Below are 57,671 nucleotides of genomic sequence, written 5' to 3' on the forward strand. Positions count from 1 at the left end.
TTGTTTTTAATGTATCTAATACTTGTACAAAGGCACCATATTGAGCTTTTGTATCAGCACGTAAAATAATTGTAATGTCTTCACCTTTCGCTTTTTCGAGTTGAAGACGTTTTACCATGCCATTTAGGTCCATCTTGTCTTGTTCCACATAAATAGAACCATCTTCTGTAATAGTAATTGGAATTTTACGCTGAATATCTACGGCGCCTGCTGATGCTGTTGGCAAATTAACTGGCATAGACCGTTGTACTACCATGGAAAGCATGCTCATCATGAAGAACACTAATAGGAAGAATATAATGTCGATCATCGGGATGATCATGAGCTTAGGTTTATTTGTAGTTCGAAGACTTCTAAGTTGCATCTATAAGCCCTCTTATACTAAGTCAGCTGCAGAATTCATGTACACATTACTGATTTCTTCCATATCAGTAATCAATTTGTCTTGCTTTTGTACTAAGTACGCATGAATAACAAGGGCAATAATCGCCACGCAAAGGCCTGTGGCAGTCGCAATTAAGGCCTCGCCTACACCGCCGGTAATAGCAAAAGGCTGTCCATCAGATACAGATAGTACACTGAAAGAGCTAATCATACCTGTTACCGTACCAAGTAAGCCAAGCAATGGAGATAAAGTTACAATTGTTTCTAAGTAGTTTAAACGAGAGCGTAAACGACCTGCAATAGCACCTGCTGCGCCTTGTAAGGCAGCGCTTTTAGATTTTACTGTATCGCGGTAAATCGCAGCCGTTAACATTTCAGAGGCTACGCCACCATCTTCAGCGCAAAGCGCTTCAAGACCAGATTTGTCATTGTTAGCTGTTAAGCGCGGTACTTCTTGGCGAAGCTTGTCCATATTAGACTGTGCAGCACTGTATGTGCGAAGACGTTCCACTAAAATTGCAATAGAAATAATGGAGCAAAGTAATAAAGGATACATTACTAAGCCACCTTGATGAAATAATTCTAATAATTCCATATTCTTTTTCCTCTTTTCTTATACAAACTTATTCTTAGAATTTATGCTCCACACCGACTACATAGTGGCGACCTGGCATTGCATAGGCCCCAATTGGTGTGCTATATGGCTCTACTTCATAAGCTTCATCAGTTAAGTTAAAGCCTTGTGCATAGATCTTAGTCGAATCATTGAGTTTATAATTCATAGTTAGGTCCCAAGTGAAGTACTTAGAATCTGTGTAGTATGCTGTTGAACGGCCTGTTACATATTGAAGGGTGTTAATAATGCTCCAACGATTCTTTTCATAGGTAAGCTCTACACCATATGTATTAGGATGACGGTTCTTAGCATCATTTATCATGCCGCTACCGCTATCAACTTTTTGACGCAAGAAGTTATAAAAGCCTTTTACTTTCCAAGCATCGTCAATTTTATAAGTAGCACTTACATTTAAGCCTTGGCGTTTTTCTTTATTCACATTGTAGTAAACTGTGCGGCTAATCGCTGTATTCCATTCCCAATCGATGGCATCTTTTAAATGGCTTTCAAAGACGCTAGCAGACACATTCAAGCGGTCATTAACCTGGCTATCTACACCGAGAGTATAGGTATAGGAGCGTTCTTGTTTTAAATCAGGATTGCCAATCCAATATGGTGAATTAGCATACATCATCTTCAAGGTTGGATTATTTACAGCTTGTCCCCAAGATGCATACACATGGGTACGGTCATCAAGTTTTTTATTAATGCCTACATGAGAAGCCCAATCGCCACCAAAGTTATTATGATGTTCATAGCGAGTGCCTAAATTAGCTGTCCAACCATTGCCAAGCTCCCATTTATCTTCTAAGTAGGCCGCTTTAGAATTAGCATTTTTATTGAAGCTTACGCCATCGTTTTCTTCGTCAATACTTTCTCGATTATAAGTCACACCGCCGATTAATGTATGGTCATCTAAATGCCAAGTCTTTTGGCCTTCTACACCAAACATAGCTAAATCATGCGTATATGGTGTGCCTGCAAATGGAGCATTGGATTTTTCTGTATTGCGATATGTACGAATGAATGTATCATTGCCATCACCGAAATAATACGTCGCACCATAGCTTGCATCAATCGTCTTATTCTTCATGCCTGCACCATAAGGTACGCCATTAAGAGGATCACTCAAATAAATGCCAAAACCATCATTGCGATTGCTATAAGAGAAATCTAAGCTCAAATGATCTTCTGCATAATAATGATCATAACGTGCTGTAAAGGTATCGCGATCAATCGTCGTATCTGGGAATACATGGGAATTACCATTGGCATCTTTGTATTTATAACTCTTTTGCTTTTCTTTACTATACGTTACGAAGTACGCATTTTTCTCATCCCCACCTTGAGTGACAATACTTGCTTTTTGATGGCCCCAAGTACCTACTTCTCCACGTACCGTAGTTTGTTGCCCTTCAACACCTTGTTTCGTAATAATGTTAATTACGCCTGCTACTGCTTTTTCACCATATAGGGAAGAGTTAGGACCTTTTACCACTTCAATGCGTTCAATATTTTCCACTGGAATTTGGTCAATATCAATGGAGTTAGTAGCACCTGATACAACTAAATGGTCCCAAGTAATTTTTCGACCATTTACCATAACGAGCACACGTGTATCACCATTGAGCTCTGGATACGCAGCAAATCCTTTTTTCACTACAGGCACATTATTGGCTTTTAAGGCATCAGATACACTGGCATAATTGCCATCTTCAATTTGTTTTGAAGAAATAACAGCTGTATCCGCTGGCACATCAATTTTCTTCTCTGTTACGCGATTGGCCGTAACAAGCACTTCGCCTAGATCGTATACAACAGTATCATCTACATCAGCTGCGTAGGCCCAAGCAGTACCACTAGCAGTTAATACAAAGGCAGCCATTACAGCTTTTGTTAAACGTCCACGAACAACAATGCGATTCAAATTCATTTCGAATAGTCCTCCTCAATGCCTTGGGCTATCTTTTCCAAAGCATCCACAACACGACCATTGCCATTATTTACATCAGCAAAAGGCACGGCAATAATTCGCCCCTCCCTAATCGCTTTCATACTCGATAAATTAGGGTCGCTCTTAAGCTGCGCTATAGCCTCTTCATCAGTGAGAGTCTTAGCACCTTGGCTAACGGTTACATACACAATAATGTCAGGGTCAAAAGCCAACACACGCTCTGGCCCTACAACAGAAATTTGACGGCTTGTCATATTATGACCACCCGCTTTTTTTACAATGTCATCAATGAGGTAAATGGGACCATACAAACTATATGTACTATGTCCATGCGCTTGTAAAATAATAACATTAGGTCTATAATTGCGCGCATTTACTCGTTTGACTACAGAGTTCACTCGAAACTCAAGTTGTTGTTTATATGCACTTGCTATATGAGGAACATCAAATAAATGTCCCATATCATCAATAAAAGGATAAATCGTACTCTCCAAGGTAGGCTGATTCTTCCGAACCGTGGCAGGTACTATATATACACCAGTTCCTCGGTCATACCACTGCCTTACATCACCTAGTGTGGCCGGTGTAAAATGATGCGACCAACCGATGATAAGATCAGGTGTTTGAGCAAATACTTGCTCTCGACTCGGTACATACGCATTTGTCAGCAAAGGTAATTCACTATACGCTTTGGCATAGCGCGGCGGTTCTTCCCCATAAGGGGCTACCGTCCCCACAATACGATTTCCTAAGCCTAAATCAATGAGCAGTTCCGTCGCCCCAGGATATGTGCTAATTACACGCTTTGGCGATGTAGGATAGACAAATCGCAACGGATTACCATCACTATCCACATTTTGTATTTCAATGCCCGTTTGACTTTGTGAACCTTGTCCAATCACTTGCCAATGCCCATTAGTATAAGAAAACCACGCTAGCACAGCTAGGACTAAAATACTACCTACCCCGATAAACCTTCGGCTCCAGCGCTCCCAAATAGACATCATAGGCCTAAGCCTCCTACGCTTGTCTCAGGCTCTTGCTTAGCAACAGCACTGTCTAGATACTGCGCCGGTAAGGGCCTACCCGATTCTTGGTTCCCGGCATTCCCCTTAGTAAGTCCTACATGACGAAGTGGTTGACGGCCATAGGTCACTACAGGCGTTCCATCTCGGTGATACGTAACAGAGCTCCTCACGTCATACACCTGCTCAATGAGCTCTTCCGTTATAATCTCAGCCGGTGCGCCCTGTGTAACTAGGCGCCCTTTTTTCATGATAAAAATTTCATCACAGAACAAAGAGGCTAAGTTTAAATCATGAAGGGCTGCAATCACCCCAACGCCTAAGCCTTTAATGACTTCCAATAGTTCTAGCTGATACGTAATATCTAAGTGATTCGTAGGCTCATCTAAAATTAAATATTCTGGCTCCTGGCACAACACGCGGGCTAACATAACACGCTGTTGCTCTCCACCAGATAAGGAATTAAAACTCCGATTAGCGCGGTCCAACATACCTACTGTGCGCAACGCTTCACTTGCTAAATGCAAATCTTCTTCCGTATCATCGTCAAAGCCTTTTTTATACGGGGTGCGCCCCATCATGACAATTTGCCACACCGTAAAATCAAAATTCACGGCATGAAATTGCCCCATAACACCAATCTTTTGAGCTGCCTCGCGAAGGGGAATCTCTTGAATCGGCGTCTCATCAAATGTGATGCGCCCTTCTTGTAAGGCAATGACGCGATATAAATGCTTAAGTAAGGTTGATTTTCCGCATCCATTAGGCCCCATAAGACCTACAAATTTATTAGCTGGCACAGTCATAGATAAATCATTTAAAATCTCTGCTGAACCAATTTTATAACTTACATGTTCAATGCTAATTTTATCCATCTAATCGCCCTCTCTATGCACCAAAGTTTTTACTACTGCCAAACAACAATTTCATAAAGAGAGGCGCTCCTAATAGAGCCGTTAAAATGCCAATCGGCAAATCGCCAGCAGGCAAGAGCACGCGAGACAGTAAATCAGCTAGCACTAAGAAAATAGCACCACCTAAAATTACCACTGGCAACAAACGTTTATGACCTACGCCCACAAGATTGCGCGACATATGCGGTATAACAAGGCCCACAAAGCCGATAATGCCACATTGTGATACGAGTACGCCTGTTAACAAGGCCATACATGCCATGTAAATATAACGCTTGCGAGTCGCATTAATGCCCAGTGTTATGGCCATTTCTTCGCCTAATAATAAGGCATCTAATACTCTAACTTGCGACAAAAAATATAGGCTCATTCCAGCAACTACTAAAATTGGCCACAATAACATCGACCACTTAGCATCTGCCAATGACCCCATTGTCCAAAACGCTGCACTTTGCATACCTTCTGCATCGCCAGCCATATAAATAATAAAATTAGATAAGGCCGTACATAATGCACTCACTACAGCACCTGCGAGTACTAACTTTACTGTTGAAATCTTCTTTCCCATGCCCGCTAACATTAGCACGGCTAAGGTGGCTACAATGGCCCCACCAAAGGCCCAAAGGGGAACGCCTACATTGGCCGCTCCTAAAAGATATCCCAAGAGAATCGCCACGACAGCACCTACAGAGGCCCCTGAAGCAATCCCTAATATAAAGGGCTCTGCTAAAGGATTCTGCACCGAGGCTTGCATAATCGTGCCTGAAAGAGCGAGTCCTGCGCCTACTAAAGCAGCCAATATTACCCGTGGCACCCGAATATCCCACACAATATCGACTAAAGCTGGGGCAATCTGATGTATTTCTTGGCCACTGAACTTTGCCATCACAATGGCTAACACATCACTAGCTGGAATGACTACACTTCCTAGGGCAATGGCTGCCACTATGGCAAGCAACAAAAAGGCAGTCAGACCTGTTACAGCCCAACTGCCTACTATTTCAGTACGATGCGGCGTAACATTTGGTAAACTGCTCAGGCTCTTTCCATTAGTTTTCGTCGTCAAATCGACGCGCTTCATACAAAAATTCCTCATTTCGATCACTATACTACACATAGTTACTCTACATAAAATCTGGTTTCACCATATACTGATACAGTGCTTCTAAAGAAACTACAGCACTTACTCTATGGTCTAACTCACACTCTATGGAGTCACTTCAAACGAGGCCAACTTTTGGCTTTCCTGATATACAATTTTCCAGACGCTACTTAGCATCCATTCTATTTTTTCATTATCTATTTTACACTTTTTATTTGCTGAATTTATAACATAACTAACAAACAAAAATTATTATCAAACACATTGTATAGTAAATGATATCTCCTGTCAATTACCATAATGGATTATTTACCTTAAACTACTCCTCAACACCCTCTATTACGTTACTTAACTCAATTTCTTCATCCCACATTCAAACTAAATGGAGCTAAGATTTATTTTCAATAATCTCTATAGCACCTACAGGACAAATCTCGTAACAATCGCCACAACCAACACAATTATCTAAAATTTTGTAGCAGTTTTCAAGACGGTTATCCACGATACTTTCATATTCACATTCTAAAGCACAAGCACCACAATGCACACAGCAATCCGGCTTTATAGCAAATTTCATAGGCTTGCCTTTATGACTGACTCAATAGCTACTGCTACGCCCTCTTCTTCATTGGTAGGGGCTTCATAGGTAGCCGCTGCCTTAGCCGTCATTTCTCCATTCCCCATAGCAAATGACACAGGCGTATACTCAAGCATTGAAATATCATTATTGCTATCGCCAATACACATTACTTCTTCTGCTGTAATACCTAATGATGTTGCCAATGATGCCACTGCACGCCCCTTGCTAATACCAGGCTGAACAAATTCTAAATTGCCTTCACTAGACTCGATAATATTGAACTCGGTTTGGCCTTTAAAATGTTGTAGTATTGCCTGCTTTTTTTCCTCATTGCCATAGAAAATTTGAATTTTTTCCAACTCTATGCCAGTACTTTCAATATAATCGCGCAATCCATCAACCATGGTACGGCTGGCTTGCATAAGCGGTAATAAATGAGGATCTAATTGGCTAGCAAATTCTGTCATCTCTTCTCTATCACCATAAATTGCTTCACCACAATAAGCTTCAATATATACATCAAAAGGAAGTAATGCATCCATGAGCTCCAATGCAGCTGCATTACTAAAGGATTGGTGGAATACAGTCCTCGTACTATCCGCATCCACGCGTTCTAACACAACAGCCCCATTGCTACAAATATAATGTGTAATGCGAGGCAACTTGCGCTTTACCTCAGCCATTTCCCCCCATGCGCGGCCACTAGCAACGGCCACTGTAATCCCTTGATCCATAGCAGCTTGGACGGCCGCAATGGTGCGTTCCGTTACATATTTATCTCGATTCACTAGCGTACCATCTACATCAGAAACGATAAGCTTAATCGGCTTCTTCAAAGAAAGCTCCATCACATCAGTACGTGAATGGCTCGCTGACTCCACAGCAGAGCCCCCTTTATTTACATAATTCGGCTCAATTACTTCATTCGATTTCATTACTTCGTTTTGTTCCAGTTCATTAAATTTTGTCATCATAGCCTCCTTCACATAACTGTTTAATACTTTAAATTATACACTATATATAGGATTGTTCCTATCTTTGCCCCTAGACTCAAGCTACTGAATCCAACTACTACGCTTAAATAGCTAACCACAAGCGCTAAACCTAAAATGCCAAATATAATTATTAACTTAAACTACTAAATATAAGGTCTAAGCTTAAACTACTAAGTATAATGTCTAAGTTTAAATTACTACACATAATTTCTATGCTTGGACTTCTAGATCTAGTCCCGAAACTTAAACAATCTAAATGTAATATTTAATTTTCTACGTATATCTTATAAGCTTAATCATTTGCTCCTTTCGCGCTTAAAATTATACATGAATTAAATACAAAAAAGAGCCCTAATGACAGTTCACCAACTGACCATTAGAGCCCTTTAGACCATTTGTGATTTTAATATATTTAGTCAGACATGTAGGTACAGTCCCAAAGTATACACACTACAAATCTACATAAAATGATAAAGTGTCATGTATCCCTCCTACATAGAGTCCCCCCTTTATCCATATCTTCTTATATGACAATTCATATAACTTTTTACATTTTAATTCACATGCTTTTATTGCTTGTAATTTAACTAACACATAGCTAAGACTGCCTCTCCACTAAGAGTCACTTCTCGCCTATTAACTTACAATCAAAGATTGAACAAGTTCTTCAAGTTTTTGAATTCGTTCATTTTGACTTTCATTTTGTGCTTTCAGAGCATCAATTTCATTTGTTTGTTGCTCTACATACTCAATCAAGCGACCACGACTCATACCTGCATATGGATTAGACTCACCAAACTTCAAGCTAACACCGATATTCATCATATCTTCGCTATTACCTACAGCGCCACCAATGCTAAACATAGTTTCTTCATTAGGACGGTAGAATGCGCCAATAGCGACTGAGCTAGCACCATGATATGTGCCCACACCAGCTGTGAAATTCCACTTATTGTCTGGATCAAAGTCTAATGGATGAAGTGCTGCCAAGGCAGCGGCTCCTGCACCGGCTTTATTAATCTTAGAATCTAAGCGAGAGATTTGACGTGTATTATTTTGAACTACATTAGCTACGCCGCCAAGTTGTTCAGTTAATTGATCACGTACTTCTACGACTTGATTAACAGTCGCTGCATTGTTCGAGCCAGCTTCTAATTTAGCTTCACCTACATTAGTAATCACTTGATTATTAGCATTGATTCCATCTTTAGTGATGTACTCGTTACCAGCAACAGAAATACTATTTTCAACCTTCAAGTCTTTGTTCAAGGATAATGTATATTCATTCTTGTCCTCAGTCTTAACGGCCTTAATATTGCCATCGCCTTCTTTAATTGTAGTCCCGCCAGCAATACTACTGATATTATCTATAATATTTGTAATTTTACCATCTACTGCATGAAGCTGATCCTCGGTAGCTGCACGACCACTTTCATAAGTCTCGCCATCCCAAGTTGTATTAGTTAAACCAGTAATTGTATGACTAGCCGAAGCTCCATCCTCTGCCTTCGTACCATCAATCACAATACCACCCACTGTGATTTTTTCATCAAGACTTACTTGTACGCCCTTAGTCGCATCATTTGCATCAACAGGTGTTACTTTTACGCCGGTCGCTTCATCGCCTTCAACTTTAGTAACAATACCATTATTAGTAATAGTATTGACTTTTGTTTCTAAGTTTGTAACCTTACCACCGATAGTTGTAATGTCACCTTCTACCTTAGTTACACGAGTAGTTAAATTAGAAATATTAGCAGTATTATCTGTTACCTTTTTAACAAAAGCAGGATCTACACCAATTGTAATATCATTACCAGATTGTGTGACTTTAATCTCAGCACCATCTTTAAAGTTAATGATTGAATTCTTCTTAATCGAACGTTCACCTGCATCATTAACTTGAAGCTTCCAAGCACCAGCCTCACCTAATACTGTATCATCAATACCAAGTTTACCTTTCCAACTCGCTATATTCTCAACAGATAAGTTAGATGCATCAACTCTAGCACTACTATCAGCTACAGCTAGTAATTGCTTTTCAGTAGCTGCTCGATTTTCAACGATACCATTAGTGCCAGGATTCCAATCTATATTACTTAAGCCAGTAATATATAAACCTTCTTCAGCCTTATCCGGTGCGTCTTTACCGGCAACCTTCGGCGTAGGATTTTGCTTAGCAATATAGATACCGCCAGTTGGGTTCCCTTTTTCATCAGTAGTACCATCAATACGAACACTACCATCAGGTAAATTAATGTCTTTCCCTAATTTAACGCGTAAGCCAGTAATTTCACTAGTCTTAGGATCTACATCAGCAACTACGCCGATATTATTATCGCTTAAAGTATCAGCTGCAGCGCCACCCTTAATATCTAGCTGTTCATTAAGTTTCTTAGCTACATATTTAGTGTTGTCATCACCAGCAAATTTCATCCCATCATTGAGAGTAGCTACTTCTGTAACAATTGGGTTACCATTACCATCTTTTTCGCCAGTTTCATAAACGATACGAGTGATAGTTTCGCCGTCTTTTCCATCGACCCCTGGAGTGCCTTCTTTAACAGTAATTTCAGCTGTTGCATTCTTACCTGGTGTTCCATCGGCACCATCTTTACCTTTTTCGCCGACAATAGTAATGCTACCAGGCGTACCATCTTTGCCATCCTTACCCGGTGTACCAACAGTAATGTCGTTGCTTAATTTGAAGTCGTAAATCTTTTGACCATCAACCTCTTTAACCCCTACAGATAAGCCATTAGTATCTACATAAACACCATAGGCACCGTCAGCACCAGCTACTGGCGCTACATCGTTTACCTTAATGGCTGTATGTTTACCACCAATGGTATCAGATGTTTCGGAAATGAGAGCTGTTAACTGACCATAGTTAACAGCATCAGTATTCTCTGTACCAGCAGCTACATGAGTAATCCGTTGGTTACCATTATCTAGACCTGTAGCGGATAGTTTTACTGTTCCTACACTTGGTGCTTTCACTGGATCTAATGTTTCATTGCCTTTAGTGTAAGATTTAGTATTTTCATCATATACAGCATCAGTTAAATCTGTATACCAGTTACCGTTTTGACCTTTTACTAACTTGTTACCATCAGCATCAATTGCTGCTTCATCAAAGGCTACACTACCATCTGCAAGAGCTAAGTTCTTCGCTAATTTAACGCGTAAGCCAGTAATTTCACTAGTCTTAGGATCTACATCAGCAACTACGCCGATATTATTATCGCTTAAAGTATCAGCTGCAGCGCCACCCTTAATATCTAGCTGTTCATTAAGTTTCTTAGCTACATATTTAGTGTTGTCATCACCAGCAAATTTCATCCCATCATTGAGAGTAGCTACTTCTGTAACAATTGGGTTACCATTACCATCTTTTTCGCCAGTTTCATAAACGATACGAGTGATAGTTTCGCCGTCTTTTCCATCGACCCCTGGAGTGCCTTCTTTAACAGTAATTTCAGCTGTTGCATTCTTACCTGGCGTTCCATCAGCACCATCTTTACCTTTTTCACCAATAATCGTAATACTACCAGCTTCACCTGGTGTGCCTGGTTCGCCCGGCTTACCGTCCTTGCCTGGTGTACCAACAGTAATGTCTTTACTTAATTTGAAGTCATAAATCTTTTGCCCTTCAACATCTTTAACTGCTACAGCTAAGCCATTCGTATTTACATACTCACCATAGGCACCATCGGCACCAGCTACTGGGCCTACATCGTTTACTCTGATAGCTGTATGATTATTAGCTAACTTTTGTACCTGTTTCAACTGAGCTACATTAACTGCGTCTGTATCTTCGGTACCAGCTGCCACATGAGTAATCTGACGAGTATCAGATGCAGTACCTACTGAAATAGCGCCTAAGCCAGATACATATGGTGAAATAATAGCACTTCTAGCATTTTGACTAGCATAAGCAGCCTTTTCTAATGTATCTACTTCAGCTTTTAGTTGTTCATTATTAGGATCTTTTTCTAGTTCTGCATATTTAGCGTTATACGCTGCTACTTTTTCATTAAAGTCTTTTGTAGCCGCCTCATATTCTGCCGTTTTTCCTAAATATGAAGCTATATCTTCTGGTTTATTAAAGGTTACACCATCGACTGTATAACCAAGTTTACCTTTTTCTCTATCAGCTACCGAATATGCACCTAGAGCAACACCATTTTCAACATTACCTTCAGAGTAGTAGCCTAAAGCCATTGCTTTATCACTAAAAGCTTCCGTATAGCCACCTAAAGCAATAGTATTGGTTCCCTTAGTTTTTGCATTATAACCTATAGCTGTACCATAACTGCCTTCTGAGGTATTAGCCCATGGACCAATAGCAATAGAACGAGCTCCATCTGCAGTTGTTTTATAGCCTAAAGCCGTTGTCAACTCTCCATTAGCTACTGTACTTCTACCTACAGCTAGTGACCAGCCACCATTAGCTTTTGTTTGTGCGCCAACAGCAATACTGCCAGATTTTATAGCTTCTGCTTCCATGCCTAAAGCCATACTAAATGTATCTGTTGCTTTAGCCCGATTACCAAGAGCTACGGCAGCTGCAGCACTAGCCTCTGAAGTATCACCAATAGAAACAGTTCCGCGGCCAGTCGCCTTAGCTCCAGAGCCCATGGCATTGGATTGGAATGCAGCCTTAGCCCCTTGACCTACGGCTACGCCACCTTGACCTGTTGCTGCTGCACTAGAACCAATAGCTACAGAAAGTCCACTCGCATCACTTGTTGGGTCATTAATATCAAAGGCATTCGCACCATCACCGATGGCCACACTATACCCACGAGCTTTAGCATAGTTACCAATCGCCACATCAGACTGATTTGTATCGCCAGCTGTAGCATGAGTACCTATAGCAACACTGTGTTCTGATGTTGCAGCAGAATTTACACCAATAACAACCCCTTTGCCATCTGTAATATTACTACCTATTACAATAGCATTATTAATACCAGCTGTTACATTAGAACCTAGGGCTACCGTATTATTGGCACTAGCACTTGCATTAGGGCCAATAGCTACAGAGTCTGTGCCTGTTGCCCCTGTATTATCTTTATTACCCGTTTCAGTAGAATTAATCGATACATAAGAAATTTCATTCGCATCTACTTTATTGTTCAACGCTTTAAGCTGTGCTACGTTAACAGCATCTGTATCTTCGGTACCAGCTGCCACATGAGTAATCTGCCGAGTGGCATATTCATTACCTACTGAAACAGCTCCTAAACCTGATTTATAGGCAGCACTTAGTTTATTCCTCTCATCTATAATTGCAAAAAGCTCTTTTCTAGCCTGTACTGCAGCCTTAAGCAAAGTGCTATCCCCCGGATTTGCATCAGCAGCGGCTTTTTTCTCTAACATTTCTTTATTCTTTTCTATGGCCTGTGTCGTTAATGCATTATATTCATCAACTTTACCTAAATAGGTAATTAATTCACCTTCATTTGCAAATGCGCCAGCCTCAGGTGAATAACCAAATGTACCGGCCGCTCTATCAGCAACAGAATTCGAACCGATAGCAATAGATCGTTCCGCTTCAGCCGTGGCACTAGAGCCCATGGCCACACTACTGTCCCCTATTGCTTCGGTATTTGCACCTAATGCTGTAGCAAATTTACCACTCGAATTTGCAAAAAAGCCTAAAGCCGTACTTCTATCGCCAGAAGCAGTTGTTCTAAGCCCTATAGCAACCCCTGCATTACTTTCAGCCTTTGCTCTATCACCAATGGCAATAGAAGATTCCGTTTTATTTTCAGAGTTACTAACAGCCGAATTACCAATAGCAATGCCAGCCTTACCATTAGCGGTTACACTTGTACCAAGTGCAACTGAAGATTCTCCTAACGCCTGACTATTTTGACCATAGGCCACACTATAGTCACCAGTAGCTTTAGACTTCCAACCTACTGCTGTATTTCTAGCACTACCGGATGCATCTGCTTCTACACCAATAGCAATACTATGGTCTGTAGTTGCTACCGAACTCACACCTACTATAATCCCCTTGCCATCAGTAATATCCCTACCAATAACGATAGCATCTGCAATGCTAGCTTTTACATTGGAGCCTAGAGCTACACTATTTTTACCAATAGATTGTGCATTAGGCCCAATAGCTACAGAGTCAGTGCCTGTTGCACCTAAATTATCTTTGTTACCTGTTTCTTTGGATTTAATAGATACATAAGAAAGTTTATTAGTATCTACCTTTTGATTCAATGACTTAAGCTGTGCTACATTCACTGCATCAGTATCTTTAAAGCCAGCAGCTACATTAGTAATTTGACGGGTATTAGCCGCCATTTTTCGACCACTCGCAGTCGTGTATTCTCCGTAGCCCACTGATACGGCTCCTAATTTAGATTTCCAAACTGGTGACTCTAAATCTTTTTTAACATCGCGATTGGGATCATATCCGACTACCTGAGAGTTGACAGTTGCTTTGGAATTGCTACCTATTGCTACTCCATTAAGTACTTCACTTATAGCATTCATCCCTATAGCTAGACCTTGATCTTGCTTCACTGTAGCATTAGATCCAATAGCAATACCATTCCCAGATGTAGTACCTATTCGATAGTAAAGATTATTTTCTGGCTTGCTATTACTATTCTTAGGTGACGGTTTATAATTTGCTTTTTGCTTGTCATTCTTATCCTGGAATGTCTCTTCATTTATAGGATCTTTAGCATCAGCATATACTACAGCATTACTACCAATAGCAATAGACCCTTTACTATAAACGGCCGCATTAGAGCCAGTGGCTACTGAATTATCCGTATAAGCACCAGTATTATATCCTAATGCAGTTGACTGATCACTATGCGCTACCGCATCTTCACCAATAGCAACACCACTAACTTCTGCTACAGTCCAATTCCCTATAGCTATACTGCCTTGACTATTCGCTTTACTATTTACCCCTATACCAACAGCGGTTGAACTATTACTATAAGCAAGATTTCCAATGGCAATCCCTTTATCAGCTTTAGCTTCTACACCTATAGCTAAAGACTCTGCTCTATTTGCTGTTGCACCAAATCCTATAGCAATTTGACCACCACTTATTTTTCCTTCTGTACCATCATATGCAACCGTGGCTCTATTCCCCAAAGCAATACTTTCATATCCATTAGTTGTAGCCCCTGAACCTATGGCAATGGCACCTGGTTTCTCTGCACCATGATTGTCTTTATTGATAATTTCATCCGCATCTCTATCAGGATTAATAGATACATATTCAACAGAACTACCATTTATATTATTCATTTTATTGGCAATTCGCGTGTCTACATCTGTACTCAATGCTTTGAGTTGTTTCACGTTAACTGCATCGTATTCATCAGCACCACCAGCTACACCAGTAATCCGGCGATGATTGATTGGAAATTTAGTGTCGCCTAAGGTTAATTCAAAATTATTACCTATGGCTACCACACCATTATCAGCACTAAAGTCTTCATTACTTAAATACGACTTAGCTGCTACATTACCCGTGTAAGCATATGAATTATGCCCTAATGCTACAGAATTTTGGCTTGCAGCAAAGCTCGTAAATCCAATAGCTACACCATTATCGGCTAATGCATGAGCTCCCGCACCAATAGCGACGCCACTACCTTGAGTACTTGAAAAACTACCAATAGCTACTGAGTCATAACTTGGATTGACTTTATAGCCAATGCCAACCATATACCCATGCTTATTAGGTGTATCAGTTGTTCCTATATCTTCCCCTATTAAAATAGAACGTACACCATTACTATGTATACTATGACCAATACCGATGAAGTTTGTACTTCCATTACTATTTTCGTCTGTTAATGTTACATTGGTCCCAATGGCGACAGCTCCTCCAGTCATCGATTGGGCTCCACTACCTATAGCTACAGTACTACCACCTAAGGCTTGAGCAGCAGAACCTATCGCTACATTAGCATACTCTTCTTCACTCGCGTTCGCCCCATTGCCAATGGCAACAGCTGATTCACTTTTCGCTATAGAGTCTTTACCTAATGCCACACCTTTGCCTGTACCAGGCGTAGGCATAGCATTACTCTTAATATATAAATCTCTTGTCCAACCTTGTAACTCTGTAATCTGTGAACCAAACTTAGCTACTACAGCATCATATACCGCTTGTTGATCAACAGTTAAATCCGCAGCATATCCATATCCCCCTGGATATATTAACGAACCTGTAATTATTGACGCAACCAAAAGCGCCTTAGACCGTTTGTTCATATAAACATGCCCCTTTCATGTTAAATAAATCACACTACGCTCCTAACACCTGCCATATTAAGTTGTCTCCCAGCTATCCTTTCACTAGCCTAAAAAATTACCAGTAATTTTTCCTTTTTAAAATCTTTTAACTAATCCCAATGCAGTGTTTATGCGAAATTATAATTCCACCTATTCTACATATTCATTGATTACACTTATAATTGCATATTTAACAAAATAAATCAAATATTATATTGTTATTTTTATTTTATTTAAAAATCATTACCTTAATTTATTTTACACTTATTTCATCTCATTTTCTTTATTTTTCATTTTTTCTTCATATTTTATATTGTATTTTAATCTCCTTATTTTTATTAATTATATAAATTAATTAATAATTATGTTTAATTATTAATTTTATTCAACAAAATCTTTATACAATCTCTTCATATTTTTATAATAAAAAATTTAAAAAACTCACTAGTTACACGGATGGTGAAGATTTCACCATCTGTGAAACTAATGAGTTTCTTTTCTTTACTAACTAAGTCTATCGATATATATCTATATTACAACCTATTCGATTTATAACTAAATCGAATCTAACAATTAAAATTTTTTCCTCATCTCAAAAATAAATGTCCATCCTATTCTAAGCTAACATTTTTAGCTCCTCTTTTTTGAGCTATTTAGAAATAAACAGGCCACTTCCCCTTAATACAAAAGGACTTAAACAAAAAAAAGTTTCTACAAGAAATCCTCTTCGCGCTTAACGAGAGGTTTCCAGTAGAAACTATTTTTATTAATATCCTCAGTACTTTAGAGGCTCTATTTTATTTTATGCAACCCAAGAGTAGCTAAAACGCTTATTTAGACAACACATCTGCACAACGATCACACAATGTCGGATGTTCTTTGTCTTGTCCAACTGTATCGCGATGAATCCAGCAGCGTTCGCATTTTTCATATTCGCTAGGTTTTACTACTACGCTTAAATGACCTTCTTCAGTCGCAACTGCTTCAGCTGGTGCATTAGCACGGCCTTCAACAAGCGCCGCTTCACTTACAATGAGAAGAGCCGCTAAATTGTTAACTTGAGCTAATGTTTCATATGCTGCACCATCTGCATATACAGTGATACTTGCATCTAAGGAGTGACCAATTACTTTTTCTTGACGTGCTGTTTCAAGAGCTTTTGTAAGTTCGCCACGAAGAGCTAAGATATGGCTCCATTTTTCAGCTAAGGCTGCATCATAGTGAGCGGCATTGCCAGTTGGCCAATCTTCAAGCATTACACTGATGCCCATACCGTCTTCTTTTGGCATATATTGCCATACTTCTTCTGCCGTAAAGGAAAGCACTGGTGCCACCATGCGCACAAGCGTAGTAACAATTTCATAAATAGCTGTTTGCGCACTGCGACGAGCAACTGCAGTCGCTTCTTCTGCATACATAGTGTCTTTCAATACATCGAGATAGAAAGAGCTTAAATCAACTGTACAGAAATTGTGGATTGTATGATATAAAATATGGAATTCATAATTTTCATACGCTTCCGTAACTTTTTGACGCACTTCTTCTAAGCGAAGTAAAGCCCATTTATCAATTTCAGATAATTGTTCATATGGCACTTTATCTGTATTAGGATTGAAATCATCTAAGTTACCAAGTAAAAAGCGGAATGTATTGCGGATTTTACGATATACTTCAGACAATTGTTTTACGATGTCTTTAGACAAACGTACATCACCTTGGTAATCTGCAGAAGATACCCAAAGACGCATTACATCAGCACCATATACATCAATGATATCGGAAGGTGCTACCGTATTGCCTACAGATTTAGACATTTTACGGCCTTCCCCATCCACTACGAAGCCATGAGTCAATACAGAATTGTATGGCGCTTTACCTGTAGTAGCTACACCAGTCAACAAGGAGGAGTTGAACCAACCGCGATGTTGGTCAGATCCTTCAAGATACATAGCGCAAGGTACATCAAGGCCTTCATTTTCAAGAACGCCAGCCCAAGAAGAACCACTATCGAACCATACGTCCATAATGTCCGTTTCTTTATGGAATTCACCATGGCCACAATGAGGGCAAGTAAAGCCTTCTGGCAATAATTCTTTTGCACTGTGATTCCACCACGCATCAGACCCTTCTTTAGCCACCCAAGATTGAACGGATTTGATAGTGTCATCATTGATTACATAATCACCGCAGGAATCGCAATAGAATACAGGAATTGGCACACCCCATACGCGTTGACGAGATACACACCAGTCCCCACGGTCAGCAATCATATTGTAAATGCGGTCATGGCCCCATTTAGGAATCCATTGTACTTGATTATCGATAACTTCAAGAGCTTGTTTACGATATCCATCAACAGAAGAGAACCATTGCTCTGTAGCGCGATAGATTACAGGGTTTTTACAACGCCAGCAATGTGCATATTGGTGACGAAGAGAACCTTTGCGAAGAAGTGCACCATTGTGCGCTAACACTTTTAGAATTGGCACTTCCGCATCATGAATTTCTTTACCAGCGAGCACTTCTTCAGTATCTCCATAACGGCCATTATCTACGGCTTTTACATATTCCCCAGTAGGACCTACGAAGGACGTGATTTCAAAATCAACTTTGCCTGCTTTTTTATACGCTTGGTATACATAAAAGTCTTCTTCACCATGAGCTGGTGCTGTATGAACGCAGCCTGTACCAGCGTCAAGAGTTACATGTTCGCCTAAGAATACAGGCACTACACGCTCGATAAATGGATGTTTAAATGTAGCTAACTCAAGCTCTTCACCGGAGAAAGTATTAAGTACTGTATACTCTTCAACTTGTGCATCTTTAAGCGCTGTAGCCACTAAGTCAGTAGCCATTAAATAGTATTCGTCGCCCACTTGTACCCAAGAGTATTCAAGTTTTGGATTTACAGAAATTGCTTGAGATGCTGGCAATGTCCAAGGTGTTGTAGTCCAAATAACAGCATATGCCTTAGTTGTATCTAAGCCTTCTGGCAACGTACGTTTTAATTCATTTACATAGGCATATTTAACATAAATGGAGAATGATTTCTTTTCTTTATATTCGATTTCAGCTTCTGCAAGCGCGGTTTCACAATGTGTACACCAGTAAACAGTTTTAAGACCTTTATAGATGTGACCGCGTTTAGCCATTTCACCAAAGATACCAATTTGTTTTACTTCAAACGCAGGTTTTAAAGTTAAATATGGATCTTCCCAACGGCCAAGCACACCGAAACGGATAAAGTCTTTCTTCTGTTCTTCCACGCATTCTAACGCATACTCTTTACATTTAGCGCGCAAATCAAGCGGTGACATTTCATGACGGTTTAAACCAGTATTTTTAATAACCGCATGCTCGATTGGCAAACCATGTGTATCCCAACCAGGAATGTATGGTGTGTAATAGCCCTGCATGGTTTTGTATTTCATAATAATATCTTTTAAAGTTTTATTTAGCGCATGGCCAATATGCAATTTACCATTTGCATATGGAGGGCCATCATGAAGCACGAAAGGCTCGTTGCCTTTACGTTTTTCAAGGCGTTTTTCATATACTTTATTATCGTCCCAAAATTTCAAAAATTCTGGTTCCCGTTTTGGCAAATTGCCACGCATAGGGAATTCAGTTTCTGGCAAATGTAATGTTTTACCGTAATCCATTCCTAGTTCTCCTCTCAATAAAAAAAGCGCCCGTCCCCGAAGGGACGAACGCAAATATCCGTGGTACCACCCTACTGACTTATACAAATAAGCCACTCACGCATATAACGGTGCTCACCGACAAATCAATAGTTGGTTAAACTTCAATTTGTATGCTCCCAAGTGATTCGCTAACTCTTCATCCGCTGAACTCGCACCATACTTCAGCTCGCTGAGGACTACCCGACTTAGCCGTCTTAGTCATTGCATCTATTATGGACATACAAAACATTCTGTCTAGTGGACATGTGTATTGCACTGTCACTATCTTTAGTTATAGATAGAGTATAGAGAAGGTACTTATTTTTGTCAAGAGGGATTTTATAAAATCACCTCACCATAACGCAACCACTCTATGGCCACAGGATTTCCAAGTGCGGCAGCAGCTACATAATACTCTTTTGCCTTTACCGCATCTTTTGGAACTCCATAGCCATGTTCATATAAGCCGGCCAAACCAACGAGACCATCTGAGCCGATAATCGTATCATTAGTAGCTGCTTTTTCAAACCATATTAACGCTTCACCATAATCCTTAATAGTCCCTGTACCGTCTACATACATTTGCCCTACATGGGCTTGGCTAGTAATATCTCCCGCTTTGGCCCCTTCTAAGAAATAATGAAAAGCTTTAGTTTGATCTTTCTTTACACCAAGACCTTGTTCATACATATAGCCTAAGTACCGATAGGACTTCATATCCCCTAGTGCGACAGCTTTATTAAATGCAGCTTCTGCTTTTTTATACTCACCAGCGTCTTTATAAGCAATGCCTTCCTCTAAAGCTTTACGACCACTTTCACGATATGCTTGTTTCTTAGCTGTCTCTACCATAGCTTTGCCTGACGCCGTTTCGCTAACTGGTTTACCAGACCGTGTTTGACTAAAGAGCCAATCACGAATGCCTTCTATCGTATAAGCTACCGACCAAGTGTACATATGATTGCCACCTTTAAATACAGTGTAGTTAATCGGTGCTTGCTGTGCTTCTGTAGCTTTTACAAGAGTATCAAATTCACTGGCCGTGGAATAACTATCCCACATATCACTGCGTGCCACTTTTGTACCTAAGGCTTCCCATTCACTAGTAGCGGCATTCATACCAGGATACGCTTTATCATCGCCTTCAGATACAATAATCCACAGTTTCTTATCCTTGAGAGCTTTCATTTCTTCTACATTCCATTGACAAGCTACCAGCCATTGAGCTGCAAATAAATCAGGGTATTTATCACTAATCGCAATATTGGTCATACCGCCTTGAGATTGCCCCACTCCGTATATACGTTCTTTATCTACAGCATAGGTGTCAATAACATGATAAAGTAAATCAGTCACTAAAGTGAGTCCTTCAGTCCACTCATTTTGGTCAGTTGTGAGCATACCTAATTGATCAACTAAGCTTTGCGTATATTGTGGCGCCACAATGATAGTTTCATGTTTTCGTTGCTCTTCTTCTGATGCAAAAATCGTCGCCCCATTACCTTGGTATAAAGGCGTCGTAATATCACTATTATTAGCAGATGCATCAGCAACAAAGAAGTATAAAGGATAGCTCTTGGTTCCATCATAACCAGCTGGTAAATATACATTGTAAGGAATGGTGTAACCTGTAGCCGGATCTGTATAATATACAGTTTTGAATGAATCAATGATATCTGTTGTACGAGCTGTTGGCTTTAATTGTACTCGATTAGTTAAATATACTGTACCATCCAATGATTTCAACGTCCCTGTTTGTTCTACTGACACATCTAAAGATGGCATAACACGATTACTTCTCATAAGTCCCATGCCTGGTTCTTCATCGGGCCCCTTAGCAGTATTTTGGGTGTTTTGGGCATTTTGAGTATTTGAAGTGTTTGGTGTGTTTGGTGTGTTTGAGGTATTTAAAGCATTTGAAATATTTGGAGCGCTTTGTGTGCTTTGATTGTTGTCACCACCTTGACTATTGGGGCTATCCATATTGCCTTTATCATCTTTTTTCCCTTGTTCAAAAGGAACTGTATTTTCTTGTTTTAATTCAACAATTACATAGCGACCTACTTCGCCCTTATCCTTCCAAGAGGTAGTAGGGTGATAATTAGTATAAACGCGACTGATTTCACGCCCTTCCACAGCAAAATCATCGGTGCTTAATGTAGTCGTATCAATCGCTTTTGGATACGCTAGGGCTACAGCACTCACTTTTTCACCATCTCCAAAGACCTTTGGAATTACCACTACGGCCTCTACTGCTGAAGCACCTTGCTTTTTCATCCCCTCTGCTGGCAACGTTGTACTGCGATTATCTACAATTGGCAAGGTTGTACGATTAACAGCCTCTGAAGTTGTCCTAGCCGCATTATCCACATTCGCCACTACAGGATTAGTGTTTGTCATATTGCTTATATTGACGCTATTTACAGAAGACATTGCTATATCTCCTGTACCTACACCAGCTTTTTCCAACACGCCCTGTGGCATATCCATACTCCCTACTTCACTGGCTGCCCAAGAATTACCATATACAGGTAAAGCTAATGCACTGGCTACTAAACTCCATAGCAAAACTTTCTTCATGTTAATACCCTCCTAAATTATGCATATAAAATACGACCACCTAGGCTCTTCCTACAGAATACGACCAGCCAATCACTACTTAGAAACTATGCAATCAGCAAGCGCTATGTAAAGCCCCTCATAGTCTTACACATATTATTTCATATTTAGCATACCTAAGAATAATGAAGAAATCGAGAAATTTTCTTAAAATTTTAATTTTATAGGTAATCGTCTCCCCCTTTTTCCTTAGTTCTTACAAGTATGTTACAATAAAAAAGAGAAAATTTTATTATATATTTACAATTCAATTTCTAAAGGAGGATATTTATGCCCGCTTGGCAACGAACTGTCTACGTCTGTTTATTCGGCGCCTTTCTTTCCGCTACGGGAATGAGCCAAATCGCTCCCATATTACCTCTATATCTACATGATTTAGGCCTATCAGATAGTGCTGAAGTGGCCTATTGGTCCGGCCTTGCCATGGGCATTACATATATTGTCGTCGCCCTGGTGTCGCCTTTCTGGGGGCGCTTAGCCGATAGAAAAGGGCGCAAACTCATCTTGCTGCGCGCAAGTTTTGGCATGATGCTTTGCAATCTATTAATTGGCTTTGTCCACACCCCTTTACAACTTGTTCTAGTTCGCATGGCTCAGGGCCTTGTTTCAGGTTTTTTCTCTGGATCTATTACCTTAGTAGCCTCCGAAACGCCAGAAAATCGCACAGGTTGGGCACTCGGCTTGCTGGCCTCTTCCAATCTAGCAGGTTCTCTCTTAGGCCCTCTTATTGGCGGTTATTTAGCTGGTATCTTTGGCATACGCATTACCTTTTTTATTACCGCTACGTGCTTAGGCCTGGCCTTTTTACTCGTCCTCTTCTTTGTGCATGAGCATTATAAACCACAGCCAAAGGAATTGCCAAAGGGATTCAAGGAATTAAAGAAACAATTGCCTTATTTCAAAGAGCTTACCATCATCGCTGTATCAACCTTTATTTACGCCATGTCCATGATGAGCTTACAACCTATTATCACTGTGTATCTTCACGATATTATGCCTGCTAATACACCTCATTTAGCCCTCATAGCCGGCTTTGTCTTCTCCTCAACAGGGATTGCACAAATGCTTAGCAGCTCCTTCTGTGGAAAATTAATCGATCGTATCGGGCCTCGCAAAATATTGATAGCCTCTTTATTATTCACGGCTTTAATTACCATTCCCCAAGCCTATGTAACTAGTGCTTGGCAGCTAGCTGTGCTACGTTTCCTCATGGGCTTTGGCCTAGCAGGGTTATTACCAGCACTTAATACATACATTTCCACTCACACGCCAAAATCTTTATCAGGGCAAGTGTTCTCTTATAATCAATCAACTCAATTCTTAGGCTATTTCTTAGGCTCCGTTGGCGGTGCTACCTTTATGGGCCTATTCGGGTTTACCGCCCTCTTCTGGGCCACAGCATGCCTCTTCTTCTTAAATAGTATTTGGGTCTATGCTAAACTAAGATAATTACTCATAGTATAGAGCTTTTGCCAATAGGTAGTGTCTAACTCATTTTCTCCTATACCCTACCTAACTAATTAAAAATAAGCAAAACAAAAACAGCTATATTTCGCCTACTAAGCGAGATATAGCTGTTTTATTTGTATTAGATTATTAGATTGTAAAAACTCATACTTTACAAACAAATCGGTACATATAAAGCATGACAAATCATAAAATGCTATAAAGCATAATCAGTCATAAAAACACTATAAAGTATAATTGATTCCAATACCGTATGAAATCTGATGATTCATAAAATGCTATAAAGCTGACATCTCACTAAGAGCTATAAACTCTCGCCTAGATGCTCAACTAAAGTCTTAATTGTCGCTTCATTGCGACGATAATAAGTCCACTTGCCAATTCGTACAGATTCCAATAAGCCGGCTCGTTGCATCATGTCTAAATAATGAGAAACAGCTGATTGGGAAATGCCTAATTTATCTTGGATACTCCCCACACAGACGCCTCCTTTAAACACGTCTTCCTCAGCGCTATGAGTGCTCTGGGGCGGAAAATAGGCCTTAGGGTCCTTAAGCCACTGCAGAATTTTCAAGCGACTTTCATTAGATAAAGCTTTAAAAATGTCTAGTAATTGTTGATTTTCCATACTTTAATTATATCTCTTTTCCTAGATATGTCAATATGCTTTATCGTATTTTATCGATATGAAAAGATGTGCTAAAAACTTCTGCACAACAATTCTCTACCACATCTTCGAGCTATGACTCTATACCATAACTTTGTCCCATATCTCTGTACTATAACTCTGTACCACCGTTTTGTGCTATAGCACTGTACCACATCTTTGAACTATAATTCTTTCCTACATCTTTGTACTGTATCGCTATATATATGACCCTATGTTGTATAATAAAAGTATACATATCGTATGTTTCTATCAGCAGCGTTTGTTTAGTATATGCCAACTATAAAGGAGCGTCTCTATGAAATCTTCACAACCTACTAAGCCCATAGTGTCTACTCAACCTGTAAAATTTACGAAATTTACAAACTCTATGAGCCCTACAAAATCCACAAGATCTTCAACACCTATGAAAAGTTTACTTTTAATGAGCCTTCTCTCCTTGTCGGTTCTTTCGTATGCTAGTGTGAGTGCTGACAGTACTAACCACCACTCTGTTCCTCCTACCCTAGTAATTGCTCAAGAAACTACGCCTGCGCAAATGGCAACTCCTGGTCCCTTTATAACAGCCAACCATAATACGAACGAAATAATCCCTTCCGCTGTGCAACGAGAAAAACATCCTATGCAAGTTTTATTCGATGCCAAGAAAAATAATCGCCAAATCATACCTACGCCGTTCCGTGTACTGTATACTCAAACATTACCTGAATCTTGGCACAAAATAACCAAGGACTTAAATGCAAATGAAACACCAGAAGATTTGACTAAAAACAAATCTCTAAATCATGTGCTAGTAAAACTTGAATACAATCGTGCCTTTACATCCCTACCTGTAAATGATGTAGCCGATTACGCTCCATTCCCTAGTTTCCCTGTTAAAATTCCAAGTTTCGCTAAGAATGTAAGCTTCCAAGCCAGTTCTTACAAAGGTGGCCTTACACAATATGTACAGCTCTCCTTTCAGGCGTCACCAGAAGAGTCACAAAGCCTAATTGATGAAACGCGAGAAACAGCTCAAATCATTACGACGCCACGGGAAGCTAAACAATTTAAAGTCATACTATCTGGCGAACATGACAAAAGACAAATCTACACAGTGCCTGACGCCAATCATCCAACTATTTCACTGGACCAACTCATTCCTACCTATTGGGTTAGCACCACCTCAGAATTAAAGGATTTAAATGATGTATCCTATACCTACTGGCATCCTGAAGTAGTGAGTCAACGACTTAAAACAGAGCAAGCACATGTGAAAGAAATACGGAAGGCACGAGCGCATCATGCTCCACCCATTGTATTACAACAAATACATGCCAAATGGAGAGACGTACTCAGCCGCATACAAAATGAACGACCAGCTGATGTACGTCCTATGACAGTTGCTGAAAATAAGGCAGCCCAAATGAAATATTTAGGACATCTTTCCTATGAAACATTTACCCATAATATTCCTGATACTTACACCGTTTATATCTATGCCTATGGCGGTACGAATGACCCCAATGGTCAAATTGAATGGTATGCCGATGGCCTCGCTGTAAGCCCTGATAAAACACATCTTATTTTTTATAATATAGACACATATAATGAATCACTATTAGTTGAATAAATTTTGATTAAACTAAAAAGGCTACTTAGCAATATACGTCCTGTTCATTGCTAAGTAGCCTCTATATTTTTCTCTATCTTATATTTTACTTTATAAGTTCAAATTTATTTTTCCTGACTTTATTATATTTATTTTTGCCTATAGTTTTATAAGCTTTATATGTATTGTCAACGTCTTCATTCCATCAAAAGTACTCATAAACAATACATATTGCACTATGAAATGCAAGATGAGCTTTTAACGATTTATTTTCCTTTTTCTCGAGCCAAAATAAATATAGTAATCAAAATTAAAATAAAGCCTACATAATCAGATGGCAAGAAATGATTCCCCAAAAGCGCCCAACCTAAAATAGCTGCTGAAATCGGCTCAATCGAGGACAGCACTGTACCCTGAACGGCACCAATGCGGCGAACGCCTTCTAAATAGGCATTAAAGCTTACTACTGTACCTAAAATAACAATGGCAAAATACGCCAAATACGTATACATGTCCCAAGTTCCAGGAATCGACGTAGGCCACCATAAAAACCAAGCTACAATACCGCCACCCAACATAGCCCAACCTAAAATAGGCAAGGTTCCATAGGTGCGTAACAAAGATACCGGCTGCATACTATAAATGGCTACAGCCACCGCCGACAACAAGCCCCAGAATAATACGACTTCATCAATAGCAGAAAAATTCCAAGTTCCTTGCAATGCAATAATAAATGTACCTACCGTAGCTAGCACAACGCTGAGCATTTCTCCTTTAGAGGGCAACTTTCGATAGCGTATAAACATGTACACTACAATCATTGCCGGTGCTAAATATTGTAGTACAGTGGCAATACCAGCCCCAGCATAAAATATAGACCTAAAATAAGAGTATTGACATAGAGCTACTCCGAAGATCCCGAATATCATCATCTTAACAATATCTCTCGGCTGGGAGAATACAGCTAAAGATTGTTTTTTATATTTTAAATAGGCCCATAGAATAGTGATAATCCCTGCAATGATAAGTCGCGACACCAGTAGCCACTCCGGCGTTACGCCTCGGGCTTGCTGTATAAATTGGGCACTGGTCCCCGAGAGGCCCCAAAGTGCACCACCTAACAACGTCAATGCGATACCCACCAATTTATAGGAATCCATGAAAAACAACCTTTCTACTATGTAATCTCTTACCTCTAGTCAAAATACAAAAACATCTATAGAAAAACGACCGGCTAAACACCGGTCGTTCGTTAGCTATTCTATTTTAACAAATCTACGCACACCTTTACAACCACTTTACGGATTGGTTGCGGTATGTCGTCTACAGCGATTAGAGGCCGATGTAAGTCATCGGGGAAAAATATGGCATAATTACCTGAATTCGAGGTGATAATACCGGCATCAGCTAATGATGGGTCATAAAAGTATAGATCTCGTTCACTATATTCTTCTGTAGGTGGTATCTCATTCACCTTAGGTAAAAATCCAATTTTCTCAGTGCCTCGCACCATAAACTGTATATCAATATACCGTTTATGCGACTCAGGCTTTGTGTCTACGAACTGGCGGGTCATCACATCATCTACATTGGCGTATATAGCATCGCCCTCAATCTCATGCCGCCCAGCCGATAGTTTTGTTAAATCTGTATTTTTTAGCCAATCCAAGGCCTTCACTAATACAGGTGCATATGCGTGAGTATCATACGGCACATTAATATGTCCAAAAATCATGTAAAACTCCTAAACAACAGTGTCACTACACTTGCTTAAGCAAGCGAGTATTTAAAAAGTACCAAAGTAAGTGTTTGTTTCTATTTATATTGTACTCTTTTTCCAGTTTTTAGTCTACATATAAAACACATTTGTCCCTTACAAGCGAATCTACATAAGATTATTCTTCAGTATCATCTACATAAGCGGCAATAATGGCTTCAGCAGTCTTATGAGGCACTTCTTCATAAGTACTAAATTCCATATTAAATACCCCTTGACCTTGAGTCATAGAGCGAAGAACTGTTACATAATCAAGCATTTCTTCAAATGGCACCTGCGCTTTAATCACAGTCACGCCAGCACGCTCTGCCTGCTCCATACCTAAAACGCGACCACGGCGACTTGTTAAATCACCCATAATATCGCCTGTAAATGCATCTGGAACGAAAATATTAACATCATATACTGGCTCTAAAAGAACTGGTTTTGCATCAGGCACACCTTTTTTAAGTGCCTGTGCAGCCGCTACTTTAAACGCCAATTCAGAAGAGTCTACAGAGTGATACGAACCATCTAACAAGGTCACTTTCACGCCAATCATAGGATAGCCAGCAATGAGGCCATGCTCTAGTGTTTCACGCACACCTTTTTCAACAGCTGGAATATATTGACGAGGTACAGCACCACCAAAGATTTCGTCTACAAATTCAAAATCGCCTTCATATAGTGGCTCAACCTTAATTTTTACATGACCATATTGACCATGACCACCACTTTGTTTCTTATGCTTACCTTCAACTTCCACAGTGCCACGTACAGTTTCACGGTATGGAATGTATAATTTTTCTAACTTAGCTTTGGCGCCATATTTGCGTTCCATCTTAGTTAAAATATGTTCTAAATGAACTTCGCCCATACAACGCACTTGCATCTGACGACCTTCTACGTCTTTAGTCACAATGCAAGTAGGGTCTTCCTCTGCAATTCGAGCTAGTGCAGAGGCTAATTTTTCTTCTTCACCCTTCTTCTCTGCAATCATAGCCACTGTATGAAGTGGTTGAGGGAAGCGAATTGGATCATAAGTCACTTTAAATGCTGCCGTACTAAATGTATCGCCCGTCTTAGCATTAGGTAATTTTGGAATTACCACAATATCCCCAGCCCCTGCTTCAGACACTGGCACTTGTTGCTTACCAATGAGCGTATACATTTTACCCCATTTTTCTTCTACATCTTGAGAAGAATTGTACAGCTTGTCGCCTTCTTTAAGTTCTCCCGAGAAAATACGGATAAAGCTTTGCTTACCAGCAAATGGGTCCAACACAGTTTTAAATACAAAACCAGTAAATGGCTTATCTACATGAACAATCTTTTGTTCACCATTGTCTGCATCCTTCGCTGTCATAACGCGTTTCGCCGCATCAGGCATGTAGCGAATCATGCGGTCTAACACTTGGTCCATGCCAATATTATTAATCGCACTACCGCACATAACCGCACATACACGACCAGTTAACATACCTTCGCGCAAACCTTGACGAATCTCTTCTAAGGACAATTCATGACCATCTAGATATTTTTCTAGTAATTCATCATTACCTTCTGCTGCAGCCTCTACAGTGAGCTCGCGAATTTCCTCTACTTTAGCAGATAATTCTTCTGGCACTGGCACTTCTGTCATCTTGCCATTTTCATATACATAGGCTGTGCGCTTCGCCACGTCTACTACGCCTTTAAAATCAGGACCTTCACCGATTGGAATCTGTAATGGCATAATGGCCTTGCCAAATAGTTCATGCATTTTTTCTAAGGTGCCAAAGAAGTCAGCCCCTTCTACGTCCATCTTATTGATAAAGGCCATGCGCGGCATTTGAAGCTCTACACCATAGTCCCAAGCGCGAATCGTATCAATTTCCACGCCTGAGGTTGCAGATAATACCATCAACATACCATCGGCAGCACGCAAGGCAGCACGTACTTCCCCGTGGAACTCTGAATAGCCTGGTGTATCAATAAAATTAACTTTATGCCCTTTCCATTCACAAGGTGCAATCCCTAGCTGAATTGTTACATTACGTTTAATTTCTTCAGGCTCAAAGTCCATAATATGTTTATTGTCTTGGCCTTTTCCGACCGCATCAACGGCACCACAAGCGAGTAATAACGCTTCTACCAGCGCTGTCTTCCCCGCTCCGTCATGGGAAACAATAGCCACATTACGAATCAAATCACTAGCATACTCTTTCATTATGAACCGCCTCCTTTAAAGCGTAAAACGCAATTTACTCTATGTATTCGCTATAGGTATTCAAAATTCCTTTATATTTTTTCATAGAATGTATGCAAATCTTGCAAGGCATGAAAATACACAAATATGCTTTCATTTCCACCTTCTTTTCAGCTTGCCTCATCATACACTAAATAATATGGCGTGTACCCTTTATAGGGAAATCCGTACTCATTTTCAACATCCCTCACCATACATCAAATAATATTTCCATAAATTATATATTTTTTTCAAAATTATGATTAAAATACTGATAAATATATTGCCAAAAAGATATATATACTCTATCATTAGACATTATATACTTATACCTGTAGCAGCGTTATACACTTAGGATAGTAGTGCTATATGTATAAAAAGCAATTATTTTTTATTTATGTGTAGGTTGTGCATTAATTTTAATGCACAAAGGGGAGACAACGCTTATGAGTGAACACAACACTGAAACCAATCAGTCCTCAAAGCATATGAAGCGCGGACTTAAAAATCGTCATATGCAGATGATTGCCCTCGGTGCCTCTGTCGGCACGGGCTTATTCTATGGATCAGCACCAACAATTAAATTAGTAGGCCCTGGTATTATCGCCTCTTATTTATTAGCTGGTCTCTTTATTTTCTTTGTAATGCGCATGCTCGGTGAAATGGCAGTACGTGAACCTGTATCAGGGTCATTCAGTCACTTTGCCAATAAATACTGGAACGGCTTTATGGGCTATCTAGCAGGCTGGAATTATTGGACCTTATTTATGCTCGCCGGCATGGCAGAACTAGCAGCTATTGCTGTGTATCTAGGCTATTGGTTCCCTGACATACCACATTGGCTAACTACTTTAGTCTGCTTAGTTATTATTACAGCCATTAATCTGGTCAATGTAAAAGCCTATGGAGAAGTGGAGTTCTGGGCCTCCTTCATTAAAATTGGGGCCATCGTGAGCATGATTCTCTTCGGTTTTTATATCTTATTTACCACTATGGGATCCTTCCCTCACAACTTCCATAATCTCTGGGATAATGGCGGTTTCTTCCCTAATGGCTCTTGGGGCTTCCTCTGCTCCTTAGCCGTGGTTATGTTCTCTTTCGGTGGCGTCGATTTAATCGGCATCACTGCAGGCGAAGCAGAAGATCCAGAAAAAAGCTTACCAACAGCGATTAATGAATTATTACTTCGTATCTTAATTTTCTACATCGGCACAATGGTGGTTCTCATGTCCCTTGCGCCATGGGATAAAGTAGGTCTTGAAGCCAGTCCATTCGTTCAAATCTTCGAAGAAATTGGTATTCCTGCTGCATCTAACATTTTAAACTTAGTCGTGCTCGTAGCAGCCCTTTCTGTATTTAACAGTATTTTATACAGTAATTCCCGCATGCTCTTTGGCTTAGCTCAAGCAGGTAATGCACCTAAAATCTTCCAAAATCTGTCCAGCCATGGTGTGCCTCTTATTGCCACACTTTTCTCTGCCGGCTTAGCATTAATCATCGTATTGACTACTTATCTCTACCCTCAAGCTGGGGAGGTATTCATGCACTTACTAGCCCTCGTAGTAGCAGGTCTTGTAATTAGTTGGTTTATCATCATTGGCACACATTTAAAATTCCGTTCCCTATTCATCAAAGAAAATCGTCTAGACGAACTGAAATTTAAATCGCCATTTTATCCTATCATCAACTACCTCTGTATTTTATTCCTAGCCGTAGTCGTAGTAGTTATGTATCAAATGGATAGCTTTAGACCTTCAGTTATTGCCATTCCAATCTGGATTGCTTTCTTATATGCAACCTATAAATTAAAAGGGAAAAAATAAGATAGTACTTGGCAATAAAAATAAGAAAATAAAAAACAAAAAACGAGCGTGGAAATCTCAAATGATATCCACGCTCGTTTTATTTTACTTAGGAAACACTTTGTCTCTCAGCAAAGCTCCACTCTATATTAGTTCTCTCCTCTAAAGGGTTCTCAAGCCCAAATAAGCTACATATTATGCGCTCATTTAAGAATGTTTGCGCTTTAAACGCACAAGCTTATTTATAGTAGTCTGACTGTCTCCTAGTCAATAATGGCTAATTGGCTCCCCAGCCCCTTTAAAGTATCTCACGCTTCAAAAGTTTATTAGCTGTTGTCTATTATAATTAATTTTTATTTCTGTGACTAATATATAAGAAAAAAGGTTTGTTATAGTTTAAAACTATAACAAACCCAATCTTTATATACTTTTATTATGGCTATATAAGGCGTACCAATTTTCCCTGCTTACCAACAATAGCCTATATAAGCCGATTACAGAGAGTATCTTATTTTTGAATTCTAATAGCTAACCATTTAGATTTGATCACTAGTATTACGCTTTAATGCATCAATATATAATTGACAATACTTGCCTGGCGCTACTTTATTGTGAAGAATATAGCCAATCTCCATATGGTCTTCCACATCTAAAGGAATGGCTAAAATATTAGGACCATTTAACTTTTCACTGATTACACCACTACATAAAGTATAACCATTTAAACCAATTAATAAGTTAAACAACGTCGCCCGGTCACACACTACAATATCCTTAGGTCGATCAATGGTGCTCAATACTTCTTCTGAAAAATAGAAGGAATTATGCGAACCCTGTTCATAAGATAAACGTGGGTACGGATCTAAATCTTCTAATTTCACCACATCCTGCTTCGCCAAAGGACTAGAGGAACTGACAAATACATGGGGCTTCGCTAGAAATAAACGATGGAAAGTCAAATCATAATGCTTAAATTCTTTGCGCAGAATCGTTTCATTGTATTCATTTAAATATAAAATACCAATTTCACTGCGCAACTTAGCTACGTCTTCAATAATTTCATATGTCTGAGTCTCGCGAATACGAAAATCGTATTCATTGCCCCCATAAGACTTCAATACATCTACGAACGCTTCTACAGCAAAGGAATAATGCTGTGTAGATACACAGAACTGATGCTTTACCGATGGTTGTCCAAAATATTTTTCCTCTATTAAGGTAGTCTGTTCCATAACTTGGCGCGCATAGCCTAAAAACTCTTCACCATCAGCAGATAATACTACCCCTTTATTAGTGCGCGAAAAAATAGTAATGCCTAATTCCTGTTCTAATTCTTTTATGGCCGCAGTCAAACTAGGTTGCGCAATAAAAAGCTCTTTAGCGGCTTTATTCATGGACCCACAGTTCGCCACTGCCACTACATATTTCAACTGTAATAAAGTCATATAATCTCCCTACTATAACATAAACTGTTATCTCTTTTCTCAAAATATTTTACTATATCAAGTGAGCCTTTAAGTAAGTCTTTTTTGCTATACCGTCTAGTCTATCATTACATTACCTAATAATTACCTAGTAATTACCAAAGTATCCTCATAGTTATAACATCATCTCTACAAACTCTACTTGCCATAATACATTCAAATTGCAATACGCTTATGATATCACAAGCGTATACAAAAAGACTGTAACTACTTCATTATACCACAGTAGTTACAGTCTATATGCTTTATATTATATTTTTTAACCCTTACGAATTTCAGCCATCTTAGGAATGATGTTGAACACAATTTGATACCCAATATATCCCATTACAATGGCGATAGTACCGCCAATAATAGGGCCTTCACCAGCTGCATAAATTGCATATACAGAGTAAAGTAAGGCGAAGAAGCTCAAGCCAGCAATACTGCGGCGAATGAACAAGGACGCATTTTCCTCTTTAAGCAAAGTATTAACTGAAATGCAGCAAAGAATATAAGGGAATACATTCGTTACAACTGCTAAATTTACAAGATTCTCAAACTGATGGCTTAAGTTTTCGTTTGTAGTCATCAAAGCAAGTGCTGTTTGCACTAATAACAAGATAATTAAGCCACGCACTGGTGCATCTGCTTTGTTTACACGAGAGAATACTTTAGGGAAAAAGCCTTCTTCTGCAGCACTTTTAAATACACGAGATAAAGTGAACTGCCAGCAAAGAATGGCGCCACAGCAAGCAATAATCATAGAAGCCATTACTAGATGCCCTACAGTTTCATTAAACATATGAGCAAATACAAGGCCAAATGGCGCTGTGGAGTGTAATAAATCTAAATTAGGCACGATGCCTGCCATAATATTAGTAGACAATACATAAATCACCGCTACTGCAAGAGTGCCAAAAAACGTTGCAATTGGTACATTTTTCTTTGGATTTTCAACAGCATCCATATTCGCTGCTGCCGATTCAAATCCTAAAAAGGCCCATAGAGTCAGTGTAATCGATTCACTTACTGCACTGAAGAAAGGCATTTGATTAGGATTCCAAACAGTTTTATATAATTCTGGATCAAACCAGAACCAACCGAAAGTACTAACAAATAATACAGGGATAATAGAGCCCCATACAGTAATATTACTAATTTTGCCAGTTCGTGCATTGCCCCCAAAGTTTAATAAGGCTGCGAGCCACAATAAAGCAATGGTTGCTAAACTGAGTTGCACTGGGCTTAAAGACCAGTTAAATAAAACCGCTGTGTACCCTACTGCGGAAATCGCAATAGCTACATTAGCAATTACAAGTGAGATGGCATAAGAGTAGTTTGCCATAAAATGTCCGGTTCTGCCAAAAGCATATTCAGAATATCCGCCCATTCCACCTGAGCGTGTAGTAAACATGCCACATTGAGCAAAAATGTGAGCTAAAATCAACGCCCCTACAGCCGTAATTAGCCATGACAAAACGGAAATAGTTCCTACTTCTGCAAGTTTAGTAGGTAACATAATAATCCCAGCGCCTAACATATTGGCTGCTACGAGTGTAGTTAGCTGGAATACAGACATTTTTTTAGCGGTGCTTTTCATGTATCATTCCTCCCTCATATCAATACGTAGTGTTTGTGTAACCAACCACATTGCTACTTATACTTGACCGCTGTCAATACCAGTCCGTGCGGGATGTGCGTGGATGTAGTATTCGACATAAACTATTTAGTTGTTAAATGCAGAACGCTCTGCATCAATAGAACTTAGAATTTACTTAGATAGTAAAGCATTTCTCTACTTCTTTTTTCGCATTCATCATAACATGTTGTACCCCATATTCAAAGCCTTTTTTATCATCAGAATATATCATCAAATTTACAAAAAAATTAAAATAATTCCATATTTCATTAGTCAAAAACTATAAACAAAGTTATAACGGCGCTCTTCAAACTTTAACTCATTAAAGAGTAAAAATTTCCATGCTTTTTTATTACACGATTTGAATAAATTCGAACGAACTCTTATGAAGTCATGTATTATATATATGAACACAGGTGAAGACAAGGAGTTTTCCCGAATAGTTCTATAGAATCATTAACAAATATATAAATTTATATGAAGTCTTAAAGAAGGTATCAACAAAATCTATAAGTTTGTCGCCTATATTTCAGCTTAAAATTTGCTCTCCTCTATTTTATGTGCCCTCAAGCTACAGCTTCCCCCAGGTATCTATAAAACTATTCATCAATCCTTCTACAAAACGATTTTTATACTATCCCCCTTATGCCTAAATAAAAAATACCTACTAAAGAAGCAGTGTATCTCAACTAGAACAATCTAACAAAATACACACGCCTCTTTAATAGGCATCCTAGTATATTAATTTATTGATGCGCTTCACACTGCGCTACAATTTCATCTTCATTGGCCTGCATAGCAGCTAATGTTTTATTCAACAACTCATCTAGCTCCCAGCCTAATAATTCTGCGCCAGATCGAATGACATCACGGGAACAACCAGCTGCAAATTTTTTGTCTTTAAACTTCTTCTTAAGACTTTTGAGCTCCATATCCTTCGTAGACTTAGATGGTCTCATTAATGCAGCCGCACCGATTAAACCTGTTAACTCATCGGAGGCATAAAGCACTTTTTCCATCAATTCTTTTGGTTCCCAGTCAATGCATAGACCGTAGCCATGACAGCAAATAGAGTAGATCATATCCTCTCCAGCGCCAGCTTCTTTAAGTAATTCTTGAGCCTTCACACAATGCTCTTCAGGATACATTTCAAAATCTAAATCGTGAAGAAGACCGACAGTGCCCCAATATTCGCTTTCAGCTTCAAAGCCTAATTCCTTAGCAAACCATTTCATCACGGCTTCTACAGTGAAGGCATGTTGCAAATGAAAAGGCTCCTTATTATATTCCTTTAATAATGCTACCGCTTGTTCACGGCTCAATTTCGACTCATGCATACTAATCCCTCCTACATCTCAAAATGACTTATTGCACTCATTGTAGCACATATGCTTTGAAATGCAATATATAGCGAATCACGCATTCTCGAACATGCACCGCCTCTGCTCGCCTACGGAATAGCCTGATAATGTGCTCAAAGTATACCGAGATTATCCCCAACGCAAACTAACACGGCCGGTCTACCTCACTACATTTTAAAAAGCTTACTACGCTTTATAAGGAGTCAACAGCAAATGCAATAGTATGCCAGGTTTCAATTTGTTTCTCTTCCTCAGCAATTATAGTCTTAGCTACTTGCTGTTGACGAGCTACACATTCAGGCGCTGTGCCACTGTAGTTTTTACGCCCCTTTATGCACGCTTCAATAGTAATGGCCTCTAATATATCATCTTCAAACACCGGGGAGATTTTCTTAAAATCCTCCACTGTTAAATCTAGCAATACACACCGATTTTGAATGCAATGCTGCACGGCAGCACCTACGATAGCATGAGCTTCTCTAAAAGGAACGCCCTTTTTAGCCAAATAATCCGCCATATCCGTTGCATTAGAAAAATCACTAGCTAATACAGCATGCATGCGCGCCCCTTTTACCGTCATTTTACGAAGCATGGCCGCTGTAATGGATAAAGCAAAATGAAGCGTATCAATCGTATCAAAAATACCTTCTTTATCTTCCTGCATATCCTTATTATAGGTTAAAGGCAAACCCTTCATAGTAGTTAACAGCCCCTGTAAATGACCATAAATACGCCCTGTTTTCCCTCTCACCAATTCGCATACATCAGGATTCTTTTTCTGCGGCATAATGCTAGAGCCTGTACAATGGGCATCATCAAGTTCAATAAAACCGAATTCAGTACTAGACCACAAGATAAGCTCTTCGCTCATACGGCTCAAATGCATCATCACTGTGGCGCCAAAATGTAAAAACTCTAAAATATAATCGCGATCACTCACGGCATCCATGCTATTCTCGTAAATTTTACTAAATCCTAATAACTCTTGCGTATAACTTTGATCAATAGGATACGTGGTCCCTGCCAAAGCCCCGGCCCCTAAAGGCATAACATCAGCATGCTTAAAAATAAGGCCTAAATGGTCAAAATCACGTTGAAACATGGAACAATAGGCCATCATATGATGACCAAAGAGAACTGGCTGCGCTCGTTGCAAATGTGTATAACCAGGCATAATTATATCTTTATATTTTTCGGCTACTTCCACCAAAGCTTTTTGAATATCTACTAAAAGCTCGCCCATGTGCACTACAGATTTACGCACATACATGTGAAGGTCCACAGCGCACTGGTCGTTGCGACTGCGCCCTGTATGAAGACGTCCACCGGCCTCGCCAATGGCATCCGTCAAGCGCTTTTCAACATTCATATGAATATCTTCTAAGCCAATAGAAAATTCAAACTCACCAGCTTCAATCTGTTGTTTAATGGTCGTCAATCCTTCTACAATAGCATTGCAATCATCATCCGAAATAATGCCTTGCTTCGCTAGCATCTTTGCATGAGCCTTACTGCCTGCAATATCTTCCGGATACATACGGGCGTCAAAAGCGATAGAAGACGTGAAGTCTTCTACCGCTTTGTCAGTCCCCTTTGTAAAACGGCCACCCCAAAGTTTAGCCATTTATTTACCTACCTTTTCTTTCATCAATGCATTAATCTTAAGTGGCAAACCAAATAAGTTAATGAAACCTTCTGCATCTTTTTGATTATATACTTCATCTTCTTCAAAGGTTACGAATTCTTGATTATATAAGGAATATGGCGAGGTAGCACCAGCGCTCATAATATTACCTTTATATAATTTTAAGTTTACTGTACCAGTCACAGTTTTTTGTGTTTCATCTACAAATGCCTGAAGTGCTGCCATCAAAGGAGAGAACCACATACCATCGTACACGAGCTCTGCATATTTATTAGCAACCATTTCTTTGTAATGATAGGTAGCCCGGTCTAAGCAAAGGTATTCTAGTTCACGATGAGCGTACATAATAATGGCTCCACCAGGATTTTCGTAAATACCACGAGACTTCATACCTACCAAGCGGTTCTCCACAATATCTACAATGCCTACACCATTAGCTGCACCTAATTCATTGAGCTTTTCTAAAAGAGCCAATGGAGTTCCTGCTTCACCATTTACCTTTACAGGTACACCATTTTCAAAATCAATGCTCACTTCAGCGACCGCATCAGGCGCCTGTTCTGGAGACTTACTTACTAAATATACATCATCTTTAGGCGCATTAGCAGGATCTTCTAAATCCCCGCCTTCGTGAGATAAATGCCATACATTTTGGTCCATGCTATATGGATGGGTTTTAGTAGCCACCACTGGAATATCATGTTTAGCTGCATATTCCATGCAGTCTTCACGAGACTTAAGCTCCCATTCACGCCATGGAGCAATAATCTTCGTATTTGGCGCTAGCGCTTTAATTGTCAATTCAAAGCGAACTTGGTCATTCCCCTTACCAGTCGCACCATGAGCAATGGCGTCAGCCCCTTCAGCTTTCGCTACTTCAACCAATTTTTTCGCAATCAATGGGCGAGCAAAGGACGTACCTAATAAATATTTACCTTCATATACAGCGCCTGCTTTTACAGTTGGCCAAATATATTCAGCAACAAATTCTTCTTTTACATCTAAAATGTACGCCTTGGAAGCGCCAGATTTAATGGCTTTCTTTTCTACCGCTTCATAATCTTCAGGCTGCCCTAAATTACAACATACAGCAATAACCTCACAACCATAGTTTTCTTTTAACCAAGGAATAATAACCGATGTATCTAAACCACCAGAATATGCTAATACAACTTTTTTTAATTCACTCATGTGTCTGCACCTCTTTAATCTCATCATTTGCACTCCCCTATATATGGCTCGTGCCTTGCGTTTTAAATTTATGAACATATTATACACATCTATGAATATTAATGCAAGCTTTTTTGTAAATTTATACTGAACTTTTTATCAAAATTTACCGAAACATAAAAAGCCTATCCAATTAATACATAACCCAAAATATATTAGCATTAATTGGATAGGTTTAAAATTAATTATTTTATTTGCCCTAATAGCAAATCATTCATTAAATGAGTTATTTGTTCTCCTCGCCTTGTAATTTCTTCTGCACTCCATAAATTTATTGCCTGAGAATCTTTTATATATAAATACTTATTAATATTATCAATTAATGATTTATGAGAACCACTAGCTACGGACGTCTGAACTTCTTTAACTAATGTTGAAGTAATATTAAATTCTGACTCTTCATAATATGATTTTTTATCATTAAAAGTCTTATTACCGGCTGATGAGTTTGCATTTTTTAGTAATAGAGTTAAATTCCCAATACGATTTAAAAAATTAATTCGATTCTCTTCTGAATCATACCCGTATATTTCATAATCAGATTCATATGGCATAATATGTTCTAATTCAGTATTATTCTTTCCAGGTAGCATCATAGACCTATTATTACAAAAATATAATTCAATAAATTTTAAAAGCTGTACTGCTTTTGAGGAATTACGTTTATCTCTACTAGCTAAGTCTTTTGTAGGTAATAAATGATTCATATCCTTAACATATACTTTTAGTTTATTTCCTACTTCTTGTTCAAGAATTCGAATTTTATCTTCATCAGTATTAGCTTCTATTATTTTTTTAATTATTCCAGGTAACTCTTTTTCAATATTATTTGTCTGCGTAAATGAAAATATTACTGCTGCTGCATATTTGGCACAAATACTAGCCGCTTTCATTTTAATTTTATCATCATACTTATAAAAGTTCATTAAAATAGGATGTAATTGGGTTACCTTAAGCAACTTAAAGATACCAAATAATGCTTTATCATCTTCTAAGAACTCATTTTGTAAGGGATCTTTTTCAATACTTACATAAATCTGACTCATTATTTCTAAATCTTTAGCCAAAGATAGTATAAAGTTAATACGCTCCCCTACTACTATATAATTTGAACATGCCTTTTTAAAATAATCCAATAAATTATTCTTTTTAATATTTTCTCCATACTTGGCTAAAACAAAATGCTTCATAAAGGTTGATGTAGAAATCTTTTTCTTGCTCGCCTTTAAGTTTTTCAAAAATTTATTCCACATGCAAATAAATTCATCTACCTTACTCGCACTTACATTATTGGATAATTCTTTTAAAAAATGATTTTTTAACAAATCCATTGGTTCCAAAGTCTGTCCTCTATCATTTAACACTTCAAATAATTGAAATGCTCGGTCTATAGATGGAGCTGTTGTTACAATCAGTTTTACCCTATTAGTTAAATATTCTTTAAAGTTTATTAATAACTCCGGATCATCATTGCCTAATTTATCAAGATTATCTTCTATAGCATTATATACTTCTATAATATTGTTTGAACTTTGATTGTCCTCTTCTCTATAACGCCCTTCTTTTATAATATTTTGGTAAGTTGTCTTAAATTCAAGGCTATCATTATGTAATATTTTTACACTCTCAAAGTTAAAATCTCTATCAAGAATCGAATAATAATTAACCAAAGGTAGCGCATGTTTTTCCCATCTAACTTCACCAGTCTCAGCTCTAAAGCTAAAGAACTTATGATATAAAGCGCAAAAGAGTAAAGTTAAAGTAGTAAGCCTCTGTTGCCCATCAATGACTTCAAATTGTGTTATATCCGTTTCATTTTGAATAAGAACAATATTTCCCAGCAAATAGCCAGGTAAATTATTCAACTCTTTTCTAGAACACATAAACCCATTAGTGTCTTCATAAAAGTCATTAAAAAGTATATTTACTTCATCTGCCCCCCAAACAAAGCTTCGTTGAAAGTCTGGAATAATAAATGTATTCTCATTATCTAAAATGTCATTTAAAGTCTTTAATTCTGATGTTATTTCTGCCATAATATATTTTCTCCCCAAATAAAATTATATATATTTATTAGATCATATATTATTATTTTAAACAAGATCTATCCCCTATATAATAAATGCAAAATATTAAAAGGAACTCCTCTAATTCTTTACCTATATTATTTTCTTACTTAATGATATGATAGAGCCATGAGAAAAATATTTTCTTGGTTTATAAAGCTTTTGATTCTCTTTGTTATTCTGGGGGCTGGCCTATATTGCTTTGCCGGCTACACACCAGAAACAACGACATCGGAGCGTGGACCACAAACAACTAAAGAGCAACAACTGGAGTCTTCAGAAGACCAGTTGACACGTACAGATCGTATATATCGACTTTTCCATTTTGAAGACGCTGTAGAAACAGCTATGGATCAACGTGTGCCACAAAGCCAGCGTGTAAAAGGAGACGCTATTAGTAAAGACTTAAAAACAGCTTTAGTGGCTACGGAGGATAAGCGATTTTACGAACATGGCGCCATTGATGCTTTTGGCATTGCCCGCGCCTTTTACACCAATTTGACAGCTGGTGAAACCTTAGAAGGAGGTAGCACCATTACTCAGCAATTGGTAAAAAATCTATTTCTATCCTCCAAACGCATCATGTCGCGTAAAGTGGAAGAAGTGATTCTAGCCTATTTAATGGAATATTATTATACAAAGGATGAAATCTTAGCTATGTATTTAAATACTATCTACTATGGCAATGATTATTATGGCATCAAACAAGCTAGCGAAGGCTACTTTAATACAGCCCCAAGCGATTTAACTTTGGGACAATCTGCCCTCCTAGCGGGTATGCCGCAAGCACCGTCCTATTATAATCCATTTGCTAATTACAAAGCGGCCAAAGCCCGCCAACGAACGGTCTTAAACCTCATGGCCCAGCAGGGCATCTTAACATCGGCAGAAGCTGATAAAGCGTACTATAGTGACCTTCATCTATCAAAACCTTTGACCGATAAAGATATTGAAGAAAAAGAACGCCAAGATATAGATTCATAATCTCCACATATAGATTCATAAACTCCACGAGCTATGAACTCTATTAGTTTATTAAACCTTCAATAGCCAACTATATACGCATAAATTCCACGAATTATGGAATCTATTAGTTTAATAAGCGATTCACTAATAAACTAAGTCCGTTTTTATTCAGCAAACAAACATGTACTCATACAAAAAAGCAGTAACTGCAAGACTTTATAAGTCTCCGGTTACTGCTTTTTATTTAGCATATATTTATATAGTCATATAACCATATGCCTATATTTTATATATAATCATAATCTTACATTTTTATATAGGCATTAGTGTTTACATATACCTTTATTAGCTTGTAGCATTTTTACTTGCATACTTTTATTTACACGCTTTTATTGGCACACTTTTATTTGCACACTGGTATATTTATCTTTTCGCAGATTTGCCGCTTCTTATCGTATGCATATAGCCCTGAATGAGAGATATGTGCCTTTTTAAACAGTTCTAACACTTCGACTAAACTAGGGCTTAAAGTGCCGTCAGTTTCCGATTCACCACTACAAGTCAATAAAATACAAAGTCCACAAGTATTTTGCAACGCCAACGGCGTAGGAATCAATGAATGCGCAATTGATTTCTCTAACAATAAGGACTCTGCTTTTGTGGCAAAGTAATAATCAGTAAACAAAATTAAAGTATTTAAAGTATTCATTAAAATATACTCTTTTCACATACTCTATTACAAGGTAACCATTGGCTCTGTCATCATTGCATCTGTAATGGCATATAGATTCGTAATACTACCAACTGCTACCTGTTCCTTCAAACCATAAAAGTCTAAGCAAATACCGCAAGCTGCTATTTCAACGCCTGCTTCCGCCAATGCTTTTAAATGTTCTACATGCGGAGAATCCTGCGCCACCATTTTTACGCCGCTATTAATAAAAAAGATTTTACTTGGCTTAACATCAGCTTCTGCTACACAATACCAAAAGGTTTTCATCAATGTTTGACCTAACTCTTCACTACCTTCGCCTAAATAATTCTTTGTTACTAGCAAGGTCTTTCCCTGCCATTGTAAAGTAGCTGGTAAACCAGAAGAGTCCTTCGTATTCGGCCCTATAATAAGTCGCCCTTTGTCGCCATCCACCGGACCTGATACAGCACTGGTAGCCGGATCATCAATTAGACCTGTGTCAGCACCAGACAAACGCATAGTCACATCTTTCCGTATTAGATTACCAGGCTCAATAGCAATACTTTCCCTTGGCAATACTCCTTGCAAGTGAATAGCTGCTGCCGCTGAGCCAAAGGGAGATGTCACATCATTATCTGACTGAGCGCTCTTTAAAGTAATATAGAAATCGTGATTTTCAGCTAATACTTCTACCTCTCGTTGACGAGAATGGCCAAATTTTACTACATTGTCGCGACTCACTTCATTGTCTACAATCGTCGTAATTTGTGCCTCAGGATGTGCATCTAGAGCCACTTTAGTTTCAATTACAGGGATAGGACACAAACTACCTCGCACATCAACGAGCACAGTACCATCACCTAATAATTGGAATACATGATTTTTATCAGCCTTGTTATTCGACATATACAAAGGCATCTCCTTTCTCTCTTACAGTCCCAATAATAGCAGCCGCTTCAACACCAGCCTCATGAAGAGCCGTCAAACAAGCTTCACCTTCTACGTCTGGCAATGCCAAAAGCAAACCGCCTGAAGTTTGTGGGTCAAAGCAAATATCTGCCCACACTTCATCTAATTCAGGACTTATTACAATATTGGTTAACGCTTTCTTATTTCCATAAGTAGCCGCTGGTACAAGCCCCATAGAAGCGGCTTCTTTCACTTGGCTGAACAAAGGCAATCTATCAACCCTTATATGAAGGCTACAATGACTCCCTACAGCCATCTCTAAGCCATGCCCTAGAAGACTAAATCCAGTCACATCTGTACAACTATGAATCGTAAAATGACTAGCCATCTGTGCAGCCCTTTTATTTGAAGTGCACATACTCTGGATTGCTTCTTCAACACCCTCTTGAAAAAGTCCACCCTTTAAAGCTGTAGTCATAATCCCCGTGCCCAAAGGCTTCGTTAAAATTAATATATCTCCAGGCTGAGCGCCCTGATTACGCCAGATTGAGTCCAATTTTACAGTCCCTGTCACAGCTAAACCAAAAATTGGGGCTTCATTTTCAATACTATGGCCACCGACTACAGCTACGCCGGCCTCAGCTAAGGCTTCATTGGCGCCCTCTAAAACTAGTTTTAAAGCACCAGCCTCCACTAATGGCACTGGAAAGGCCACTAAGTTCATGGCTGTTCGAGGTGTACCACCCATAGCATATACATCACTGATACTATTAATAGCAGCAATTTTACCAAATAAATACGGATCATCCACAACAGGCATAAAAAAATCAGTCGTTTGCACTAACCCAAGGGTGTCGGTAATTTTATATATACCTGCATCGTCTGACCCCTTCATATCCACTACAACCTGTTCATTAGTAGGAAATTGAACGCCTTTGAGAGCTTGTTCAAGTAAATGTGGCCCTAATTTACAAGCACAACCGCCTTTACTTGCATATTGAGTTAATCGTATTTCTCCATTGTTGCTCATGCTTAAACCTCGCAAACCCATTTCCAGCTATCTATTTACTCTTTATTCGCAGTAGTATCCATATTTTCAGGCAAACGAGATACGAGTTTTTTTACAGCTTTTTCAAACTTTGGTCGTGCAATCATAACCTGATGACCACAACCATTACAAACAATACTAAAATCAACGCCAATACGACGTACTTCCCACTCATCACTTCCACAAGGATGAGCTTTTTTCATTTTTACAACATCCCCTACATAATATCTTACAAATGCCATACAGCGCTCCTCTCTACAATGATTATGTACTAATAAATTCTTAATTCATTATACCATTTATAAACTATTACTATCTGTATTTTAATATATTATCTTTTAAACTACTATGTATGCACTATAAATACTCTGAACCTACCACATGTAGTACTAAATAGGATTCATTCAATTAATTCTCATTATGCTTTACTTGCTAATGACTTCCATTCTCATTTAAACTCAGATGCCCTCGCACTCCACCGCTCGCCCCAAAAAGTCCAAGAATCACCGAAAATAGGGCATTGATAAGAATTATCAAATAGAATTTTTTTGAACTTTTTTTATTTTCACCCTTGATTTTCTCATTTTCATGTCTTATAATGTAATCAACAATGATTATTCATTAGTTTGAATTGTTGTTACTTACATAAGTTTAGTTTAAGCTATTTTAAAAGTTTATATCTACAATTTGAATGAAAGTTCATCAAATTGCAAATGCCCTGGTGGGCCAAAGAAAAGGAGTGCGATTTCAATGTCAGAATTAAAAGGATCAAAAACAGAACAAAATTTACAAGCTGCATTTGCTGGCGAATCTCAAGCTAACCGCAAATATACTTATTATGCAGCAGCTGCTCGTAAAGCTGGTTTGAACAAAATTGCTGATTACTTCGAAGAAACAGCAATCAACGAAAGCGCTCATGCTAAAGTTTGGTTCAAATTATTACATGGTGGCGATGTAAATGCCGACGTAGTTGTCAACCTTAAAGATGCTGCAGCAGGCGAAAACTACGAACACACTGAAATGTATCCAGAATTTGCTAAAGTAGCAAAAGAAGAAGGCTTCACAAAAATTGCTTACTTATTCGAACAAGTTGGTAAAATCGAAGCTCGTCATGAAGAACGTTATTTAGATCTTGTAAACTTCGTAACTGAAGGTCGCGTATTCAAACGCGAACAACCAGTAGCTTGGATCTGTGCAAACTGTGGTTATATTCATGTAGGTACTGAAGCTCCACAACTTTGCCCAGTATGTGCTCATCCACAAGCATTCTTCTCCCAATTCCAAGAAACTAACTTATAATTTAACAGCCTAAGTAAGGCGAGACCAAGTGCGTCTCATATTCTAGCAAGTGCATATTTTATCTCATCCAAGTGGATATATAAGATTACAAGTGTAACTACACCGCATCAAGAGATGCTCAATTCAACTGTAATTTAATATGTAATAACTAGAAAATCCAAATCAAACTAAAAGTTTAGTCCCTGAATAATCAAAACAAGTGTTAGTTTAAAAAATTGCATAGTGCAATGGTACTTTCGCCAAGTGGCGTTTCACAATAGAAACCAGGTGGTTTCAAGAAAAGAAGTACAAAAAAGCCCAGTAGATTCGTCTACTGGGCTTTTTCAGTATAATACATGCCTTTAATTACTAATCTAAACATAAAACGGTCCACAGCTTACTAGCTGCGGACCGTCCACTTATAATATAAATATCAATAATCCCATCCTACCATAGAAAATAGAGCATCTTTAATTTGCTCTTCTTCTGACATTGGTTCAATTGGGAAAAAAGCATTCGTTTTACCTTGAATATCTTTTAAGCTCCCCCTATAAATTAAGTTGCCATGCACATCATAATAATGAAAATATTGATACATAAGTACATTAGACTTAAATGAAGCGGCCTCAGTACTTACAGAATAGGTAATCGTATCAGGCTTCACCTCTCTGCTATTAATCCCCAACCACTGTGAACCCACAGGAGTATATTTTCTCATTATATGCGCTTTTACTATGCGATCTTGAGCTACACCACTCGATGTAATACTTCTACGATCAACATAAGTTGTATAGTTCTGATTGGAATATACTTCAATCCAGCGTTCACCCTTTTTCGAAACACTAGAGCCTGCATCATAGCTTCTTGAAGATGTAGAAGAAGTTCCTAGTTTATCTAATGTCTTACTAAGCCAACTAGCATCTACAGAATTATATGACACCAATAAAAAAGCCGGAATTAAAAATACAACCAATAAACGCAATAATCGTTTCATATTTTGCCACACTCCTTTAAGTAAAACCCCATTTTCACTTCATATTCATATTACATTACTTTCAGTATAATAAATTTTTATAAACTTCTCAATAAAATTTTTAATACACTTAAAATATATCTTAATCTGTTAGAAGCTGTCCTTCTGCACAAGTCCACCAGGCTTGTCCCACTGCTTTTGCTTCTTCCTTATCATGAGTCACCCAAAGGCAAGGAATGTCCCATTCCCGGATAATCTCAACTAAATTTTCACGCACCTGTTCTCTTAAATCCCAATCAAGGGAGGATAAGGGTTCATCTAAGAGGAGTATGACTGGCTTAGCATATAAAGCTCGCCCCAAAGCTACACGCTGCTGTTCACCACCAGATAAGGCACCCGCTTTACTTTCTACATGCTGACTTAATTGTAAACGGGAAAGAATTCGCTCTAATAGTTCTTCATCGCCACGTTTACTATAAGTTATATTCTGATATACAGTCATATGCGGAAATATTATATTCCCTTGTGGCATATAACCAACAAAGCGCTTTTGAGGACTTATACATACTCCTTGCGAACTATCAAACCAAGTACTGTCACCAAATTTAATGCACCCTGATGCAGGCTTAAGCAAACCAGCTAAACTTTTAATAATCGTTGATTTACCACTACCAGAGGCACCTGTAAGGGCTGTAATGCCTCTAGATAATTGCCCCTGACCTCTAACTATTATATTGGATCTCTCCACAGTTATATCAAACTCTAACATGTATTTACTCCTCTGCACTTTATATTTAAATCGCAGTTCATTTTTGTCCCAATTAAATTGCCACTAAATTTATAATTTTAGGGCTTAGTACTATTAAATAAATTGCCTTTTGTAATAAAATGAACAAACCACAAAAGACCTAATGTTAATGCACAAATATATCCAACTAGCTCAAAAGCTCCACCATAATCACCAAATTCAACCAAAGAGTAAATAGCTAATGGCATCGTACGAGTTAATCCTGGAATATTTCCAGCAATTAGTATGGTAGCACCAAATTCACCAAGCGCACGGCAAAAAGCCAATATGGCCCCTGTTACAATACCTTTCCAAGCCAAAGGAATCGAAATAGTAAAAAATATCCGAATTTCAGACGCCCCTAAAGTGCGGGCCACATCTTCAATAGTAGAATCTACCGAGCCCAAGGCAGCACGTACAGTCTGATAAAATAAGGGGAACCCGATAATAGACGATGCAAAAACAGCCCCGGCCTTTGTAAAAACAACGCTTAACCCATGAGCTTCTAACCAAGCACCTAGGGCATTACCTGGTGAAAATATAAGTAATAAGACAAAACCTATTACAACTGGAGGCAAAACTAATGGCAAAGTTACTAAAGAATCGATTAAGGCTTTACCTCGAAAGGAGTAACGCTTTAACATATAACAGAGCCATAATCCGACACCTACAATGCCGATTAAAGCAATACTTGCTACCTCAAGAGATAGCCATAAGGGACTCATGTATAAAAAACCTCCTACTCCAATTAGTTTCTGCATAAGACTTACGTAAAATATTATAAACTTACGCATACAATGCTCAATGAATAAGACAGTAAGCAAAATTTTGCCCATTCTATAAGACAAAATATGCCTTATTTTTATAAATTAATTAATTTCCACCCTCAGGTCTTGTAAAACCATATGTTTGTAGTACTTGTTGGGCTTGCTCACTAGTTAAATACTTATAAAACTCCTGTGCCAATGTATTGTCATATTTAGTGACAATACCAATGGGATACAAAATAGCTGTATGACTATCTGCTGGCGCAGTATCAACGATTTGCACTTTATTCTTTAAATCTAACGCATCTGTCTTATACACGAAACCTGCATCAGCTGATCCTTCTGCCACATAAGCAGCTACGGCTTTAACATCTTTAGCATACACCACATGTGATTCTACTTGCTCCCAAAAATTTAAACTCTTTAACGTTTCCTGCGCGTATTTTCCCGCTGGCACGGTTTCAATTGTGCCTAAGGCAAGGCGATTTACACTAGGCAATTGGTCAATTTCAATCGCTGCCTTACCTTTCTGTGTAATAAGCATTAAAGAGTTAGCCGTTAATGGCTTAACTTGAGATACCAAACTCTTATCTTGCAACATTTTCATATTCTTTTCGTCTGCTGACACGAAAATACTAGCTGGTGCTCCACTTTCAATTTGTTGACGCAAAGTACCTGAACCACCAAAATTAATAGCAATTTGATCCTCTTTTAAATTATGAGACTTAATAAAATTAGCCTTTAGCTCTGTCATAGCTGCTTGCAAACTAGCCGCCGCTGATACAGTAATCTTTTGATTTTGCAAGCCTGTTTCTTCTCCATTAGAATTAGCCGTTCTTCCACAACCAATTAATAACATAGCACTCAAGGCTATAGTAAGTGCTAATATATAGGAAGTCTTCCATTTCATAATATTGTTCATCTCCTCAATATTATTACATGCAATCTTAACATGTCATCTTTTTATAAATTTATTTCTAAACTTACTTATAATCTTATTTCTAAATTAATTTCTTATTTTATATGTATCTACACTTACATATAATTTTGTATATACTCATCTATATATTGCCACAATTATAGCTACCTACAAAAAGTCTCTATTGTCTTATTATAGCGAATGTATTTATAAATTGTAAGTTAAATCATCTTACACATAGCACTTCTCCTAATATAAGTTTGTCATAAATTTTATTGTCAACTCATTGAGAATTCGGTATAGTTATATATATAACACTATTTTTTGTCATTTTCACAAATTTCTTACTATAAATACTAAGTATATACTTCTATAACTTAGCCAAAGGGGGCTATTCCATTGACTCTATTTCTGCATATTTTTTGGACCAGCGTTATTCCTATTCTGGCCCTAGTTGTAGTAGGCTTTTTCTTAGACAAAAAATTTAATTTAGACTTGCGCTCTTTAAGTAAGCTTAATTTTTTTATCTTATTACCTGCCTATGTATTTCGCTCACTCTATACGGCTCATTTAAATCATGAAAGTATAGAAATTGCCATCGCCGCCTTTGTCATTCTTTGTTCTAATGGCATCATGGCTTGGGGAGCCTCAAAATTCATGGGCTATGATCAAAAGAAAACACAAATTATAAAAAATGCTACCATGTTTAATAATGGCGGCAATATAGGCATTGCCATTGCCACCTTTGTATTTTCGAATATGCCTTATATTGTAGATGGAAAAACACCTTATCTAGATATTGGTATCGTGGCCGTAATAGGGACTTTTATTATTCAAACTATCTTTTGCAATACCCTTGGATTCTATCAAGCAGGCAGTGGCCTCTTAACACGCCATGATGCGTTACAGCTAGTCTTCCATATGCCAGTGCTATATGTAGCACCATTAGCACTTTTGCTTCGCTTGTTGCCATATGACTTAACAACATTTGTTCTCTGGTCACCAGTAAACATTTTCGCTAGTGCCTTCGTGGGCATGGCTATGATTACCTTAGGCGTGCAAATTAGCCGTACACCATACAATTTTTTCAAAAAGGATGTTATGGTGGCTACTACCTTGCGCCTAGTAGGAGGCCCATTGCTCAGTGCCTTTATTATGTTTTTATTTATCATCGGCTATGGCCCTGTTCATCCTGTAGCTGCTCAAGCTATTATCATTACCTACAGTGTACCGTCCGCAGTTAATACAGCCCTCATAGCTTTTGAAATGAGAAATAACCCAGAGCTAGCAACCCAAATCGTAATGGCCACTACAGTCTTATCGGCTATTACCCTTCCTCTAGCCATCATGTTTGCTTACTATATTTATCCTGTCTTTTAAAAAATACTAGTTATGTATTCAAAAATAAAAACAGCTCACCTACTTAAGTAGATGAGCTGTTTTTCAATCTTAAATTTTCGATAATTCCATGCTAAATTCAAATTACTCTCAAACTAACTTTAAATAATCCCCTAACTAAACTTAAATAACTCCCTAACTAAATTTAAATAATCCCCCAACTTAAAGAGGTCATACTCAAACTCCCCCACACATAATCATGAGTATATAAGGCATAGGGCGTCAAAGCGAGGGCCTCTATACTGCCAGGACCGAGTACAGCGCCCAAGCAGTAAAATAATGGTGCTAAATGATCGGGATGCTCCGCTGCTACCTTAGCTCCAGGGATAGCTTCCCAATGTAAGGCACCTAATAAATCATTGTCCTTAGTAGGATCTAATTTACGCAATAAAGACTCCTCAAATGCTTCTGCAGGAGGTAATGCTGTAGTACCCAAACTAGGGTTAATTAAGCGCAAATTATGGACAATATCGCCACTGCCTATAATTAGTACGCCTTCTTCACGCAGAGGACTTAGTAATTGCCCTAAAGCAAACCACTGCCGCGCATTAAGCTTATAATTAACGGACAATTGCACAACAGGAATCTGCGCTTCTGGATACATTTTTAATAAAGGCGCATATGCACCATGGTCATACCCTCGATTGTCTTGTAATACGACTTTATCTCCTAATAAATCTTTAACCCGATGAATGAGTGCTTTTGATGTAGGTGCACCATATTCTAATTCATAAATTGGATCTGGAAAGCCATACATATCATATATCATACTTGGCTCTTCATCACTTTGAAGTAACGTTTTATCAGTATACCAGTGGGCAGAAATCATTAAAATCGCCTTAGGCGTTGGAATCTTTTGAGCCATATCCTCCCAAGTTTTTGTCCACGGATTTTCTTCAATTAAATTCATTGGCGACCCATGCCCAATAAATACAACTGGCATTTTTTCCTTTGTTGACATACACAACACACCTCTTTTGTAATTAAATCAAAGTTATTCTATTGGCTTTACCATTATGTATCAATCAATTCATTGGCAAATATATTTAGCCTTTTAAATTTTACGATGTTAATTTTCAGGCCTTTAAATTTTTAATTTTATGTTTTTAGCTTTAATCTTTTATAATTTTCTAGTCTTTTAAATTTAAGTTATAAGCCTTTTATCTTATACACTAAGTTTTATTATTTTCTTCTTATTTTCAAATTATATCTTGTAACCCTCTTCTTGTAATATTTAAACTTACAAGTAAATCGTAACATAAAATTTACTAGAACGCAAGGCTGTGTGTCTATGAATCCTTGACGAATCATATCAAATTCGCTAGAATAACAAAGTAGACATGCTGGTATAGCTCAGTTGGTAGAGCAACGCATTCGTAATGCGTGGGTCGTAGGTTCAAATCCTATTATCAGCTCCATCGAAAACACTAGGTTTTATGGGTCTTTTCAAGGCTTATAGGCCTTTTTTATATCTAAAAATAACCGCTAGCATATGCCGATGGCATATATTTTTAAGCAAAATATGCCATTTTTATGCCATCGATTATGCCATCGTTAGAATTCTTTACTCAATCACAAAGTAATATAGCTATTTATTATCTTGTACTTTAATTCTTAAATGACCTATAAAGTATGGAGATAATTTATAAATTTATAAAAAGCAGTAGAAGTACTTTACTTCTACTGCTTTTCTCATTCTATTAAATTTTACTTACTGATTAATATTTCGGCTTTTTAGCAAATTGACGTGCTGTATAGAACAACTGGCTCACTTGTTTACCAGTATCATATTCTAGGGAATATTTGTGATTATATTTATCTACATACATTTCAACAGAATTGCCTCTGTGCCACAGAGAAACGTCCTTATATTCCCAACTAGTGCCATACACGAATTTTGCCTTAAAACGAATTGTACCGTCACGGTTCTGAATTACACTATCATCAATAATATAAATGTCAGCATTCGCTACATGAGCGCCCCATACATCTGTAGCACTAGCCTCTTGAGCACCAGCAACTAACAATAGGGCGGCCAAAGTCGCTCCTACGAAGAATTTTTTCATAAGAAAATCTCCCTTCTTACACATAGTTTGACTACTATAAAATAAAAACTCAACAAACTATGTAAAACGATTTACATAGTGTTTCAATTTATATTATGACATAGTAAATCAAATTATGTTTGCTAAATACGGCGCATATTGGTATGTATAAGAAACTTTATACTAAACCAAAGTAAAAAAGCCCCAGACTTATTTCTCTAAGTCTGAGGGCTTTAAATATGCAGCGAAGCACGCCAATATCTCAATAAAATATCGAAACACGACTAGCATACAATTATATTATTAAAACGCAACTAGAGTGTAAATATAGCATTATAAAGAAATCAGTAATGCATCTAATATTCAAAACTAGCTAATGTATAATGTAATATAAAACTTATACACAAATCACACATGCCTAGCAAAAAATCTTACAAATATAATTGCCAATTAATTAGCCTGCGCTTTTTCTACCATTTCACGCAATACATTTTCAAATTCTTCCACAGGCAAGGCACCTGGTAAGGCCACTTGATCATTGACTACAAAGAATGGCACTGCCTGAATACCGTAACGCGCTGCCAAGGCTTCTTCTGCTCGCACGTCTTCACCATAGGCCTCACCAGCTAACACAGACTTTACTTCCTCTTCCGGTATCCCTACTGCAACAGCAGCCTGTACTAGCACATCTGCATCAGACAATGATTTACTTTCTGTAAAATATGCCTTATATAAAATATCGCTCAAAGCCTCTGCTGTTTCAGGCGATTTTGATTGAGCTAATTTAGTTATGCGATGAGCATCGAAAGTATTACATTTTTTAGCTTTGTCATAATGGAAATCAAGGCCAATAGCCTGCCCCATTAAATTAATACCATTAATCTTGTCTTCCGCTGCTTCGCGTGAAATGCCATATTTCTCAGCAAAGAAATCAACCACAGCTACATCCATCACTTTAGGCGCTGTAGGATCTAATTCAAAAGCTTTCATAGTAACAGTAAAATCTGCCACACCTTTTAATTTTTGAATGGCCGCTTCTAAATGATTACGTCCAATATAACAAAATGGACAAGCATAATCTGACCAATAAATAATTTCCATATATAACTCCTTTCAAGATAATAACCTGAGGGGCTTTTCACGAACTAATCCTCCAGATTATTTCTCACATACTAATCCCCTGGGTTACCTCTTACGAAATAATCTCTCAGGTGACGTCTTACATACTAATCCCCTAACCTAAACGCTCATACCTTTGGCATAATTATTATACAATTCTCTATAATAGCCATCCTTGCTCAATAGTTCATCATGGGTCCCTTGTTCCACAATTCGACCATCATTGACTACAAGCAAGAAGTCCGCATCACGTATAGTAGACAATCGATGGGCAATTACAATGCCTGTGCGCCCCTTCAAGAGACTACTCATAGCCTTTTGCACTTCCACCTCTGTCCGCGTATCCACACTAGCCGTAGCTTCATCTAAAATAAGCACACTAGGATTCATCAAAAAAGCTCTCGCAATTGTAATCAATTGTCTTTGCCCTTGCGATAAATCATCGGCTCCATTTTTTAGTACTGTATCATAGCCCTGTGGTAAGGTACGAATAAAATGATCCGCCATTGCAAGCTTTGCAACCGCCACAATCTCTTCGCGACTAGCGTCTGGTTTGCCATAGGCAATATTATCCGCAATGGTACCCGTAAAAATCCAAGTATCTTGCAATACCATGCCCACCGTTTGATGCAAAGTCTTCCGACTTAAGGCTCGTATATCTACACCATCAATAGTAATCTTACCATGAGATATTTCATAAAATCTCATAATCAAGTTTACTAATGTGGTCTTACCTGCCCCTGTAGGGCCTACAATGGCCACTAAACTGCCAATCGGAATCGTAAAGTTTACCTTATCTAATAAAAGGCGATCTGGCGTATAGCCAAAGGACACATCTTCAAATGAAATAGCTCCTTTAGCGGCTTCACTCCATTCATGAGTGCCTCCATCCTCTTCTTCCTTCGTATCTAATATTTCATAAATACGTCCTAAAGCAGCTTGCGTTTCTTGGAACTTTGTTAAAATATACGAACTTCGCGAAATAGGATCACTCACTTGTGTTACATAGAGGAAGAACGCTTGAATATCCCCTAGTGAGATTTGCCCACGTAAAACTAATAAGCCCCCTTGGATCGCTACCAATACATAACCAATCTGATTCATAAAGCTTACTAAAGGCATGATAATTTGCCCCATGAAACCAGCTTTGCGCTCATAAGTAAAGAGCGTCTCATTAAGACCTGTTAGTTGTTTTGTCATGACAGACTCTAAACTAAATGCCTCTATAATTTGTTTGCCTGAAATAACTTCTTCTATACCACCATTAAATGCACCTAATGCTTCTTGATTTCGTAAATAAATGGTACGCGCTATACGAGATGTCAACCCGAGGCTAATAACCCCCACAACAATAATACCTACAATAATAGCCGCTAATTGTGGGCTAATTAGAACCATCATAGTGAGCGCCCCTATAATGCCTATAAAGGACGATATTAAGCCTGGAATCCCCTCGCGCAAAGTCTCTGCAATAGCATCTGCATCACTAGTGAGACGGCTCAACAAATCGCCTCGATTCTGACGATTCACATAAGACATAGGCAGATGATATAAATGCGTACTCACCCGTTGGCGTAAATTAAATACCATCGTTTCCGCCACATCAGCCATAATATATTCACCAATATAAGTGCATATTGCATGAGCTCCGTATAGAGCAATAAGCCCCAATATGAGGATATCCGCTTGGTCTATAATCGTACTAATATGAAAGCCTTCCTGCAAACCTTGCACAATAGCATCCATAAATAAGCCCAATAATCTTGGCGCCGTCATTTCAAATAAAGCAGCCCCAATAAGTACAATCACTAATACGATTAGCAAGCCCCATTGGCTGCGCGATTCATATAAAAATCGTTTAAATATACTCATAAGGACACCTCCTGTGAGGCCACGATTTGGCCATATACTTCACAAGTATGAAGCAATTCCTCATGGGTGCCATAGCCTACAGCACGGCCTTGATTGATAACTAGGATTCGATCAGCTTTTTGTGCAGCACTCACTTTTTGTTCAATGGAAATAAAGGCTCGCTCAGGATGTGCTGCTAACTCTTTTCCTATGGCTTGACGCACTTTTTGCTCTGTAGTGCCATCAAGGGCAGAAAAACTATCATCAAATACTAAAATATCCGGCTCTCGAACAAGCGCACGGGCCATGGCTAAACGCTGCCTTTGACCGCCAGACAAATTCGTCCCCCCTTGGGATAGGAGATGATTATATTGATCAGGTAATTTTAAAATAAACTCCTTAGCTCCAGCCAATTCGCAGGCATAATCTAAAGCCTCTAAACTAGCAGTCTTAGCTGTTGCTCCATAACCAATATTCTCAGCAATCGTGCCAGTAAATAGATACGCCTTTTGTGGTACATAGCCTACATGCTGACGAACAACTTCCAAATCTTGTTCATAAAGATTTTTATGAAATAGTTCGATTCGTCCTGACTCAATAGGAAATAAACCAATGATTAATTTGGCAATAGTGCTTTTCCCTGAACCAATATCGCCCATAATAGCCAGATGTTCTCCCTTAGAAAGGGTAAAGGACACCTGACTTAAGGCGGCCTCTTCTGCTTGATCATAACGGAAGGTTACAGCCTTAAATGCCAAGATGACATCTTCTGAAACACCGCCTTGCTTATATACTGCCCCATCACCTGCCATAGTATCTTGATTCACGCCTACACTACCTGTATGCGTCTCCTGCTTAAGTGATAAATGATTATGCTGAAGAATTTCTTGTATGCGGCGGTAACAAATCACTGCTTCTGGCACATCAAGCAACACAAATACAGCCATAAGAAGATTTAACAAAATAAGGGTTGCATACTCGATAACAGCCATGATATCACCCATTTGCAAGGAGCCAGCGCTAACATTATAGCCCCCAGCCCAAAGGATGACCACTGTACTCAAGTTAAAAATAATCAAAATACTTGGTAAGCCAATGGCATACGTACGATTGAGGCGTACATTGGCGTCCGCCATTCCAGCAAAAGCTGTATGCTCTCGATTGTTTTCATCTGTACTGCGATTAAATGCCCTTATAACAGACATACCTAGCATATGATCTCGCACTAAATCAGTAATATAGTCTAATTGTAATTGTACCCGTCGTACAATGGGCAACGCACGATTTTGAATCAGCGCCATAATACTTACCATAGTAATCATTATAACTAGAATGACAAAGCCTAATTCCGTGCTTTTATAGAAAGTTAGCCCTAGGCCTCCTACAATCATGATAGGCATAGGTAAAATAAGATTTATACCTTCAGCTAAAACAGATCGTATTTTCTCTACATCTCGCGTAGTGCGCATTAATAAGGTACCCGTACCAAATTGCGCATAGTCTGACAGCGAAAAGGTTTGCAATAACTGTACTAAATCCTGGCGCAAAGCAAAGCAAACACGCGATGCAATATGAGCACTCATATAAACCGCTAACAAAGATCCTATTACAGTCACTAAAGAGGCTAAGAGCATCTGTGTACTCAAACGTCCAATACTGTCTACATCACCTTGCAATACACCTTCATTAATAATATTAGCCGTTAAGGTAGGTACCACTAAGGCACTGGCCACATGAATTAAAGAGAGCAGCCCCACTAAACATATACTCCCCAATAGCGGCTTTATATACTTATACATAATATCCCTCAATATGTCCTTTCTGTTTTACATATATTTA

At 38.6% G+C, this 57,671-nt stretch carries 39 protein-coding genes, 1 tRNA gene, 2 pseudogenes and 1 other annotated feature (1 of these 43 cut by a window edge); of the genes and pseudogenes, 7 read left to right on the plus strand and 35 right to left on the minus strand.

Going from position 1 to position 57,671, the window contains the following annotated elements; translation table 11 throughout:
• From QZR90_RS00720 to QZR90_RS00770, 11 genes are all read right to left on the minus strand, one after another.
• Nucleotides 1-364 carry the 5' portion of a biopolymer transporter ExbD gene (locus QZR90_RS00720; RefSeq protein WP_295787668.1) on the minus strand. The gene continues 41 nt to the left of window position 1, outside the view, so only the first 364 of its 405 coding nucleotides appear in the window; its start codon is at nt 362-364; its stop codon lies off the left edge, out of view.
• Between the two features lie 12 nt (nt 365-376).
• Entirely contained in the window at nt 377-979 is a 603-nt protein-coding gene (locus QZR90_RS00725; protein WP_295787670.1) for a MotA/TolQ/ExbB proton channel family protein, read from the minus strand.
• Nucleotides 980-1,013: 34 nt separating this feature from the next.
• On the minus strand, nt 1,014-2,933 hold the full coding sequence (locus QZR90_RS00730) for a TonB-dependent siderophore receptor (protein ID WP_295787673.1): 1,920 nt from the start codon (nt 2,931-2,933) through the stop codon (nt 1,014-1,016).
• Nucleotides 2,930-3,961, minus strand: a complete 1,032-nt coding sequence (locus QZR90_RS00735) for an ABC transporter substrate-binding protein (protein ID WP_295787676.1) — start codon at nt 3,959-3,961, stop codon at nt 2,930-2,932. Before QZR90_RS00735 ends, QZR90_RS00730 begins: the two co-directional genes overlap by 4 nt.
• Entirely contained in the window at nt 3,958-4,854 is an 897-nt protein-coding gene (locus QZR90_RS00740; protein ID WP_295787678.1) for an ABC transporter ATP-binding protein, read from the minus strand. The genes QZR90_RS00735 and QZR90_RS00740 overlap by 4 nt, the downstream gene beginning before the upstream one ends.
• A gap of 13 nt (nt 4,855-4,867) precedes the next feature.
• The gene (locus tag QZR90_RS00745) at nt 4,868-5,974 is read right to left on the minus strand and encodes an iron ABC transporter permease (protein ID WP_295787682.1); all 1,107 of its coding nucleotides are present in this window, start codon (nt 5,972-5,974) and stop codon (nt 4,868-4,870) included.
• A 409-nt stretch (nt 5,975-6,383) separates the two neighbouring features.
• A complete protein-coding gene (locus tag QZR90_RS00750; protein WP_295787685.1) occupies nt 6,384-6,572 on the minus strand; it encodes a 4Fe-4S binding protein in 189 nt (62 codons plus the stop codon).
• A complete protein-coding gene (locus QZR90_RS00755) occupies nt 6,569-7,546 on the minus strand; it encodes an HAD family hydrolase (RefSeq protein WP_295787687.1) in 978 nt (325 codons plus the stop codon). The genes QZR90_RS00750 and QZR90_RS00755 overlap by 4 nt, the downstream gene beginning before the upstream one ends.
• Nucleotides 7,547-8,206: 660 nt before the next feature.
• Nucleotides 8,207-15,838, minus strand: coding sequence for a YadA-like family protein (locus QZR90_RS00760; protein WP_295787690.1), 7,632 nt, complete (start codon nt 15,836-15,838; stop codon nt 8,207-8,209).
• 851 nt (nt 15,839-16,689) lie between these two features.
• Complete coding sequence (gene ileS, locus QZR90_RS00765) at nt 16,690-19,521, minus strand: isoleucine--tRNA ligase (protein WP_295787693.1); 2,832 nt, start codon at nt 19,519-19,521, stop codon at nt 16,690-16,692.
• A gap of 37 nt (nt 19,522-19,558) precedes the next feature.
• Nucleotides 19,559-19,774, minus strand: a binding site (T-box leader).
• 107 nt (nt 19,775-19,881) lie between these two features.
• A complete protein-coding gene (locus QZR90_RS00770; RefSeq protein ID WP_295787696.1) occupies nt 19,882-22,122 on the minus strand; it encodes a hypothetical protein in 2,241 nt (746 codons plus the stop codon).
• A gap of 309 nt (nt 22,123-22,431) precedes the next feature.
• On the opposite strand from QZR90_RS00770, the gene QZR90_RS00775 reads away from it, so the two are divergent.
• Complete coding sequence (locus tag QZR90_RS00775) at nt 22,432-23,610, plus strand: MFS transporter (protein ID WP_295787701.1); 1,179 nt, start codon at nt 22,432-22,434, stop codon at nt 23,608-23,610.
• Nucleotides 23,611-23,932: 322 nt separating this feature from the next.
• Here QZR90_RS00775 and QZR90_RS00780 read toward each other — a convergent pair whose 3' ends face one another.
• Nucleotides 23,933-24,256 carry a helix-turn-helix transcriptional regulator gene (locus QZR90_RS00780; protein ID WP_295787703.1) on the minus strand — a complete coding sequence of 108 codons (324 nt, stop codon included), beginning with the start codon at nt 24,254-24,256 and terminating at the stop codon, nt 23,933-23,935.
• A 337-nt stretch (nt 24,257-24,593) separates the two neighbouring features.
• Between QZR90_RS00780 and QZR90_RS00785 the strand changes: the two genes are divergently transcribed.
• Nucleotides 24,594-25,907: a hypothetical protein gene (locus QZR90_RS00785; protein WP_295787705.1), complete on the plus strand. Its 1,314-nt coding sequence runs from the start codon at nt 24,594-24,596 to the stop codon at nt 25,905-25,907.
• Nucleotides 25,908-26,152: 245 nt separating this feature from the next.
• Here QZR90_RS00785 and QZR90_RS00790 read toward each other — a convergent pair whose 3' ends face one another.
• From QZR90_RS00790 to fusA, 3 genes are all read right to left on the minus strand, one after another.
• Complete coding sequence (locus QZR90_RS00790; protein WP_295787707.1) at nt 26,153-27,046, minus strand: DMT family transporter; 894 nt, start codon at nt 27,044-27,046, stop codon at nt 26,153-26,155.
• A gap of 101 nt (nt 27,047-27,147) precedes the next feature.
• On the minus strand, nt 27,148-27,621 hold the full coding sequence (locus tag QZR90_RS00795; RefSeq protein ID WP_295787709.1) for a YhcH/YjgK/YiaL family protein: 474 nt from the start codon (nt 27,619-27,621) through the stop codon (nt 27,148-27,150).
• A gap of 160 nt (nt 27,622-27,781) precedes the next feature.
• Nucleotides 27,782-29,851, minus strand: coding sequence for an elongation factor G (fusA, locus tag QZR90_RS00800; RefSeq protein ID WP_295787711.1), 2,070 nt, complete (start codon nt 29,849-29,851; stop codon nt 27,782-27,784).
• Between the two features lie 464 nt (nt 29,852-30,315).
• Here fusA and QZR90_RS00805 point away from each other — a divergent pair, with 464 nt between their 5' ends.
• Complete coding sequence (locus QZR90_RS00805) at nt 30,316-31,692, plus strand: amino acid permease (protein WP_295787713.1); 1,377 nt, start codon at nt 30,316-30,318, stop codon at nt 31,690-31,692.
• A 515-nt stretch (nt 31,693-32,207) separates the two neighbouring features.
• Here QZR90_RS00805 and QZR90_RS00810 read toward each other — a convergent pair.
• The 6 genes from QZR90_RS00810 to QZR90_RS00835 all read right to left on the minus strand — a co-directional run bounded on the left by QZR90_RS00810 (nt 32,208) and on the right by QZR90_RS00835 (nt 41,048).
• Nucleotides 32,208-33,116: a LysR family transcriptional regulator gene (locus QZR90_RS00810; protein WP_295787715.1), complete on the minus strand. Its 909-nt coding sequence runs from the start codon at nt 33,114-33,116 to the stop codon at nt 32,208-32,210.
• A 298-nt stretch (nt 33,117-33,414) separates the two neighbouring features.
• Nucleotides 33,415-34,737, minus strand: coding sequence for a putrescine-ornithine antiporter (gene potE / locus QZR90_RS00815; RefSeq protein ID WP_295787717.1), 1,323 nt, complete (start codon nt 34,735-34,737; stop codon nt 33,415-33,417).
• A gap of 785 nt (nt 34,738-35,522) precedes the next feature.
• Entirely contained in the window at nt 35,523-36,113 is a 591-nt protein-coding gene (locus tag QZR90_RS00820) for a hydrolase (protein ID WP_295787718.1), read from the minus strand.
• 217 nt (nt 36,114-36,330) lie between these two features.
• A complete protein-coding gene (gene argH, locus QZR90_RS00825) occupies nt 36,331-37,761 on the minus strand; it encodes an argininosuccinate lyase (protein ID WP_295787720.1) in 1,431 nt (476 codons plus the stop codon).
• A complete protein-coding gene (locus tag QZR90_RS00830) occupies nt 37,762-38,973 on the minus strand; it encodes an argininosuccinate synthase (protein ID WP_295787721.1) in 1,212 nt (403 codons plus the stop codon).
• A 224-nt stretch (nt 38,974-39,197) separates the two neighbouring features.
• Complete coding sequence (locus QZR90_RS00835; RefSeq protein ID WP_295787723.1) at nt 39,198-41,048, minus strand: DUF262 domain-containing HNH endonuclease family protein; 1,851 nt, start codon at nt 41,046-41,048, stop codon at nt 39,198-39,200.
• 159 nt (nt 41,049-41,207) lie between these two features.
• Here QZR90_RS00835 and QZR90_RS00840 point away from each other — a divergent pair, with 159 nt between their 5' ends.
• Nucleotides 41,208-42,062: a transglycosylase domain-containing protein gene (locus QZR90_RS00840; RefSeq protein ID WP_295787725.1), complete on the plus strand. Its 855-nt coding sequence runs from the start codon at nt 41,208-41,210 to the stop codon at nt 42,060-42,062.
• 385 nt (nt 42,063-42,447) lie between these two features.
• Here the strand turns inward: QZR90_RS00840 and QZR90_RS00845 are convergent, their stop codons facing one another.
• From QZR90_RS00845 to QZR90_RS00860, 5 genes and pseudogenes are all read right to left on the minus strand, one after another.
• Nucleotides 42,448-42,753 (minus strand): putative Se/S carrier-like protein, encoded by a 306-nt coding sequence (locus QZR90_RS00845; protein ID WP_295787728.1) that lies wholly within the window; start codon nt 42,751-42,753, stop codon nt 42,448-42,450.
• Between the two features lie 27 nt (nt 42,754-42,780).
• Nucleotides 42,781-43,107, minus strand: a pseudogene (yedF, locus tag QZR90_RS09380) (sulfurtransferase-like selenium metabolism protein YedF); the annotation flags it as partial.
• A gap of 282 nt (nt 43,108-43,389) precedes the next feature.
• Nucleotides 43,390-43,644 (minus strand): annotated as a pseudogene (locus QZR90_RS09385) (sulfurtransferase TusA family protein); the annotation flags it as partial.
• Nucleotides 43,634-44,677 carry a selenide, water dikinase SelD gene (gene selD / locus QZR90_RS00855; RefSeq protein ID WP_295787732.1) on the minus strand — a complete coding sequence of 348 codons (1,044 nt, stop codon included), beginning with the start codon at nt 44,675-44,677 and terminating at the stop codon, nt 43,634-43,636. The pseudogene QZR90_RS09385 and the gene selD, both read right to left, overlap by 11 nt.
• Before the next feature lie 35 nt (nt 44,678-44,712).
• On the minus strand, nt 44,713-44,937 hold the full coding sequence (locus QZR90_RS00860) for a DUF951 domain-containing protein (protein WP_295787734.1): 225 nt from the start codon (nt 44,935-44,937) through the stop codon (nt 44,713-44,715).
• A 508-nt stretch (nt 44,938-45,445) separates the two neighbouring features.
• Between QZR90_RS00860 and rbr the strand changes: the two genes are divergently transcribed.
• Nucleotides 45,446-45,994, plus strand: coding sequence for a rubrerythrin (rbr, locus tag QZR90_RS00865; RefSeq protein WP_295787737.1), 549 nt, complete (start codon nt 45,446-45,448; stop codon nt 45,992-45,994).
• Between the two features lie 412 nt (nt 45,995-46,406).
• Here the strand turns inward: rbr and QZR90_RS00870 are convergent, their stop codons facing one another.
• The 4 genes from QZR90_RS00870 to modA all read right to left on the minus strand — a co-directional run bounded on the left by QZR90_RS00870 (nt 46,407) and on the right by modA (nt 49,410).
• A complete protein-coding gene (locus tag QZR90_RS00870) occupies nt 46,407-46,967 on the minus strand; it encodes a hypothetical protein (protein WP_295787738.1) in 561 nt (186 codons plus the stop codon).
• Between the two features lie 121 nt (nt 46,968-47,088).
• On the minus strand, nt 47,089-47,715 hold the full coding sequence (locus QZR90_RS00875; RefSeq protein ID WP_295787740.1) for an ATP-binding cassette domain-containing protein: 627 nt from the start codon (nt 47,713-47,715) through the stop codon (nt 47,089-47,091).
• A gap of 77 nt (nt 47,716-47,792) precedes the next feature.
• Nucleotides 47,793-48,458, minus strand: a complete 666-nt coding sequence (gene modB, locus QZR90_RS00880; protein WP_295787742.1) for a molybdate ABC transporter permease subunit — start codon at nt 48,456-48,458, stop codon at nt 47,793-47,795.
• Nucleotides 48,459-48,606: 148 nt separating this feature from the next.
• Nucleotides 48,607-49,410, minus strand: a complete 804-nt coding sequence (gene modA, locus QZR90_RS00885; RefSeq protein WP_295787744.1) for a molybdate ABC transporter substrate-binding protein — start codon at nt 49,408-49,410, stop codon at nt 48,607-48,609.
• A gap of 408 nt (nt 49,411-49,818) precedes the next feature.
• On the opposite strand from modA, the gene QZR90_RS00890 reads away from it, so the two are divergent.
• Complete coding sequence (locus QZR90_RS00890) at nt 49,819-50,799, plus strand: AEC family transporter (protein ID WP_295787747.1); 981 nt, start codon at nt 49,819-49,821, stop codon at nt 50,797-50,799.
• 163 nt (nt 50,800-50,962) lie between these two features.
• On the opposite strand, the gene QZR90_RS00895 is transcribed toward QZR90_RS00890, so the two are convergent.
• The gene (locus tag QZR90_RS00895) at nt 50,963-51,778 is read right to left on the minus strand and encodes a class III extradiol ring-cleavage dioxygenase (RefSeq protein ID WP_295787749.1); all 816 of its coding nucleotides are present in this window, start codon (nt 51,776-51,778) and stop codon (nt 50,963-50,965) included.
• 381 nt (nt 51,779-52,159) lie between these two features.
• On the opposite strand from QZR90_RS00895, the gene QZR90_RS00900 reads away from it, so the two are divergent.
• Nucleotides 52,160-52,235, plus strand: a tRNA-Thr gene (locus tag QZR90_RS00900).
• Between the two features lie 300 nt (nt 52,236-52,535).
• Here the strand turns inward: QZR90_RS00900 and QZR90_RS00905 are convergent.
• The 4 genes from QZR90_RS00905 to QZR90_RS00920 form a co-directional block, all read right to left on the minus strand.
• Nucleotides 52,536-52,883, minus strand: a complete 348-nt coding sequence (locus QZR90_RS00905; RefSeq protein ID WP_295787751.1) for a hypothetical protein — start codon at nt 52,881-52,883, stop codon at nt 52,536-52,538.
• 429 nt (nt 52,884-53,312) lie between these two features.
• The gene (locus QZR90_RS00910; protein WP_295787752.1) at nt 53,313-53,963 is read right to left on the minus strand and encodes a DsbA family oxidoreductase; all 651 of its coding nucleotides are present in this window, start codon (nt 53,961-53,963) and stop codon (nt 53,313-53,315) included.
• Nucleotides 53,964-54,101: 138 nt separating this feature from the next.
• A complete protein-coding gene (locus QZR90_RS00915; RefSeq protein ID WP_295787754.1) occupies nt 54,102-55,853 on the minus strand; it encodes an ABC transporter ATP-binding protein in 1,752 nt (583 codons plus the stop codon).
• Nucleotides 55,850-57,589, minus strand: coding sequence for an ABC transporter ATP-binding protein (locus QZR90_RS00920; protein ID WP_307984879.1), 1,740 nt, complete (start codon nt 57,587-57,589; stop codon nt 55,850-55,852). Before QZR90_RS00920 ends, QZR90_RS00915 begins: the two co-directional genes overlap by 4 nt.
• Nucleotides 57,590-57,671 lie beyond the last annotated feature (82 nt).

Origin of the sequence: uncultured Veillonella sp., from assembly GCF_900545795.1 — a bacterium.
Taxonomy (GTDB): domain Bacteria; phylum Bacillota; class Negativicutes; order Veillonellales; family Veillonellaceae; genus Veillonella_A.

What these genes read in the sequence shown, in the direction of transcription:
- QZR90_RS00725 (WP_295787670.1), bottom strand. Translation starts at nt 979, where the DNA reads ATGGAATTATTAGAATTATTTCATCAAGGTGGCTTAGTAATGTATCCT.
- QZR90_RS00730 (WP_295787673.1), bottom strand. Translation starts at nt 2,933, where the DNA reads ATGAATTTGAATCGCATTGTTGTTCGTGGACGTTTAACAAAAGCTGTA.
- QZR90_RS00735 (WP_295787676.1), bottom strand. Translation starts at nt 3,961, where the DNA reads ATGATGTCTATTTGGGAGCGCTGGAGCCGAAGGTTTATCGGGGTAGGT.
- QZR90_RS00740 (WP_295787678.1), bottom strand. Translation starts at nt 4,854, where the DNA reads ATGGATAAAATTAGCATTGAACATGTAAGTTATAAAATTGGTTCAGCA.
- QZR90_RS00745 (WP_295787682.1), bottom strand. Translation starts at nt 5,974, where the DNA reads ATGAAGCGCGTCGATTTGACGACGAAAACTAATGGAAAGAGCCTGAGC.
- QZR90_RS00750 (WP_295787685.1), bottom strand. Translation starts at nt 6,572, where the DNA reads ATGAAATTTGCTATAAAGCCGGATTGCTGTGTGCATTGTGGTGCTTGT.
- QZR90_RS00755 (WP_295787687.1), bottom strand. Translation starts at nt 7,546, where the DNA reads ATGACAAAATTTAATGAACTGGAACAAAACGAAGTAATGAAATCGAAT.
- QZR90_RS00760 (WP_295787690.1), bottom strand. Translation starts at nt 15,838, where the DNA reads ATGAACAAACGGTCTAAGGCGCTTTTGGTTGCGTCAATAATTACAGGT.
- ileS (WP_295787693.1), bottom strand. Translation starts at nt 19,521, where the DNA reads ATGGATTACGGTAAAACATTACATTTGCCAGAAACTGAATTCCCTATG.
- QZR90_RS00770 (WP_295787696.1), bottom strand. Translation starts at nt 22,122, where the DNA reads ATGAAGAAAGTTTTGCTATGGAGTTTAGTAGCCAGTGCATTAGCTTTA.
- QZR90_RS00775 (WP_295787701.1), top strand. Translation starts at nt 22,432, where the DNA reads ATGCCCGCTTGGCAACGAACTGTCTACGTCTGTTTATTCGGCGCCTTT.
- QZR90_RS00780 (WP_295787703.1), bottom strand. Translation starts at nt 24,256, where the DNA reads ATGGAAAATCAACAATTACTAGACATTTTTAAAGCTTTATCTAATGAA.
- QZR90_RS00785 (WP_295787705.1), top strand. Translation starts at nt 24,594, where the DNA reads ATGAAATCTTCACAACCTACTAAGCCCATAGTGTCTACTCAACCTGTA.
- QZR90_RS00790 (WP_295787707.1), bottom strand. Translation starts at nt 27,046, where the DNA reads ATGGATTCCTATAAATTGGTGGGTATCGCATTGACGTTGTTAGGTGGT.
- QZR90_RS00795 (WP_295787709.1), bottom strand. Translation starts at nt 27,621, where the DNA reads ATGATTTTTGGACATATTAATGTGCCGTATGATACTCACGCATATGCA.
- fusA (WP_295787711.1), bottom strand. Translation starts at nt 29,851, where the DNA reads ATGAAAGAGTATGCTAGTGATTTGATTCGTAATGTGGCTATTGTTTCC.
- QZR90_RS00805 (WP_295787713.1), top strand. Translation starts at nt 30,316, where the DNA reads ATGAGTGAACACAACACTGAAACCAATCAGTCCTCAAAGCATATGAAG.
- QZR90_RS00810 (WP_295787715.1), bottom strand. Translation starts at nt 33,116, where the DNA reads ATGACTTTATTACAGTTGAAATATGTAGTGGCAGTGGCGAACTGTGGG.
- potE (WP_295787717.1), bottom strand. Translation starts at nt 34,737, where the DNA reads ATGAAAAGCACCGCTAAAAAAATGTCTGTATTCCAGCTAACTACACTC.
- QZR90_RS00820 (WP_295787718.1), bottom strand. Translation starts at nt 36,113, where the DNA reads ATGCATGAGTCGAAATTGAGCCGTGAACAAGCGGTAGCATTATTAAAG.
- argH (WP_295787720.1), bottom strand. Translation starts at nt 37,761, where the DNA reads ATGGCTAAACTTTGGGGTGGCCGTTTTACAAAGGGGACTGACAAAGCG.
- QZR90_RS00830 (WP_295787721.1), bottom strand. Translation starts at nt 38,973, where the DNA reads ATGAGTGAATTAAAAAAAGTTGTATTAGCATATTCTGGTGGTTTAGAT.
- QZR90_RS00835 (WP_295787723.1), bottom strand. Translation starts at nt 41,048, where the DNA reads ATGGCAGAAATAACATCAGAATTAAAGACTTTAAATGACATTTTAGAT.
- QZR90_RS00840 (WP_295787725.1), top strand. Translation starts at nt 41,208, where the DNA reads ATGAGAAAAATATTTTCTTGGTTTATAAAGCTTTTGATTCTCTTTGTT.
- QZR90_RS00845 (WP_295787728.1), bottom strand. Translation starts at nt 42,753, where the DNA reads ATGAATACTTTAAATACTTTAATTTTGTTTACTGATTATTACTTTGCC.
- selD (WP_295787732.1), bottom strand. Translation starts at nt 44,677, where the DNA reads ATGAGCAACAATGGAGAAATACGATTAACTCAATATGCAAGTAAAGGC.
- QZR90_RS00860 (WP_295787734.1), bottom strand. Translation starts at nt 44,937, where the DNA reads ATGGCATTTGTAAGATATTATGTAGGGGATGTTGTAAAAATGAAAAAA.
- rbr (WP_295787737.1), top strand. Translation starts at nt 45,446, where the DNA reads ATGTCAGAATTAAAAGGATCAAAAACAGAACAAAATTTACAAGCTGCA.
- QZR90_RS00870 (WP_295787738.1), bottom strand. Translation starts at nt 46,967, where the DNA reads ATGAAACGATTATTGCGTTTATTGGTTGTATTTTTAATTCCGGCTTTT.
- QZR90_RS00875 (WP_295787740.1), bottom strand. Translation starts at nt 47,715, where the DNA reads ATGTTAGAGTTTGATATAACTGTGGAGAGATCCAATATAATAGTTAGA.
- modB (WP_295787742.1), bottom strand. Translation starts at nt 48,458, where the DNA reads ATGAGTCCCTTATGGCTATCTCTTGAGGTAGCAAGTATTGCTTTAATC.
- modA (WP_295787744.1), bottom strand. Translation starts at nt 49,410, where the DNA reads ATGAAATGGAAGACTTCCTATATATTAGCACTTACTATAGCCTTGAGT.
- QZR90_RS00895 (WP_295787749.1), bottom strand. Translation starts at nt 51,778, where the DNA reads ATGTCAACAAAGGAAAAAATGCCAGTTGTATTTATTGGGCATGGGTCG.
- QZR90_RS00905 (WP_295787751.1), bottom strand. Translation starts at nt 52,883, where the DNA reads ATGAAAAAATTCTTCGTAGGAGCGACTTTGGCCGCCCTATTGTTAGTT.
- QZR90_RS00910 (WP_295787752.1), bottom strand. Translation starts at nt 53,963, where the DNA reads ATGGAAATTATTTATTGGTCAGATTATGCTTGTCCATTTTGTTATATT.
- QZR90_RS00915 (WP_295787754.1), bottom strand. Translation starts at nt 55,853, where the DNA reads ATGAGTATATTTAAACGATTTTTATATGAATCGCGCAGCCAATGGGGC.